General features: G+C 23.7%; 50 protein-coding genes, 1 tRNA gene and 1 riboswitch (2 of these 52 only partly in view). Of the genes, 44 read left to right on the forward strand and 7 right to left on the reverse strand.

Annotated features, from left to right (window positions below; translation table 4 throughout):
• Positions 1 to 584 carry the 3' portion of an ABC transporter permease gene (locus T397_RS0100980; protein ID WP_027123838.1) on the forward strand. It extends 385 nt beyond the left edge of the window, so 584 of the gene's 969 nt are visible here — the last part of the coding sequence; its start codon lies off the left edge, out of view; the stop codon is at positions 582 to 584.
• Between the two features lie 18 nt (positions 585 to 602).
• Positions 603 to 1,451, forward strand: coding sequence for an ABC transporter ATP-binding protein (locus T397_RS0100985; protein WP_081794285.1), 849 nt, complete (start codon positions 603 to 605; stop codon positions 1,449 to 1,451).
• Between the two features lie 214 nt (positions 1,452 to 1,665).
• Here T397_RS0100985 and T397_RS0100990 read toward each other — a convergent pair whose 3' ends face one another.
• Complete coding sequence (locus tag T397_RS0100990; RefSeq protein ID WP_027123840.1) at positions 1,666 to 1,911, reverse strand: hypothetical protein; 246 nt, start codon at positions 1,909 to 1,911, stop codon at positions 1,666 to 1,668.
• Between the two features lie 417 nt (positions 1,912 to 2,328).
• Between T397_RS0100990 and T397_RS0100995 the strand changes: the two genes are divergently transcribed.
• From T397_RS0100995 to T397_RS0101035, 9 genes are all read left to right on the forward strand, one after another.
• The gene (locus tag T397_RS0100995) at positions 2,329 to 4,476 is read left to right on the forward strand and encodes an ATP-dependent Clp protease ATP-binding subunit (RefSeq protein WP_027123841.1); all 2,148 of its coding nucleotides are present in this window, start codon (positions 2,329 to 2,331) and stop codon (positions 4,474 to 4,476) included.
• Positions 4,477 to 4,569: 93 nt separating this feature from the next.
• Positions 4,570 to 5,964, forward strand: a complete 1,395-nt coding sequence (locus T397_RS0101000) for an FAD-dependent oxidoreductase (protein WP_027123842.1) — start codon at positions 4,570 to 4,572, stop codon at positions 5,962 to 5,964.
• 161 nt (positions 5,965 to 6,125) lie between these two features.
• Positions 6,126 to 7,205 carry a pyruvate dehydrogenase (acetyl-transferring) E1 component subunit alpha gene (gene pdhA, locus T397_RS0101005; protein WP_027123843.1) on the forward strand — a complete coding sequence of 360 codons (1,080 nt, stop codon included), beginning with the start codon at positions 6,126 to 6,128 and terminating at the stop codon, positions 7,203 to 7,205.
• Positions 7,206 to 7,225: 20 nt separating this feature from the next.
• On the forward strand, positions 7,226 to 8,209 hold the full coding sequence (locus T397_RS0101010; protein WP_027123844.1) for an alpha-ketoacid dehydrogenase subunit beta: 984 nt from the start codon (positions 7,226 to 7,228) through the stop codon (positions 8,207 to 8,209).
• A 26-nt stretch (positions 8,210 to 8,235) separates the two neighbouring features.
• A complete protein-coding gene (locus tag T397_RS04410; protein ID WP_238315395.1) occupies positions 8,236 to 8,754 on the forward strand; it encodes a biotin/lipoyl-containing protein in 519 nt (172 codons plus the stop codon).
• Positions 8,755 to 8,759: 5 nt separating this feature from the next.
• Complete coding sequence (locus tag T397_RS04415) at positions 8,760 to 9,623, forward strand: dihydrolipoamide acetyltransferase family protein (RefSeq protein ID WP_052663045.1); 864 nt, start codon at positions 8,760 to 8,762, stop codon at positions 9,621 to 9,623.
• A gap of 1 nt (position 9,624) precedes the next feature.
• Positions 9,625 to 11,007, forward strand: a complete 1,383-nt coding sequence (gene lpdA / locus T397_RS0101025) for a dihydrolipoyl dehydrogenase (protein WP_027123845.1) — start codon at positions 9,625 to 9,627, stop codon at positions 11,005 to 11,007.
• A gap of 14 nt (positions 11,008 to 11,021) precedes the next feature.
• On the forward strand, positions 11,022 to 12,029 hold the full coding sequence (locus T397_RS0101030; RefSeq protein WP_027123846.1) for a lipoate--protein ligase: 1,008 nt from the start codon (positions 11,022 to 11,024) through the stop codon (positions 12,027 to 12,029).
• Entirely contained in the window at positions 12,019 to 12,390 is a 372-nt protein-coding gene (locus T397_RS0101035) for a hypothetical protein (protein ID WP_027123847.1), read from the forward strand. Before T397_RS0101030 ends, T397_RS0101035 begins: the two co-directional genes overlap by 11 nt.
• A 1-nt stretch (position 12,391) precedes the next feature.
• Here T397_RS0101035 and T397_RS0101040 read toward each other — a convergent pair whose 3' ends face one another.
• Positions 12,392 to 13,708, reverse strand: coding sequence for a hypothetical protein (locus T397_RS0101040; RefSeq protein ID WP_027123848.1), 1,317 nt, complete (start codon positions 13,706 to 13,708; stop codon positions 12,392 to 12,394).
• Between the two features lie 209 nt (positions 13,709 to 13,917).
• On the opposite strand from T397_RS0101040, the gene dcm_N reads away from it, so the two are divergent.
• The 8 genes from dcm_N (at position 13,918) to T397_RS0101080 (ending at position 22,546) form a co-directional block, all read left to right on the forward strand.
• A complete protein-coding gene (dcm_N, locus tag T397_RS04190; protein ID WP_052663046.1) occupies positions 13,918 to 14,211 on the forward strand; it encodes a DNA (cytosine-5-)-methyltransferase N-terminal subunit in 294 nt (97 codons plus the stop codon).
• Between the two features lie 31 nt (positions 14,212 to 14,242).
• On the forward strand, positions 14,243 to 15,139 hold the full coding sequence (gene dcm, locus T397_RS0101050) for a DNA (cytosine-5-)-methyltransferase (protein WP_334290787.1): 897 nt from the start codon (positions 14,243 to 14,245) through the stop codon (positions 15,137 to 15,139).
• A 13-nt stretch (positions 15,140 to 15,152) separates the two neighbouring features.
• Positions 15,153 to 16,370, forward strand: coding sequence for an MAG4270 family putative restriction endonuclease (locus tag T397_RS0101055; protein WP_027123850.1), 1,218 nt, complete (start codon positions 15,153 to 15,155; stop codon positions 16,368 to 16,370).
• Positions 16,371 to 16,450: 80 nt separating this feature from the next.
• On the forward strand, positions 16,451 to 18,217 hold the full coding sequence (locus T397_RS0101060) for a thiamine pyrophosphate-dependent enzyme (RefSeq protein ID WP_027123851.1): 1,767 nt from the start codon (positions 16,451 to 16,453) through the stop codon (positions 18,215 to 18,217).
• A gap of 9 nt (positions 18,218 to 18,226) precedes the next feature.
• The gene (locus T397_RS0101065; RefSeq protein ID WP_027123852.1) at positions 18,227 to 18,448 is read left to right on the forward strand and encodes a YneF family protein; all 222 of its coding nucleotides are present in this window, start codon (positions 18,227 to 18,229) and stop codon (positions 18,446 to 18,448) included.
• A complete protein-coding gene (gene yihA, locus T397_RS0101070) occupies positions 18,448 to 19,008 on the forward strand; it encodes a ribosome biogenesis GTP-binding protein YihA/YsxC (protein ID WP_027123853.1) in 561 nt (186 codons plus the stop codon). Before T397_RS0101065 ends, yihA begins: the two co-directional genes overlap by 1 nt.
• Before the next feature lie 2 nt (positions 19,009 to 19,010).
• The gene (gene valS, locus T397_RS0101075) at positions 19,011 to 21,647 is read left to right on the forward strand and encodes a valine--tRNA ligase (protein WP_052663047.1); all 2,637 of its coding nucleotides are present in this window, start codon (positions 19,011 to 19,013) and stop codon (positions 21,645 to 21,647) included.
• 113 nt (positions 21,648 to 21,760) lie between these two features.
• Entirely contained in the window at positions 21,761 to 22,546 is a 786-nt protein-coding gene (locus T397_RS0101080) for a Bax inhibitor-1 family protein (protein WP_027123855.1), read from the forward strand.
• On the opposite strand, the gene T397_RS0101085 is transcribed toward T397_RS0101080, so the two are convergent.
• Genes T397_RS0101085 through T397_RS0101095 form a run of 3 tightly spaced genes read right to left on the reverse strand, consistent with a single transcriptional unit; the run spans position 22,543 to position 24,743 of the window.
• The gene (locus tag T397_RS0101085; protein ID WP_027123856.1) at positions 22,543 to 23,193 is read right to left on the reverse strand and encodes a SprT-like domain-containing protein; all 651 of its coding nucleotides are present in this window, start codon (positions 23,191 to 23,193) and stop codon (positions 22,543 to 22,545) included. The two genes, T397_RS0101080 and T397_RS0101085, sit on opposite strands and share 4 nt — an antisense overlap.
• Before the next feature lie 45 nt (positions 23,194 to 23,238).
• Positions 23,239 to 23,859: a YtpR family tRNA-binding protein gene (ytpR, locus tag T397_RS0101090; protein WP_036448577.1), complete on the reverse strand. Its 621-nt coding sequence runs from the start codon at positions 23,857 to 23,859 to the stop codon at positions 23,239 to 23,241.
• Positions 23,860 to 23,876: 17 nt separating this feature from the next.
• Positions 23,877 to 24,743 carry a DegV family protein gene (locus tag T397_RS0101095; protein WP_052663048.1) on the reverse strand — a complete coding sequence of 289 codons (867 nt, stop codon included), beginning with the start codon at positions 24,741 to 24,743 and terminating at the stop codon, positions 23,877 to 23,879.
• Positions 24,744 to 24,973: 230 nt separating this feature from the next.
• Here T397_RS0101095 and rpsB point away from each other — a divergent pair, with 230 nt between their 5' ends.
• From rpsB to T397_RS0101150, 11 genes are all read left to right on the forward strand, one after another.
• Complete coding sequence (gene rpsB / locus T397_RS0101100; RefSeq protein WP_052663049.1) at positions 24,974 to 25,993, forward strand: 30S ribosomal protein S2; 1,020 nt, start codon at positions 24,974 to 24,976, stop codon at positions 25,991 to 25,993.
• A 99-nt stretch (positions 25,994 to 26,092) separates the two neighbouring features.
• Positions 26,093 to 26,341, forward strand: a complete 249-nt coding sequence (locus tag T397_RS0101105) for a hypothetical protein (protein ID WP_027123860.1) — start codon at positions 26,093 to 26,095, stop codon at positions 26,339 to 26,341.
• Between the two features lie 33 nt (positions 26,342 to 26,374).
• Positions 26,375 to 29,326, forward strand: a complete 2,952-nt coding sequence (gene dnaE, locus T397_RS03805; protein ID WP_052663050.1) for a DNA polymerase III subunit alpha — start codon at positions 26,375 to 26,377, stop codon at positions 29,324 to 29,326.
• Positions 29,316 to 30,218, forward strand: a complete 903-nt coding sequence (locus tag T397_RS0101115; RefSeq protein WP_027123861.1) for a 5'-3' exonuclease — start codon at positions 29,316 to 29,318, stop codon at positions 30,216 to 30,218. The genes dnaE and T397_RS0101115 overlap by 11 nt, the downstream gene beginning before the upstream one ends.
• Before the next feature lie 14 nt (positions 30,219 to 30,232).
• Positions 30,233 to 31,060, forward strand: a complete 828-nt coding sequence (gene mutM, locus T397_RS0101120) for a DNA-formamidopyrimidine glycosylase (protein WP_027123862.1) — start codon at positions 30,233 to 30,235, stop codon at positions 31,058 to 31,060.
• Positions 31,045 to 31,629 carry a dephospho-CoA kinase gene (gene coaE / locus T397_RS04195; RefSeq protein WP_052663051.1) on the forward strand — a complete coding sequence of 195 codons (585 nt, stop codon included), beginning with the start codon at positions 31,045 to 31,047 and terminating at the stop codon, positions 31,627 to 31,629. The genes mutM and coaE overlap by 16 nt, the downstream gene beginning before the upstream one ends.
• 263 nt (positions 31,630 to 31,892) lie before the next feature.
• Positions 31,893 to 33,170, forward strand: a complete 1,278-nt coding sequence (locus tag T397_RS0101130) for a replication initiation and membrane attachment family protein (protein ID WP_027123863.1) — start codon at positions 31,893 to 31,895, stop codon at positions 33,168 to 33,170.
• The gene (locus T397_RS0101135; protein ID WP_027123864.1) at positions 33,154 to 34,167 is read left to right on the forward strand and encodes an ATP-binding protein; all 1,014 of its coding nucleotides are present in this window, start codon (positions 33,154 to 33,156) and stop codon (positions 34,165 to 34,167) included. Before T397_RS0101130 ends, T397_RS0101135 begins: the two co-directional genes overlap by 17 nt.
• 59 nt (positions 34,168 to 34,226) lie before the next feature.
• Positions 34,227 to 34,312: transfer RNA gene (locus tag T397_RS0101140), tRNA-Leu, on the forward strand.
• A gap of 117 nt (positions 34,313 to 34,429) precedes the next feature.
• Entirely contained in the window at positions 34,430 to 34,564 is a 135-nt protein-coding gene (locus T397_RS04465; RefSeq protein WP_265736606.1) for a glycosyltransferase family protein, read from the forward strand.
• Positions 34,565 to 34,951: 387 nt separating this feature from the next.
• A complete protein-coding gene (locus T397_RS0101150; RefSeq protein WP_027123866.1) occupies positions 34,952 to 35,683 on the forward strand; it encodes a hypothetical protein in 732 nt (243 codons plus the stop codon).
• A 1-nt stretch (position 35,684) separates the two neighbouring features.
• Here the strand turns inward: T397_RS0101150 and T397_RS0101155 are convergent, their stop codons facing one another.
• Complete coding sequence (locus T397_RS0101155) at positions 35,685 to 36,386, reverse strand: MPN527 family putative ECF transporter permease subunit (protein WP_027123867.1); 702 nt, start codon at positions 36,384 to 36,386, stop codon at positions 35,685 to 35,687.
• A gap of 90 nt (positions 36,387 to 36,476) precedes the next feature.
• A riboswitch (FMN riboswitch) is annotated at positions 36,477 to 36,590 on the reverse strand.
• Between the two features lie 134 nt (positions 36,591 to 36,724).
• On the opposite strand from T397_RS0101155, the gene T397_RS0101160 reads away from it, so the two are divergent.
• From T397_RS0101160 to T397_RS0101230, 13 genes are all read left to right on the forward strand, one after another.
• Complete coding sequence (locus tag T397_RS0101160; protein WP_027123868.1) at positions 36,725 to 37,279, forward strand: inorganic diphosphatase; 555 nt, start codon at positions 36,725 to 36,727, stop codon at positions 37,277 to 37,279.
• A 263-nt stretch (positions 37,280 to 37,542) separates the two neighbouring features.
• Positions 37,543 to 38,868: a glycosyltransferase family 2 protein gene (locus tag T397_RS0101170; RefSeq protein ID WP_036448587.1), complete on the forward strand. Its 1,326-nt coding sequence runs from the start codon at positions 37,543 to 37,545 to the stop codon at positions 38,866 to 38,868.
• 88 nt (positions 38,869 to 38,956) lie between these two features.
• Positions 38,957 to 40,210 (forward strand): DUF2130 domain-containing protein, encoded by a 1,254-nt coding sequence (locus tag T397_RS0101175; RefSeq protein ID WP_027123870.1) that lies wholly within the window; start codon positions 38,957 to 38,959, stop codon positions 40,208 to 40,210.
• 131 nt (positions 40,211 to 40,341) lie between these two features.
• Complete coding sequence (locus T397_RS0101180; protein ID WP_027123871.1) at positions 40,342 to 41,919, forward strand: MIP family Ig-specific serine endopeptidase; 1,578 nt, start codon at positions 40,342 to 40,344, stop codon at positions 41,917 to 41,919.
• Between the two features lie 137 nt (positions 41,920 to 42,056).
• The gene (locus T397_RS0101190) at positions 42,057 to 44,672 is read left to right on the forward strand and encodes a M64 family metallopeptidase (RefSeq protein WP_027123873.1); all 2,616 of its coding nucleotides are present in this window, start codon (positions 42,057 to 42,059) and stop codon (positions 44,670 to 44,672) included.
• Between the two features lie 211 nt (positions 44,673 to 44,883).
• On the forward strand, positions 44,884 to 45,801 hold the full coding sequence (tsf, locus tag T397_RS0101195; protein ID WP_027123874.1) for a translation elongation factor Ts: 918 nt from the start codon (positions 44,884 to 44,886) through the stop codon (positions 45,799 to 45,801).
• A gap of 13 nt (positions 45,802 to 45,814) precedes the next feature.
• Positions 45,815 to 46,537 (forward strand): UMP kinase, encoded by a 723-nt coding sequence (pyrH, locus tag T397_RS0101200; protein WP_027123875.1) that lies wholly within the window; start codon positions 45,815 to 45,817, stop codon positions 46,535 to 46,537.
• Between the two features lie 16 nt (positions 46,538 to 46,553).
• Positions 46,554 to 47,105 carry a ribosome recycling factor gene (gene frr, locus T397_RS0101205; protein ID WP_027123876.1) on the forward strand — a complete coding sequence of 184 codons (552 nt, stop codon included), beginning with the start codon at positions 46,554 to 46,556 and terminating at the stop codon, positions 47,103 to 47,105.
• Positions 47,106 to 47,119: 14 nt separating this feature from the next.
• On the forward strand, positions 47,120 to 47,803 hold the full coding sequence (gene uppS / locus T397_RS03815) for a polyprenyl diphosphate synthase (protein ID WP_081794287.1): 684 nt from the start codon (positions 47,120 to 47,122) through the stop codon (positions 47,801 to 47,803).
• A 2-nt stretch (positions 47,804 to 47,805) separates the two neighbouring features.
• On the forward strand, positions 47,806 to 49,101 hold the full coding sequence (locus T397_RS04200; RefSeq protein WP_052663053.1) for a phosphatidate cytidylyltransferase: 1,296 nt from the start codon (positions 47,806 to 47,808) through the stop codon (positions 49,099 to 49,101).
• Position 49,102: 1 nt separating this feature from the next.
• Positions 49,103 to 50,203: a hypothetical protein gene (locus T397_RS0101220; RefSeq protein WP_027123877.1), complete on the forward strand. Its 1,101-nt coding sequence runs from the start codon at positions 49,103 to 49,105 to the stop codon at positions 50,201 to 50,203.
• A gap of 1 nt (position 50,204) precedes the next feature.
• Entirely contained in the window at positions 50,205 to 50,981 is a 777-nt protein-coding gene (locus T397_RS0101225; protein WP_027123878.1) for a site-2 protease family protein, read from the forward strand.
• A gap of 9 nt (positions 50,982 to 50,990) precedes the next feature.
• Positions 50,991 to 55,355, forward strand: a complete 4,365-nt coding sequence (locus T397_RS0101230; protein WP_036448591.1) for a PolC-type DNA polymerase III — start codon at positions 50,991 to 50,993, stop codon at positions 55,353 to 55,355.
• Positions 55,356 to 55,358: 3 nt separating this feature from the next.
• Here the strand turns inward: T397_RS0101230 and ffh are convergent, their stop codons facing one another.
• Positions 55,359 to 56,696 carry a signal recognition particle protein gene (gene ffh / locus T397_RS0101235; RefSeq protein ID WP_027123880.1) on the reverse strand — a complete coding sequence of 446 codons (1,338 nt, stop codon included), beginning with the start codon at positions 56,694 to 56,696 and terminating at the stop codon, positions 55,359 to 55,361.
• Positions 56,697 to 57,114: 418 nt separating this feature from the next.
• On the opposite strand from ffh, the gene T397_RS0101245 reads away from it, so the two are divergent.
• Positions 57,115 to 57,671, forward strand: the 5' portion of a protein-coding gene (locus T397_RS0101245) for a ComEC/Rec2 family competence protein (RefSeq protein ID WP_027123882.1). 388 nt of this gene lie beyond the right edge of the window; only the first 557 of its 945 coding nucleotides appear in the window; its start codon is at positions 57,115 to 57,117; its stop codon lies off the right edge, out of view.

Consider the following 57,671-nt stretch of genomic DNA (forward strand, 5'->3'; position numbering starts at 1 on the left):
TAATAATGATTGCTCAAATATTATTAGTATTATTTGTGATTTTTATTTTCTTTGGATTTCAAACTTTTGGTGCAGGATCAATATTAAATCCAATTCAAATTACAGGTAATCAGTTGTTTTTTACTGGCTATCATGCAAATGGATTAGACATATCAACAAATTGAGGGGGATATATTTTTGGAACAATTTATACAATTTTATTATCAATCTTTTTAGCTATATTAATTGTTTCTTTAACTAAAAAAAGTGCATCAGCTAGTATGGTTGGTGGAATGATTTATTTCTTAAGTATGTTTTTATCTGGTTTGTTATTCCCGCTAGCTGTTATTTCAAATAACAATATTTTATATGGATTAAGTTTTATAAGTCCATTCCGTTATGTTAATGTTCTAATAACATTATCTTGAAATGGTTTTAATATTTTTAATTTAGCTGAAATTTCAGAAAAAATAACTCAATTTAATGGAAACTTATTTGGAATTAAAGATATAGCTGAAGTATGAACAGGTTATTTTGTTCCAGTCATTTTTATTGGTTTAGCTATTTTCTTCTCTATTCGTAGATTTAGATGATCAACAAGATAAATTAGGTAGTAAATTATTATGAAAAACATATTCACTAAAAAAAATAAAAATGAAAATTTCGAAATTAGAGATACCAATCAATTTGATATTAATTTAGAACAACAAAAAGATAAATTAGATGCACCAATTATTATTGATCAAAAAATGGAACATAAAGGTGCACCTATTATTGAATTAAAAAACATAGTTAAAAAATATGGCAAATTAAGTAAACAAAAAGTTGCAGTTAATAACATTAATTTAACTTTTTATCAAGGCGAAAATGTTGCGTTACTGGGTGCTAATGGTGCAGGAAAAACAACTACAGTTGAAATGATTGCGGGAATCATTCAACCAACAAGTGGTGAAATCAAATATAATTTTGAATTTAAAAAAACTTTTCAAGAAGGTATTGGTATTCAATTCCAAGATAGTTCTTATCCACCAGGAATTTTAGTTGCTGATGTAATTAGATTTATGGTTAATGTTTATGAAGTCGATATTAATCCATTAGAACTAGAACAAATTGTTAATGCATTTGGACTAAAAAGTTTATATAACAAAAAAGTTCATTCACTTTCTGGGGGCGAACAACAAAGATTAAATATTTTATTAGCATTAATTCATAAACCTAAAATTGTATTTTTAGATGAATTATCAACAGGATTAGATATTAGCGTTCGAACAGAAATTATTGGTTTTGTTAAAAAATATTGTGCGAAATTTAACATTCAAATTGTTTTAGTATCTCATAACATGGACGAAGTAAATGAAATTTGTGATCGCATTGTTATTATGCAAAAAGGCATTGTCAAAATAGATATGTGAGCCAAAGATGTTGTTAATCAATATGGATCTATTATTAATTTAGCTTCAAAATATATTTAACTTAACAGAATTAATTTATTTTTATAGAAGTTGTATTAAACTCTAAAATTTATTATTGAAATTTATAAAAAATTAATAATTAAGATAAAACTTTTATGATGTCTAAAAAATATTGTTTTAATGCTAATTCCTAACATAATTGAACTTCTTTATCAACAACACAAATAAAAAATTACCCAAGATTACAAGATGATTATTTTTTAAAATTAACACTTTAAATTATTTTCTGTAAGAATGTTGTTAATGTTTTTTCTAAATTATCTAATCTATTTTCTATATTAAATATTCTTGGTTCAAAGAGATGAATATTTCATTCTTTAAATCAAGCAAGCATTTTAGGTTTTTTCTTTTTTCTAAAATTAAAATCTGTTTTTTGCGATCTTCAGCAATTTTGGTTAATTTTTCATTTGATACTTTTTAAACATCTATGCATATCTTTTAAAGCAGAATTAGTCACCATTTAAAAAAAAGTTAAACTTCTCAAATTAGGTAATTAAAACTAATCTAAAGTTAATAAATTATTTATAAACTATTATTTTTTTACATTTCCATAACAGCATAGAAAGCAAACAGATTTATAATTTTTTCTTATCTTAATTTATATTAAGAAACGATTTTTATATTTTGCAAGGAATTCTTTTTGTAGAAAATTATTTAAATAATTAATATAAATAAATTTAATAAGTAAAAAGTATGTTAGTTTAAATTAGTATGAATTTCATTATGTGTTGTAAATTACAAATAAAATAAAGAGTAAAACAAATTAATATAAACATTCTTGAATTAATTAAGATTTTGAAATTATAAATTAGCACTTTAACACATAGAGTGCTAATTTATGTTAAAATTATACTAGAACTTAATAAGGAGGATAGTTATGTTTGCAAATTTTAAACCTGCAGATAATGACAAAAATATTTTAAAACAATTTGGTCGCAATCTAAATGATGAAGTTGTTAAAAATAAAATAGATCCTGTTATTGGGCGTGATGATGAGATTAGAAGACTAATTGAAATAATTAGTCGGAAGAATAAAAATAATCCTGTTTTAATAGGTGAACCAGGTGTAGGGAAAACTGCAATTGTGGAAGGTTTTGCAAAAAGAGTTGTAAGTGGAGATGTACCTGATAATTTAAAGGATGTTGAAATCATTGAATTATCGTTATCTTCAATCATAGCAGGCACACAATTTCAAGGACAATTTGAACAACGTTTAAATTCAATATTAAAACAAGTTAAAGATTCTAATGGTCAAATAATTTTATTTATTGATGAAATTCACCAATTAGTTGGTATGGGCCGAAATGCTTCTAATAGCGCCATGGATGCAGCAAACATTTTAAAACCAATGATGGCTAGAGGCGATATTAGAATAATTGGGGCTACAACTTTAAAAGAATATAGACAATATATTGAAAAAGATGGTGCACTAGAAAGAAGAATGCAAAAAATTCTTGTAAATGAACCAACTAAACAAGAAGCTTTAACAATTATGCGTGGTCTAAAAGAACGTTGAGAAATTTTTCACAAAGTTAAAATTTTAGATAGTGCTTTAGTTTCTGTTGTTGAATTATCTGATAGATATATTTCAGATCGATATTTGCCAGATAAAGCAATTGATTTAATAGATGAAGCTGCTGCTAAAATCAAAACCCAAATGCATTCACAACCAGCAGAATTAGATGATTTGAATCGAAAAATAATTCATTTGGAAACTGAACTAGCTGCAATTAAGAAAGATAAAGAATATTTAGAAGTTAATACTAATAGGTTAAATCAAATTCAATCTGAATTAAAAGATCTAAAGCAACGTCAAAAAGTTTTATATACAGAATGAGTTAATCAAAAAGAAGCTTATGAAAAAATTATTTCATTAAAAGAAGCTATTAATTCAACAACATTAAAAATTGAAAAATTACAAACTGAAGGATTGTATACTGAAGCATCTAAATTATTGTATGTAGAATTACCTAAATTAAAAAAAGATTTAGAAGTTGCTAATGAACATGCAAAAAACATTAAACATGATTTATTTAAAACAACAATTACAGAAAATGAAATTGCCGAAGTTATTTCTGCACAAACTGGAATACCTTTAAAAAAATTATTGGAATCAGATAAAGCAAAACTTTTAAATTTAAAAACTGAAATGCAAAAAAGAGTTAAAGGCCAAGATGATGCATTAGAAAAAGTTGTAGGTGCTGTTTTAAGGGGCAGAGCTAAAATAGGTGATCCTAATAGACCAATTGGTTCATTTTTATTTTTAGGTCCAACAGGAGTTGGTAAAACTGAAGTTGCTAAAACTTTGGCTTACAATTTGTTTGATAGTGAAAAAGCAATGTTACGCTTTGATATGTCTGAATACATGGAAAAACATTCAGTATCTAAATTAATAGGTGCTCCTCCAGGTTATATTGGTTATGAACAACCAGGAGTTTTAAGTGAAGCAGTTCGCCGATATCCATATAGTGTTATCTTATTAGATGAAATCGAAAAAGCACATGTTGACGTTTTGAATTTATTTTTACAAATATTAGATGATGGAATTTTAACTGATTCCCAAGGTCATATAGTTAACTTTAAAAACACAATTATTATTATGACTTCTAATGTTGGTTCACAAGCTGTATTGAATAATAAAAAAGCTGATGCTTTAATAGAAATTCAAAAAGTTATGCGTCCAGAGTTTATTAATAGAATAGATGAAGTTGTTGTTTTTAATGAATTGACTGATATAGATTATGATCAAATTATTGATCGTTTGTTACAAGAATTATGTATTAGATTGCAATCGCAAAATATTTTCATATCAGTTTCAAGAGAACTTAGAGAAATGATTAGAATTAAAGGTGCTGATCGTCAATTTGGTGCAAGACCATTAAAAAGATATATTCAAAGAACTATTGAAAACTATTTGGCTGAACAAATTATTGCAGGTAATATCCATAAGAACACAATGTATTATTTGTCTATAAACAATAATGGCAAAATTGTTTTAAATTTACAAAACAAATTGAAATCTTAACATAAATATATATTTGATAGTTTATAGTGATATTATATATATGTTTTAAAATGAAAATTTATAGAACGATATTAAATATCATGGAGTCCTTCAATGAAAGTAATTGTAGTAGGAATTAATCATGCAGGGACATCTGCTATCAGAACTTTGTTAACACAAAATCCAAGTGTTGAAGTAGTAGCATTTGACCGCAATGACAATATTTCTTTTTTAGGCTGTGGAATTGCTTTAACAGTTAGTGGTGTAGTTCAAAATATTAATGATTTATTTTATTCTAATCCAGAACAACTAACAGGCATGGGTGCAAAGATTCATATGCGCCATGATGTATTACAAGTTAATCCTGATAAAAAAACAGTAACAGTTAAAAATTTAGATAACAATCAAACATTTGATGAAACATATGACAAATTGATTTTAGCTGCTGGTTCTTGACCAATTTGTACACCAGGTATTGACTTAGATTTTCAATCAAAATATTGTGGTGATATCAAAAATTTAGTTGCATGTAAAACTTTCCAACATGCTCAAGAAATTATTGAAAATATGAAAAATCCTGAAATTCGTAGTGTGGCAGTAATTGGTTCAGGTTATATTGGAATTGAATTAGCTGAAGCTGCAGCAATTAGAAATAAACAAGTAACAATTATAGATATGCTTCCTCAACCAGCTGGTTCATATTATGATCCTGAGTTTACTAATGATTTAACAACTGCGATGGAAAAACACAATGTAAAAGTAATGATGGATACAAAAGTTACAGAATACATTGTTGATAAAAAAGATCGTGTTATTAAAGGAATTAATACTTCAAATGGAAAAGTTGATGCAGATTTAGTTATCTTGGCAATCGGTTTTAAACCAAATACTCATTTATTACCAAATGCTGATAAAGTTAAAAATGGTGCATATATTGTTAATAAATACACAGAAACAAGTATTCCTGATATATATGCTATTGGTGGTAATTGTGCTTTATTTAATGCTGCTACAGGTCAACATCAAAATATAGATTTAGCAACTAACGCAGTAAAAACAGGAATTGTAGCTGCAAGCAATATTAATGGCAATAAAAATGTTTGCATTGAAAGTATTGTTGGAACAAATGCTATTAGTGTATTTGGTTTAAATTTAGCTAGCACAGGTGTTTCTGAAGAAACAGCAAAACGTATGGGAATGGATGTTTTAAGTTCATATTATGAAGATAATGATCGTCCAGAATTCATGAATACTTTTGAAAAAATTAAATTTAAACTTGTTTATGATAAATCAACTTTAAGATTAGTTGGTGCTCAAATTGGCTCTAGCAAAAATGCAAATCATACAGAAATTATTTATTACTTGGCATTAGCAATTCAAAAGAATATGACAATTTTAGATTTAGCATTTGCAGATGTTTATTTCTTGCCTCATTTCAACAAACCATTTAATTTTGTTTTAGCAGCTATTTTGAAAGCTTTGAACTTAAATTATTTTGATAAAAAATAGTTAAATTTTATTTAATTTTTTTAAACAGCAACTTATCAAGTCTAAGTTGTTGTTTTTTTATATACATAACTAATATATTTTATTTTTTTTGTTATATAATTTGATTGCTTACACAAATATAAAATTCGATGCATTTTATATTTAATAAAAGGAAATATTTAATGTCAATTCTTGTAAAAAGTAGAATCCCTGAAGTCCTATTTCAGGTTTTAGATACAAATGGTAATTTTATTGATCGAAATTACGTTCCAAAGTTAAGTGTGAACAAAGTTAAAGAAGCATATTATTGAATGAATCTTAGTCGTGAACGCGATAAGAAAATGTTAATGTGACAAAGAACTGGAAAAATGTTAACGTTTGCTCCATGTATGGGAGAAGAAGCTTTACAATTAGGCACATCTTTAGCAATGCAACAAGGTGATTGGTTGTTACCAGCTTTTCGTTCTGATTGTATGATTGCGCATCGTCAAGTTCCTTTGCACAAAATTTTTTTATATTGATTAGGTAGTGAAAAAGGTAGTACTTACGATAAGAATTTAAACGTTCTTCCAGTTAATATCACAATTGGAGCTCAAATTTCTCAAGCTGCTGGTGTTGGTTATGCTCTTAAACTAAAAGGCTTAAAAAATGCTGCGGTTACTTTTATTGGTGATGGTGGAACTGCTGAAGGTGAATTTTATGAAGCAATTAATATGGCTGCAATTCACAAATGAAATACATTATTTTGTATTAATAATAATCAATATGCTATTTCAACAAGAACCGACAAAGAATCAGCAATTAAAGATTTGTCATTAAAAGCAGTTGCTTTTGACATTCCAAGAATTCGTGTTGATGGAAATGATTTATTTGCTTCATATGATGCTGCATTAGATGCATTAACATATGTTCGTAATGGTTTTGGTCCTGTTTTAATTGAATTTGTTACATATCGTCAAGGTCCACATACAACTTCTGATGATCCGACAATTTATAGAACACAACAAGAAGTTGATGAAGCTTTAGTTAAAGATCCAATTGAACGTCTTCGCAAATGATTGATGAACAATGGCTATTGAAGCATTAATGATGAAAATGAAATGAAACAACGCATTGAAAATTTAATTGCTTCTGAATATGCTATTGCACAACAACAAATGATAACAACTGTCGATGAAATTTTTGATAATCAATATGCTGAAATGGATGATGATCTTATCCAACAAAAAGCAATTGCTAAACATTACTTTGAAAATCGATAGTAAACCTAAGGAAATAGATTATGAGCAAAACAATAACAGTTAATAATATTGAAGCTTTAAATAATGCTTTAGATATTGCATTAGGAACTGATTCTAATGTTGTTTTATATGGTGAAGATGCTGGATTTGAAGGTGGTGTTTTTAGAGCCACTAAAGGTTTACAAGCAAAATATGGTGATAAACGAGTTTGAGACTCACCAATTGCTGAAGCTGCAATAGTTGGTTCTGCAATTGGTGCTAGTATGGCTGGATTAAAACCAATTGTTGAAATTCAATTTTCAGGTTTTAGTTTTCCTTCAATGATGCAATTGTTTTCACACGCTGCAAGATTCAGAAATAGAACTCGTGGAATTCGAAATGTTCCGATAGTAGTAAGAATGCCTATGGGCGGCGGAATTAAAGCTTTAGAACATCATAGTGAAACTTTAGAAGCGTTGTATTCACATATTCCTGGTTTGAAAGTTGTAATGCCAGCAACGCCTTACGACACAAAAGGATTAATGCTTGCTGCAATCAATGATCCAGATCCAGTTGTTTTCTTTGAACCTAAACGTGTATATCGTGCTTATCGTCAAACTATTCCTGAAGTTCCATATCAAGTTAAAATTGGTGAAGCTAATATTATTCAACCAGGAAATGAAATTACGATGGTTACTTATGGACCAAATGTAATTGATTGTTGAAATTTAATTAATTCACCTGAGATTGCCAGCAAATATTCAATTGAGTTAATTGATTTAAGAACAATTAAACCATGAGATCAAAATACAGTTTTAAATTCAGTATGTAAAACAGGACGTTTGATTGTTGTTCATGAAGCAGTTAAATCATTTGGTGTTGGTGCTGAAATTATTGCTACAGTTAACGACAAAATTTTCAATTACTTAAAAACTGCTCCAAAACGAGTTACAGGTTTTGATATAACTGTACCTTTAGCTAAAGGTGAGCAAATTCAATTTTCATTAGAAAATCGTATTAAAGATGCTTTAAGTCAAATGAAATAATATTTTTATAAAGAGGTTTATGACATATGTTCGAATTTAAATTTACAGATATTGGTGAAGGTTTAGAAGAAGGAAAGATTTGTAATATCTTGATCCAAGTTGGTCAACAAGTTAAAGAAGGTGACCCTGCTTTTAGTGTTGAAACAGATAAAGTAACAACTGATATTCCATCACCAGTTGATGGTATAGTTAGTAAAATTTTAGTTAATAATGATGATCAAATACATGTGGGTCAAGTATTAGCATATATTGATACAAATGTTAGTGCTTCATCCGGAAATAACAATTTGCATACTCAAGTTGCTAACCAAGTACCTAATACTTCATTTGCGCCAACACCAGCTCCAAGTTTTGCAACAGCTCCAGCTCCAACATCAACTTTTACTCCTACTTTCACACCAAATCCATCTCCTGCTCCAATGCCAACATTTAATCCAACACCAACAAATGTAGAATCAGCACCAACTGAATCAGCATCAGTTGTTGGTGAAGTTAAAACTTCAAATAAAGTTTTACCATTATTTGGTAGTCAGAAATTATTTTAAAAAATATGCCACAAAAAATTAGTCCACTTGCTTTAGCGATGGCAAAATTTCATAATATCGATTTATCTAAAATTCAAGGAACTGGTATTCAAAATAGAATCATGAGTACAGATATTTTTAATTCTAATAATAATGTTAATGTTGGAAATGTTTCTTCAACAAGTATTCAAGAAAAAATAATTGATGTCACAACAATTAGAAATGCTATTGCAAAAGCAATGATTGTTTCTAAAAATGAAATTCCAACAACTGTATTAACTTTTTTTGTTGATGTTACAAAATTAGTTAATTATCGTAAACAAGTAAAAGAACAAGTTCAATCTACATATAATTTGAAATTAAGTTATTTGCCTTTTTTTGTTAAAGCAGTAATTTATGCTATTCAAAAATATCCTATTTTTAATTCAAGTTATATAAAAGAAACAAATAAAATTCATATTAAAGGTAGTATTAATTTTGGAATTGCTGTTGATACTGAGAATGGATTGATGGTACCAAATATTAAAGACGCTGATAAATTATCAATTGTTCAAATAGGACAAAAAATAATTGAACTAGCAAATAAAGCTAGAAATAAACAATTAAGTTTAGCTGAAATTAAAAACGGAACTATTAGTTTGACTAATTTTGGTTCGATTAATGCTGCTTGAGGAACACCTATCATTAATTATCCTGAAGTTGCAATTGTTGCTCCCGGAAACATTGAAGAACGTTTGAGTCGTAACGAATCAAATCAAATTATTGCTAAACAAATTATGCCATTTACAATTGCTGCTGATCATCGATGAATTGATGGTGCAGATATAGGTAGATTTATGAAAGTCATAGCACATCATTTAGAAACTTTAGAAGGCTTGGAAGTGAAATAATATGAATAATTATGATGTTATAGTTATTGGTGCAGGCCCAGGTGGTTATGTTGCAGCAGAACATGCGGCAAAAAACGGATTGAAATGTTTAGTAATCGAACGTGGAACATATGGTGGAGTTTGTTTAAATGTTGGATGTATTCCTACAAAAGCTTTATTAAAATGTTCTAAAGTAATCAATTATATTAAACATGCAAGTGCATATGGTATTGATGTTTCTGCAAATGCACAATTTTCACTTAATTGAAATACAATTCAAATGAGAAAACAAAAAATTGTTGATACTCTTGTAAATGGTGTTAAAACAATTTTAAAAGTAGCTAAAGTAGATACAATTGTTGGCGAAGCATCTATTATTAACCCAAATACAGTTGTTGCTAACGGACAAACATTTACAACTAAAAACATTATTGTAGCAACAGGTTCAAGATCACGATCTTTGCCTTTACCAGGTTTTGAAGAAGCTATGCGAGCTGGGATTATGGTTGATTCAACTCCAATGCTTTCTTTACCATCTATTCCTAAAACATTAACTGTAATTGGTGGTGGAGTTATTGGAATTGAAATGGCTGTGGTTTACAACAGTTTTGGAACAAATGTAACTATTGTTCAAGGGTTAGATCGTATTTTAGAATTATTAGATCAAGATGTAAGTAAAGCTGTAACAAAAATTCTTTTAGATCGTGGCATTAAAATAATTACAAATGCAAAAATTTTAAGTGCAAATAACCACACATTAAATTTTGAAGTTAATGGTGTCAATCAATCAATAACTAGTGATTATATTTTACAAAGTGTTGGTCGTAAAGCAAATGATGAAATTTTAAATCCTTTAAACATTCAAAGAAATGAACGTGGCAATGTTGTTTTAAACCAAAACTTACAAACTTCTGTACCTAACGTTTATGTAATTGGTGATGCAGCTAGTCAAGTTATGTTGGCACATTATGCATATCATCATGCTGTATTCGCAGTAGATCATATTTTAGGGCGTAATCCAAAACCTGTCGATCCATTAAAAACACCAGGATGTATTTATATTCAACCCGAAGTTGCAACTGTTGGTTACTCAGAAGAACAATTAAAACAAAAAAATATTGGTTATGTAAAAATTTCTTTACCAATGTCAGCTTGTGGTAAAGCAGTAGCTGATGGCGAAACTGAAGGATTTATTAAACTATTGGTTGGTAATCAATTTGGTGAAATTTTAGGTGCACATATGATTAGTAGCACTGCTAGTGATATTATTAGTGAATTAGCTTTAGTTATGAATTCAGAATTAACAATTTTTGATTTAGCAAATGCAATTCACCCACACCCAACTGTAGCTGAAATGGTATCTGAAGCTGCTAAACATTTAATTTATAAAAATTTTAATAAGTAAATCTTTATAAATACATGTCTTGATTTTTATCTACATCATCATTAAATCCTTATATTAATGCAGCAACAGAAGAATACTTATTAAAAAATTTTGATTCAAAGAACGAACCAATCATTTATTTGTGAAGAAATGATAATACGATTGTAATTGGTAGAAATCAAAATCCTTTAAAAGAGATAAATTTAGAATCTGTACAAAATGATCATGTTAACTTATTTCGTCGTTTGTCTGGCGGCGGCACAGTTTACCATGATTTAGGTAATTTAAATTATTCATTCATTAATAAAACCAACATTAGCAAACCTAATAGTTATAAGGATTTAGCGATTCCAATAATAGATTTTTTAAATTCTATTGGAGTTAAAGCTGAATTTAAAGGTAGAAATGATATTGAAATTGATGGTAAAAAAATAAGCGGAAATGCTCAATATATTTATCAAGATAAATTATTGCATCATGGAACATTATTATTTAGTTTAAATCAAAATAAATTATCTAAGTATTTAAATGTTGATCCTAGTAAAATTCAAGCTAAAGGTATTGATTCTATAAAAAAAAGAATAACAAATATATCAGAACATTTACCTAGAAATTTTGATTGAGATATTGATATTTTTATAGACAAAATATCTAATTGATTTTTAAAAAATAATGATTGTAAGCCAATAGTTTTAGATGAATTTGCAAAAAAAATAATTGAAGACAGAGCAAAAAATCATTTTTCAAGTTGAGATTGAAATTATGGTAATTTGGATGAAGCAACTTTTTTAAATAAAAAAAGATTTCAAGGTGGCAATTTAGAAGTTTATTTAATTGTTAAAAATGGACTAATAAAAAAAATTAATTTTATTGGTGATTTTTTAAGTGTTAAAGATATTAATGATCTTGAAGAAAAATTTGTAAATAAAAAATATAATATTCAACAAGTTAATCTAATACTTAGTCAATTTGATTTAAAAGATTATTTTGGACAAATTAGTAAAAATGAAATTTTAACGGTGATGTTTGACAATGGAAAATAATAATAAAAACTATTGTGATGTTCTTTTGAATTACTTAAATTCATTAGTAAATGAAAAAGAATTTCTTGTTTATTTAGAACAAAATTCATTTCCAAATATTGATGAATTAAAAGACGATGAACAATTGTTTGAAATTTGTACAGATTTAAATAAATATTTAATTGATACAAAAAAAGATTTGTTTCAGCAATTTCAAACAATTGTTAATAATTTTTATAGTGAAAATAACAATTTATCTTTTATCTTGTTTTCAAGTTTATTGACTAGATTATTTGGTCCTATAGCTGATTATTATGAAATAAAAAATAATTTGGAATTAGTTGTTTTTTTGCGTGAAGAAGCTTACAAATTAAAAAAATAAATTAATTTAATTTTTTGTTTTTAATATTGATGTGCAGTTTTTCTATTTGTTTAAAACAATAAAGTTTAAAGTGAGTTATTGAATAAACTAATCCAAAAGTAAATAATGCGCAAGGAATTAATATTCAACCTCAAATATTTTTATTTACACTTGAACCAACTATTAATTGCTGATTATTATTAAAAGCAATATCAAAATTTAAAATGACTTTAAAAAAAATTAAACCTATAAGCATTCTTGATATAACACCAACAAGCATTATTTGGTCAGAAATAAAGGATTGATGTTTTTCATTAATTACATTAATTTTATGGATAAAATTGCTAGGTTCTTTTTTTGATTTAAACGATGCACATATATTTATAAATAAGATATTAAGAATTAGAACATGTAGCGAGCATGCACCAGTTCCTATATAGAAGGTGTTAAATGATTTTTTTATTAAAAAATCAGTTGTAGTTTCTATAACAAAGAATGATAAACAAATACTTAAAAAAATAGTTAATGCTATTTTTCAAGGAATGACCTTTGTGTATTTACGAACATAAAAACCAGCAACAAATAAATAACAAATTAAATATCAACTTGTAAATATATTTATATAGTTGTATCAAGGCATTTGTTCTTTAAAACTTGGATTTGCTTTAAAGGTATCTTCTCATGTAGATAAAAAAACAGCAACAACAGTTAAAATAACAACAAATGTTGTGCATGTTGAAAATTTCATTTTATTCATGAAATTAAATATGAATGGAGCAATTAAAGCAAAAAAGAAAAATATAATTGGAAATATTGTGCCAAATGTATGAAAATTTTGTGTTGGAACTAATGTATATAATATTAGAAAACCATATCAATTATTTGGATTATTAGTTCAACCATAATTACTTTGAGATAAACTATTAAACTGATCTAATTTGGAGCAACAAACATTACTTAAAAAATTAGGATTAGTATTTTGAAAAATGGCATATGATATACATCCAATAATAATTATTCAAAATGAATAAAAGAAATATGTATAGTAAAATTTAGATTTTCCCTTAATTCAACTATGTCATGAAATATGATAATGTGTATAAAAATCATAACCCATTATAAAACCTGTTGCAGTCAAACCTATGCTTGTTGTTGGTCAAACAATTAAATTTAAAAAAATTTTAAATGCTTCACTATAATAAGGTGTAAATTGCAACAAAACAATATTTAAAATGTTTGAAAACATTAAATACAATCTTGCAAAATTTAATGCTCTTAAATTTGGTGTTAAATGACTATTAGTATATGAATCCTGAAAACCAAAGTTAATGTTTTTCATATCTCTTTTATTCTAAATACTACTTATATAATTTAATTATCAAAAATTGTGTTTTAATATTTAAATTTTGATAAATACTTAAAGTATTTTACCACCATTTAATTTTATTCTTATAGAAAGTTAAGTGCTTTGTAAATTTTAAAATACTTAATTTTTGATTATTTTAAATAAAATTAGTAATTTCTTTTACGATATAATTTTTTAATGTTATGAACAAAGAAATAAAATTATTTGAAGCATTTGCTGGCATTGGTTCACAATTCAAAGCCTTAAAAGAAATTTCTAATTTAAAAAAATGAATTATAAGACCTGTAGGCATAATTGAATGATATATAGATGCAATAATAGCTTATATGGAAATTCATTACTCAAAAGAAACCAAGAATTTTAAAATGAATTCTTTTTTTAATTTAACTTCTTTGTCCTTATCAAGTGATTCAAAACATCCAATATCTAATAAATATTTAGAAAATTTGAATAATTCACACACACACACACACTAAAAACAACTACTACAATTTAATTTGTAAATATATTCTTGCTAGTAAAAAAATAGCTAATAATTTGTTTGATATAACAAAAGTAAGTTACAAAGATATTCCAAAAAATATTGATATTTTTACATATTCATTTCCTTGTCAAGATTTATCCATTCAAGGAAAACAAAAAGGAATGGCAAAAAATTCCAACACAAGAAGTGGTTTACTTTGAGAAGTTGAAAGAATTTTTAAAGATATTAATAAAAATTTTAAACAAACAGAAAAACCTAAATATCTATTGCTTGAAAATGTAAAAAATATAGTTAGTCAAAAGCATATAGATTCATATAATTTGTGATTGATTTTTTTAGAAAAAATAGGTTATGTTTCAAAAACATATATTTTAAATTCATCAAATTTTGGTTCAGCTCAAAATAGAGAACGAGTATTTTGTTTATCGGTGCGAAAAGATTTTAAGGAAAAAATAAAATTTAATTTTCCTTTTTTTGAAAAAACAAAAATTCAAAACAAAATATTAAAAAACATTTTATTGAAAAAATTTAACAATGATCAATATACATTATTAAATTTTGATAAATTTCAATTAACTAATAAGAAAAAATCAAATTCTGGAATTTATAAATCTACCTTGAAAAATTATACTAATTTTCATTCAGAAGCATATGTTTATTATCCATCAGGTATTGGTCCAACCTTAACTGCCTCAGGTGCTAATAGTAGATTAAAAATTGTTTTTAATAACAATCAAAAAAAACCGAAAATTAGATACATGCAACCAATAGAAGCATATCAATACATGGGTTTTGATATTAATGACTATGAAAAAGTAAAAAAAACTAAATTGTTGTCAGATACAAAAATTATTTATACAGCAGGAAATTCTATTTCTGTTGAAATATTAAAAGAAATTTTTAAAAATTTAGTTTTTTAGATTGTTTGCATTTATGAATATATTGAATAGTTTTTATTTTAAAAAAGTTAAAATTGATTTAAAATCTTGCAGAAAAAATAATAATAGCACTAATTGCACTTTATTTTTAATAATAGATGAAAAAAATTACATTCATGATTTCAAAGTTAAATTTAAATCACTAAAAGTTTTTAATAATACTACAAAATCTCATGAAAAATTTCAGAATAAAACTCTAGTTAAAACTAGAATAGAATTTATAAATTTGCTTGATATAGGTGAACACAAATTTTCAAACGGATTCAATGAAAGGAACAAACCATTCTTTCAAATTGATAATTTGATTTTAGAAAAATTTAATAAAAAAATTTGAAAATGAGATTGATTTAAAAAAGTAAAAACAATTAGAAATATTGAATATTTAATAACTGGTTCTAATCCTCAAGGTGAAGATAAAATAGATAGTCATGCTTTTTTTGTTTATGAAAAAGATGATAAAAAATACAAAATTGGTTTTTTGTTAAGAGCGTTATTATTATCTAATAACAAGGAATCCAAAAAATTTTTAACTAAATTGAATTCTTATAACCCTATTTGAGAAAATGAAAACATAGAAGAAATAGAATTTTGGGATTGAATTAATCATAAAAATTCAAGTTTTAACAAAAATGAAAATTTAGCTTGATATCTAAACAAATTTAATAATGATTCTAATGAATGACAACATTATTTAAATTCTTTGAGATCTCTAATAAGGGATGATCATAAAGAATGAACTAGGTTTCGAAAACAAGTTAATAGTTTAAGACAAAAATATAAAAATAATGTAAACAATGAATATAAAAATAATAAGCATTGATCTAATGATGAATTTTGTTTAAACTTTTTTTGTCCTGGCAAAAAAGAAAATAATTGAGAATATGCTCATATTAAACCTGTGAAATTAATAATTAAAAATTATATTAATTCTAAAAAAGAACCAGAAGATCTTGAGATATTAGAAAAGGAAATAACAGATTATAAAAATTTTTTACCCTTGCCAAAACATATTCATAATTTTTTTGACACACGAAAAATTTGATGAGATGATTCGACTGGTTTATTAGATGGTTTATTAGAATATAATTTTTTGAAATTATCTGATGATTTAAAGTATTTTAAGGAAATAAAAAAGGAATATATTGAGACTTCCAAAAAATACATCAAAGATTATTATGAATATATTTTTTCTTCAGATAATTTAAAAAAATAATTTTGATTTGCAATTAAATCTAACATTTTATTTATAATAAATTTCCAAATTAATAATTTTTATATTTTTTAGCAATTTAAATGAACTTTTATCTTAAAAAAAATACAAAATCTAAACCTTTTCCAAAAAATTCTTTAAATATAATCAATAATCTTAGACTTTATTGTTTAAATAAACTTTTAAATTCTAATTCAAATCAAGCTAATAAAATTTTACAAAGTCTTCCACTTTTTTATGTTCTGTTTAGAAATTTTTTAACATTAACATTAGATGGAAATCAAAATTTTTTAAATGATAATTTATTTTTAGGAAAAGGATATGGCTCTACATTTATAAAAGAATTTTGCAATATTTTAGGTTTATCAAAATTTATAGATAATAAATTGCAAATTCATGATAACATTTATGACACAAGTCAAGTAGAAGTAAATTGTACTAGTTTATCTTTTGCTGCAGGTTTAGCATTTAATCAATCAATAATAAATAAAATTATGATTAAAAATGCTTTTTTAAATAAAACATATTGTGTTTTAGGGCAAGAAGAATTATCTTCAAGTAACTTTAATGAAATTTTAAATTTTGTTAGCAAAAAAGAAATTTCTAATTTGGTTTGCATTGTTGATTTTACCGGATTTGATCAAAATGGTTTTATTTCAAATCACACTATTGTGGATTATCAAAAGTGAATAGAATCTTATGGATGCAAATTTTTGGTTATAAACGATGGTTCGAATATTAATTTGATTAATAAAATTTTAAACAAGGCTATTAATTATAATCAAACTGTTTTTATTGCAATTCACAACATTTCAGGTCACGGTTTAACAAATGCTAGTACTATTAGTAGTTTCAATGCTCAAATTAATAGTCAAGAATTTGATTTACTAAAAAATAGATTTGATTTTGAAAAACCACTTGATTATTTTTTAAATGAATACAAAGAAGATTTAATTTTTTGCTTGAATTTAAGAATAACTAATAGAAAAAAACATTATGATTCTTTAATTAAAAATAATAAAAAATTTCAAGATTTTCTTTTGCTAGAAAAAAGTGAAAAACAATTGGATGTATTTAAGAAAAATTATAGCTTTATATCCACGCTATTAAATGAAAATAATTTAAATTTAATTTTTGTTTTAAATACAAAGATTAAAATTGATTCAAATTTAAATAAAAATAATCGTCTTTTAAGTTGTAATGGAAGTGAGAACATTATTTTCAATATCATTTCAGTAATTAAAAAATGTAATTTCTTTAATCCTATTCTAGTCACTGATTTGAATAGTTTAAACTATTTTAATCAATTTCTAAAAAACAAAAAAATGTTTGAATATGGATTTTTAATATATGTTTTTGATAATTTAAATTTGTTATCAAATTACACATATGAATTAAATGGTTTAAAAATTAATAAAATTCATAATTTTTTTGTTCATGATATTTTTACCTTAAACAATGAATGAAATAATTTAAATTTCTTAAATAATTGAAATTTATATTTTATTGATGAAAATACATTTAATGTTGATTTGTGAGAAAAACCTATTGTTAAAAATAATTTAAATTTTGATATCAATATTATTAACTATGGCGCTAGCTTAGAAATAGTAAATAAATTTATTTCAAAATTAGAAAATTGAAATATTCAATTTAATTTGATAAATATCTTAAATACAAAGAAAATAAGTGAAAAATTAAATCTTGATACAAACAAACCACTAGTTTTATTAAATGTTGATGAAAACCATTGAATAAACTCTTATCTATTAAATATAAAGAATAAAAAACATATAGTAAAATTTACTAATGAAGAATTGGATAATTTTTGCATCAATTTCAAAAAATAGGAGTTACTTATGGAATTAGGATTAGCACTAGGTTTGGGAATCCCATTGAGTTTAATTGCCGGAGCTATTCTTGGTTATTTTATAGCCATGAAAATATTTAAAAAACAATTAAAGAAAAATCCGCCCATTACAGAAAGTCAAATTCGTAATATGTATGCCAAAATGGGAAGAAAACCAACTGAAGCACAAATTCGTGAAATAATGCGTTCATTTAAACAAGATATTAAATAGTGAAAAATTATTTTATAAAAAGTGCTATTCAGTTAAGTCAATGCCCGCAAGATAATACTAGTGAGGGTTGTTTTATTGGAAGAAGTAATGTTGGTAAGTCAACATTAATAAATACAATTGCTAAATCTAAAATTGCTAAAACTTCTAAAAGACCAGGAATGACACAAACATTAAATTTTTATAATATTAATGATAAAAGATTAGTAGATTTACCAGGCTATGGTTATGCAAAATTAGATCGAAATAAGAAAATTGAATTAACTGATTTAATAAGTGACTATATTCAAAATAGAAAAAATTTAACAACAATTTTTCAAATAATTGATGCAAGTGTAATTACTGAATATGATCAATGAGTAAGTAAATTTATTAGAAATAACACAAATTTAAAATATTATGTTGTTGTCAACAAAATAGATAAACTTAATCAAAGTCAATCACACAATTTAAAAATAAAAATTGCTGATTATTTAAAAATTGATTCTGATAATTTAATTACAATTAGCGCTTTAAAGCAAAAAAACATTTCTGAACTTATTAAAATTATTAAAAATATTTAATTATGTCTAACAAAAAAATAATTGTTTCTAAACCAAAACTTATTGATTTTAATCAAAGTTATAATCCATCTTTAATTTCAAATAATTTATATTCGGATTGAATTTCTAATAATTTGTTTAAACCAAACAATAGCAAACAACTTTATAGTTGCGTTATGGCTCCGCCAAATTTAACAGGTGTTTTGCATATTGGGCACGCGTGAGAATTAAGTTTAGCTGACGCATATTTACGATTTAAAAAAATGCAAGGTTTTAATGTTAGTTGAGCACCAGGATATGATCATGCAGGTATTTCAACACAAGCTAAATTTGAAAAAACATTAAACCAAACAGAATATCATGAATATTTAAAATTAACTAGAAAAGAACGAATTAAAAAAATTGAAGATTGATCAATTCAAAATAGCTCTAAAATAGTTCAACAAATGAAATTAATTGGTGTTAGTGCTGATTGAGATAATTTTCATTTTACATTAGATGAAAATTCACAAATAGCAGTTAAAAAAGCTTTTAAAAATTTGTATGATAAAAAATATATTTATCAAGAAACAAAATTAGTTAATTGAGATGTTACTTTAAATACAGCCATTTCCAATATTGAAGTTCAAAATAAACCTATTGAACAAAATATGTATTATATTAATTATCAAATTGCTAATAGTAAAGATAAATTAGTTATTGCAACAACAAGACCAGAAACAATTTTTGTTGATGCTGCTTTATTTGTTAATCCAAAAGACAAAAGGTATTCAAAATTTATTGGTAAATTTGCAATTAATCCTCTAACAAATAAAGAAATTCCAATTTTAAGTGATTCATATGTTGATATAAATTTTGGTACAGGAGTAATGAAATGTACGCCTGCGCATGATATTAACGATTACAAATTAGGTAAAAAATATAAATTGTCTAAATTATCGTGTATTGATTTTGATGGAAAATTAAATAATTATGCAATGCATTTTAAAGGAATGGACCGTATTGCTAGTAGAAAAGAAATTTCTAATTATTTAAACGATCAAAATAAACTTGTGAAAGTTGAAAAAATCGTAAGTAATGTAGGTTATTCTGAACGTTCAGATTCAATAATAGAACCATTGCTATCAAAACAGTGATTTATTAAGTTATCTGCTTTTGGACCTAAATTAAAAAAAGCTATTAAAACTTCTAAAGAATTTGAAATGATTCCAAAAACTTTTGTAAATCTTTTAAACAAATGATTAAATTCTTGTGAAGATTGATGTATATCTAGACAGTTAATTTGAGGTCATCAAATACCAGTTTGATATCACAAAAAAACTAAAAAAATTTATGTCGATATCAAACCACCAAAAAATATTAAAGATTATGTTCAAGATCCGGATGTATTAGATACATGATTTTCATCATCTTTGTGACCTTTAATTTGTTATGGATGACCCAATAAAAATTCCAAGTTATTTAAAAATGGTTATCCAAACAATTTAATGATTATGGGTTTTGACATTTTGTTTTTTTGAGGAATCAAAATGATGTTTCAAGGTATATTTCATACTAATAAATTACCATTTAATAAATTATTGATTCATGGTTTAATTAGAGATAAAAATGGAAAAAAAATGTCTAAATCATTAGGAAATGTTATTGATCCAATTGATTTAATTGATTTGTATGGAATTGATGCTTTAAGAATTTATTTAACATCTAATACTTCATTAGGCGAAGATACAAATTATCAAGAAGAAAAAATTCAAGATGCATCAAATTTTTTAAATAAATTATGAAATGCATCTAAATATATATTTAAATTGACAAATGAGAATCAAACATCTAAAAATTATTTAAAAATTGATTTTAAAAAACTTAATGATGCAGATAAATGAATTTTAATTCAATACAACAAAACTTTAAAAAAAGTTACTGATTTGTTATCTAAATTTGAATTTTCGTTAGCAAACAAGTATCTTTACAATTTCATTTGAAATGAATTTTGTAATATTTATCTTGAATTTTCTAAAGTTACACTAGATAGTGAAGAAAAATTATCAACTTTAAATACATTTAAATATATTTTATTTAATATTTGTCATTTATTGCATCCTTTTGCTCCATTTATTACTGAAAGAATATATCAAGCATTAATGAATGATGCTAATAAGTATTTATTAAAAAACAAATGACCAAATCTTATTAAACAAAATTTATCTTCTAAATTTCATTTAATAATTGAAATAATTAGTGTGATTCGTAATTTTAGAAATGAAATCAAATTACCCAAAAACCAACCAATCAAGATAAAAATATTAGTTAATAATCAATCATTAGTTCCTTTTATAAATAAATCAATCAATTATTTAAAATTAGTTAATTGTGAAGTTTTGGGAGTGTACAACAAAAAAACAAATGAATTAAAAGGTAAAACATTAATTTTGAAAAATTTTGTTATTTTTGTTGAAAATCAAGAATTTAGCATTGCTTTACAAGAGATTTTAGAAAAAAAGATTAAAAATTTAGAATTTGAAGTAGAAAGAAGTAAAAAAATATTAAGTAACAAGCAATTTTTAAAAAATGCACCAGTTGCTAAAATTAATCAAGAAAAAGAAAAATTAATAAATTACGAATTAGAATTAAAAAAAGCTATTTCTGAACTAAAAAAATAAATAAAGTGTTATCAAACACTATTTTTTATATTGTGGTATACTTAATAAACATATTTTTATAGTATTTATTGCAATAAATTGTAATATCTACTATCTAAGTATAAGGATGTAATATGAATTACAATGATACCAACTATTCATTTGCGCAAGGAAAATGAGTTTTTAGACAAGAACAGTCAAAATTATTAACTCGTTCTTTTCTATATACAGGTTTTTCTTTTGTTGCAATATTTGTTATTTCATTTTTAATTTATTATTTGTTGCCTAGACAAAACCCTTCAATTGCTGACAATTTTTTGATAATTAGTCCTATATTAATATTCATTTCTACTATTATGGGAATGTTTTTGAGACCGAAAATGACTGGTGGCATGGGTTTTACTGTGTTTGTATATTTATTTTACATAATTGCTCAATCATTAGGATTTGGTGGTTTATTTTATGCAATAGATTTTTCAAATCAAGTAGGTATAAACACTGGTATTCAAGTAATAGATGTAGCTGCTATATTTGGTGTAGCTGGTCTTATGTTTGTTGGAATGGCAATAGTTGGTGCATCTATGTCTAAAAAATCCTCAATAAAGTTCGGAAGATTTTTATTTGGTGCAGTTATTGCATGATTATTTGCAAGTATAGTTTTTTCAATAACTATTTTCTTTGCAACACCTAATCAATATAATTGGATCATTATTGTTTCATCAGTTGTAGGTGGATTAATTAACTTAGGTTATATAGCTTTCATAGTTTCACAAATAAAAGCTTCTAGTGATTTTGTTGATTTTGTAGGAAACAAAACATTGATTAATACAATGGCAGCTTCATATGGATTTTGAATGCTTGTTAGTTTAGTTGGTTTGGTTTGATATCTTGTTAGATTATTATTTATTTTTAAAAGTTAATCTTCATCTATTGGCATTTTATCTCTAAATTCATATACTACACCATCAGTTCCACAAATAATTTCAGCACCTAATGTGGCTCTAATAGTTGCATTGCATGCGGGACATACATATTTAAAAAATTTTTTAATTGTTTTTTGTTTTGGAGCTCTAATTCTTTTAAATTCTCCAATAAATTTTTCTAGTTCTAATTCCTTTATACAATTATTAACGATTTGTTGTAATTCTGAATTGAATTTAAAGTTTGAATAACCAATTTTTTTATTTTTTTCTCCAAAAACACATCCAATTTCTTCACCTAATTTTTTGAATTCTTTATTATGGTGTTTGCCTGATTTATCTGTATCTCTTATACCTAAAAGATTTGCTTTAAAATGAATCATTTCATGTATTAAAGTGTTAAGTAATTCATTCAAATCATTATTAGTTAACATTTCAGCAGTTAAAGATATTTCTGAATATGTTTTATCGTTTATTTTTCATTTATCAGGTCAATAAACACCATAAGTATTTAAGCCAATAGCTCTTTCACCTTGAATCATAAAAACAACTTCTTTAAATTGCTCATCAAAAACATGTTTATTTAAATATTCTAAACATTTATTCATTGCAATATAAAAATCATAAAGTGCGTTAAATTGACTCATAAAATATTCACATTTCCTTTCTTTACTCTAATAAGTGACTCAAATCTATTTACTTATACTATAAACTTTAGTAAAAAAAGTTCCTGGGATAGCATCATCAGGCATTTTTATTATTGTTTTAGGTAAATCTTCATTTGGCAAATCTAATTCTTTTGAACTACAAATCATTCCATGTGATTCATGATTTAAAACTTTAGACGAATTAATTTCTTTACCTGTTGCAATTATTCCGCCCGGTAAAACAACCACAACATTCATATTTGGAACCACATTTGTAGCACCACAAACAATTTTTTGTAATTGATTAGTTCCAATATCAACTGTACAAATTTTTAAATTACTATTAGGTATTGGTTCTGCACTAATTATTTTTCCAATAACAAATGGAATTTGATTTATAAATTTTGATAAAGATAAATTAGTTAGTTCTTCTAATTTTCTAATTAATTTTTCATTAGGTTCATTTAATCCATTTACAAGTAATAGATTTCTTTCACTAGCATTGTGAATGTTGAATCCAATTAATTGATCATTTTCATCATAAAATATTGTTACATTATTTTTATTAATGATTTTATCTGGATTTTTATTAGTAACAATTTTTGCAATTAAAGTGTCTTGTAATGTGTTTTTGTTATAAAAAATATTTAAATATTTGTTGTTCATATTTTAAGTATGTTTTATTAATTGGATTGAATCAAAATTGCGTATCCATTCATTCCAGTGTGAACTGCTATTATAGAACTTATATGCTGTCATTTAATTTCAATATTTTTTGGTAATAATTTTTTATATTCTTCAACAATTTTTTCATTTTCTTTTGAATCAACTATACTTGTTGAAATTCCAATTCTTTTAATTCCTTTAGTTTTTCAATTATTTTGTGAATCTATATAGTCTAATGCAATTTGTTTTGCTTCTTGGTCATCACGACATTTATCAAAATACTCTAACAAACCATCTTTAGCAAAAAGTTTAATTAAAATTTTTATTTTTAGTGTTTTAATTAAAAATGCTTTTCAACCTTTTAAGCGGCCGCCCGCAACTAATTGAGAAACATCATTTACAACAATAACTCCAATTATTTTTGCTTTTTCTTTTTCAATTAATTCGTCTATTTTTTTAATATCATATTCATTATTTTTTAAATAATCTTCAATTTCATCAATTAAAAATTTAATACCTTGTTCCACAATCAAACCATCAATAACATGAAATTTATTAGAACCAAATTGATTTTCTAACATTTGTCATGAGTTATAGGTACCTGATAATTGGCGATCAATTGGAATCCCAATAATATGATCATATTTTTCTAATAATTCTTTAATTTTTTCTTCCACAACCCCAATAGGAGATTGACCAGTTTTAAAAGTAGCGCCTTTTGAAATTTTTTCACTTAGTGTTTTAATATCTATGTCAATTCCTGCTTTGTAAGTTATTTCAGTTTTATCTAAATTTTCAATTATTTCTAGCGGAACCATATAAATGTTTTTACTAGGATCTTCATTTATGGATGCTGATGAATCTATTAAATAAGCAATTTTCATAATTATGCATGGTTTCCTAAAAATTTATAATTTGGTTTTGTAAAGATTATTATAATTTATATAAAATAAAAATTCTTAACAAAAAAACTTATTTTATGTTAGTATTTTCTAGTAAATTGTGATGAATTTTGAATTTAATTTTATTTATCGTGTTTTAAAAACAAATAAATATATTATTAAGTAAAATTTAAAATAATCATATTTAAATGAAAGGTTTTTTGTTTTAATTAATGTTTAAAAATATTGATAATTCTGAATCAGCTAATGATTTTGATGCTGCAAAAATTGATGATTCAAATATTGAAATGTTAGAAGAGTCTTCAATAAATTCAGAAACTACAGATTCACAAATTAATGAATTGCTTGAAAAACCAATTGTAACGACAAGCAAAATTATGGAAGTAGGGGGTCACATAGGATTTTCAAAACGAAGATGAAATCCTAAGATGAAACCATATATCTATACAAAAAGAGGTGTTAATTTTAATTCACCTTATGATGTGTTAAATTTACCACTAGTTCACGAAAGATTAAAAGAAGCTTTTGATTATTTAGTTGAAGTTTCCAAAAATAATGGAACAATATTGTTTGTCGGAACAAAAACTAAACAAGTTCAAGAATTAGTTCGAGATATTGCAAAACGTGTTCCAAATATTAATTACATTTATCAAAGATGATTGGGTGGAACTTTAACTAATTTCAAAACAATTAATAATTCAATTAAACAATTGAATAAATTAACTGAAAGATCTCAAACTGGATTAGGTGAATATACTAAAAAAGAACAAATTCTAATTATGAAAAAATTGAACAAACTAGAAAAGTTTTTTGGCGGTATCAAAAACATGCGTGGTTTACCTAGTGTTATTGTTGTTGATGATCCAGTTCATGAAAAAAATGCAATTTTTGAAGCAAGAAAATTGAATATACCAATAGTTGCAATTTCAAACACAAATGCAAATCCTGATTTAATTGACTATATAGTTCCAGCTAATAATACATCAATTAGATCAATAACATTGTTCATGAATTTACTAGCTGATGCAGTTGCTATTGGTCAAAATCAAAAACCGTTATTTGCTTTTAAAACTGATGAAGAAATTGTAATTGCCCAACCACAACGTCGAGATAGATTTGAAAATCGAAATATTGTTAATCGTCAATATAATTACAAAGAAATTCAAAACAAACGACGTGAATTAAATACTAGTCAATCCAACCAAAAAGATGCAAGCACAAATAATAATTAGAAATTAATTTAAAGTTAATTTATACTTATTATATTAGGTTGATAAAGTTTATTTTATATAAAATAATAATCTATACAACAAATAGGTTGAATCTATAATATGCAAAACAAAGATAATAGAAAAACATTAAAAATTAAATCATCATCTAAAGATATCGAACAATTTGAAAGAGTTAAATTGGAAGAAACAAAAGTTATTGTTGGAAATTCTTCTAAATTAAACCCTGATCAAATTTTATTAGATGATTTAAAGATTCAATTACAAACAGCTACTGATAAAGATGTAATTAATAACATTAAAAAAGAGATTAAAGTTTTAGAAAAAAAGATTTCAAAAAAATCAAAATAAATTTTTTCATAAATTAAATAAAATGAACTATATATGTTTATTAATCTAAATGTTAGATCAAGTTATTCTTTATTATTATCAACATTATCAATAAATGATATAGTCCAGTTTGCAATTCAAAACAAACAAAAATATGTAGTTTTAACCGATTACAATGTTTTATATGGAACAGTTGAATTTTTTGATTTAGCAACAAAAAATAATTTAATACCTGTAATAGGTATTGAAATTTTTCATGAAAAAAGCGATAGTAATTTAGTTCTTTATGCTAAAACAAATGTTGGTTATAAAAATTTATTAAAAATTTCAAGTAATATAATGACAAAACTTGATTTTGATTTAAATAAATATTTAGATGATGTTGCAGTTGTTGTTAAAAGTGGAAATTTTGAACCTAAAAAATCAGTTGAATACTATATCGCTAATTCTAATGACAATAATGGAATTGCTTTTCAAGAAGTTAATTGTTTAACTAATGAAGATAAATATTTAATAAATATTTTGAATGCAATAAAACATGAACGTGTTTTTCAGTCAAAAGATGAAATTTATGATGATTCTCAAGGTCTCCCATTTTTATTAGAAAAAGAAGCAAATAAAAAATATTCTAAAAATCAATTAAATAATATTGATAAATTATTAAACAATATAAATTTGGATATTAATAAAATATACACAAATTTATTAAAATTCCCCACACCAAAGAAAGTTTCTTCTAGAGTTTATTTACAAACACTATGTAAAGAAGGGCTTAAAAAAAGATTTCATAACATAAATGTTATTCCTAAAGAATATATTGATCGTTTAAAACATGAATTAGATATTATAAATTCAATGAATTTTAATGATTATTTTTTAATAGTTCATGATTTTATAAATTGATCTAGAAAAGAAAATATTATTGTCGGTCCAGGACGTGGATCAGTTGTTGGATCTCTAGTTGCATATTCACTATATATAACAGAAGTGGATCCTTTAAAATTTAATTTAATTTTTGAGCGATTTTTAAATCCCGAACGTAAATCACTTCCTGATATAGATGTAGATATAATGGATACTAGACGTGAAGAAGTTATTGATTATTTATTTAATAAATATGGTCAATCACACACTTCACAAATTTTAACTTTCCAACGAATTAAATCTAAAATGGCTATTAGAGATGTTGGTAGAGTTTTAAATATTGATTTAAAAGAAATTGATGTTATTTCAAAATTAATTAATTCAAAATATGATGATGATTTGCAATTAGCAATAGATAAAACACCTAAATTAAAACAAAAAACTAAAGAATATTTAGAATTATTCACAATTGCAAAAAAATTAATTAATTTACCTCGCCAAATAGGTACACATGCAGCTGGAATTATTTTAAGTAATGAGGAAATTACTAATATTATTCCTATTCAATTGGGTCTAAATGATAGATTAACTTCACAATTTTCTATGGAATATTTAGAGCGCTTTGGTTTATTAAAAATGGATCTATTAGGTTTAAAAAATTTAACTATTTTAGATAACATTATTAAATTAATAAAAAAAACTAATAGAAAAGAAATAATTTTAAATAATATTCCAATTGATGATAAAAAAACATTTGATTTATTTTGTTTAAATCAAACTAATGGAATTTTTCAATTCGAATCAGCGGGAATGAAAAGAGTATTAAAAATGATGCAACCAAAATCAATTGAAGATTTATCATTAGTTTCATCATTATATCGACCCGGACCACAAGATAATATTCCTTTATTTATTAATCGAAGAAATAAAAAAGAAAAAATAACCTACATATCTAATGATTTAAAACCATTTTTAGAAAATACAGAAGGAATAATTGTTTATCAAGAGCAAGTAATTCAAATTGCACAAGCAGTAGCTAATTTTTCCTTGGCTGAGGCGGATATTTTTAGAAGAGCAATCTCAAAAAAAGAGGAAGATAAATTAGTTGCAATTCAAAGTAATTTTATAAATGCTGCAGTTAAAAATAAATATAGTGTTGATGATGCTAATAAAATTTATCAGTACATTTTACATTTTGCTAATTATGGCTTTAATCATTCTCATGCTATTGCTTATTCTTTATTAGGATATTGGTTGGCTTATTTTAAAGCACATTATCCTTTGGAATTTTATGTAACAATTTTAGAAGTTAATGTGGGTGATGAAAATAAAGTTAATCTATATGTGAATGAATCAAAAAATAAGAATATTGATTTTTTAATGCCTGATATTAATTTGTCACAACAATCATTTAGCATTTTAAACAATAAAATTATTTTTGGATTTAACTCAATAAAAGGTATTGGTAATGAATCTATTAAAAAAATTCTTTTAACTAGAAATAATTTAAAAAAGAAATTGTTTTCATCGTATATTGAAACAATTAGATTATTGCATGAAAATAAAATTTCACAAAAAATGTTAGAAAATTTAATTTATGCAGGTTGTTTGGATTCATTTAGTATTAATAGAAAAACAATGATTAACAATTTATCTACTTTATTAAAACTAAGTTTGTTTGGTAATAATGTTGATAATTCAGAATATAAAATAGAAGAATTTGAAATGGATGATCAAGAAACTCATGAATATCAAGAAATTCAACAAAATTTGCTAGGTATAAATTTTGAAAAAAATTCAATTGAATTAATTAAAGAAAAAAATAATATACAAGACATTATTCCTTTAATTGATATTCAAAATAAAGAAAATGGATATTATAGTTCATTAATAAAAATTAATTTTATTAAAGTATGGCAAACAAAAAATAATAAAACAATGGCTTTTATAAATATTGAAGATAATTCTTTAAATAATGTTGAGTTAATTTCTTGAAATTTTTCTTATGAAAAATACAAACAATATTTATTGAAAAATCAAATTTTGCTTATTGGATTTAAAAAAGATTTAAAAGGTATTTATTTAACAAAAATATTTAAAATTTATGATGAGAAAAAAGAGAAATTAGTAGATGTTGAATAAGATGACAAAAAATGAAGAAATTGCAATTGTTATAGATGGTAATTCACTTACATATCGTGCCTATTATGCCACTATAAATCAATTAGATTATTTTAAAAAATATAATATTAAACCTAACAATGCTATTAAAACAATGCTAATTATGTCATTAAAGATATTGAAGCAATATAATCCAAAATATACATTAATAGCTTTTGATGCTGGCAAATCTACATTTAGAAATGAATTGTATAAAGAATATAAATCAAATCGTTCAAAAACACCATTAGAATTGATTGAACAAATTACTCTTTTGCATGATATTATGAAATTATGTGGATATAATGTTTGTTTGCAAAATGGTATAGAAGCTGATGATATTATTGGTAGTTTTGCAAATTTAACTAATGCAAACAATATTCATTGCAAAATATTTAGTTCTGATAAAGATATGCTTCAATTAGTAAATAAAAACACTGAAATTCACAAACCAGAAAAAGGTGTTTCGGAAATGCAAATATACAACATAGATAATTTTGAAAATTTATTAGATGGTCTTTCTCCAGAACAAATTGTTGATTATAAGGGTATCGTTGGAGATAGTTCAGATAATCTTCCCGGGATTAAAGGTATAGGAAAAAAAACTGGTATCAAATTAATAAAAAAATATAAAACATTAGATAATATTTTTAATAATTTAAATGATTTATCTAATAAACAAAAACAATTATTTATTGAATCAGAAAATATATCTAAACTTTGTAAAGAACTAGCTACTATTAAAACTGATTTATTTTTAAACAAAAATATAAATGATTTTTTAAGAAAACCCATTGAAACTGAAAATTTATTTGATTTTTTAAATAAATATAAAATTAATAATATGGAAAAATATATATTTGATGTTGAATAATAAGGTTTTAAAATATGCCAGAACTACCAGAAGTTCAAATTGTTATTAATGAATTATCTAAAACTGTATTAAATAAAAAGATATTAGATATAAACATTATAAATCCAAAAATTTTAAAAAATTCTTCACCTAAAGAGTTTTGTAATTTTTTAATAAACGAAAAAATTAAAAAAATTACTCGTTTGGGGAAATATATTATATTTCACTTAACTAATAAAAAAATTTTAGTTTCTCATTTGAGAATGGAGGGAAAATATTATTTCGAATCTGCTAAAGATGAATATGATAAAAAACATGTACTAATAAAATTTATTTTTTCAAAATATGAATTAAGATATCATGATACAAGAAGATTTGGAACATTAAATATATATAATGAAACTAATTATTTAAATTCCAAAGAACTTAAAAAAATAGCACTAGATCCATTGGATAAAAATTTTGACTCAAAATATTTATTTAAAAACATACATAATTTTAATAGAGCTATAAAAACTATATTATTAGATCAAACAAAAGTTTCGGGAATTGGAAATATATATGCAGATGAAATTTTATTTGCTTCAAATATTCATCCTTTAAAACCATCTAATCAAATTACAGAGAATGAATGTAAATTATTAGTTAAAAATAGCAAAATTATTTTGAAAGATTCAATTGCTAATAATGGAACAACTATTGCTTCATACAAATTTAAAAAAAATCATACTGGTTCTTATCAAGAAAAATTAAAAGTTCATACAAAAGTAAATAATCCTTGTCCTAGATGTAAAACTAAAATTGTAAAAATAAAGGTTAATGGTAGAGGCACATATTATTGCCCTAAATGCCAAATTTTATAATGATTATTTGTGTTACTGGTCAATCAGGTGTTGGTAAAACTACAATTTTGAATTTACTATCTAAAAAATATTATGTGGAATTCTTAGATAATTTAATTCATACTGAATACAAAGTTAATAATCAAGGTTATAACCTTATTAAAGAACATTTTGGAATCAAATATGTTGATTCGAATAAGGTAAATAGAAAAAAACTAGGTCAATTAGTTTTTTCAGATAAACATTTATTAAACAAATTAAATAATATTCTTGAACCGCTTATAATAAAAATAATTTTGAATATTAAAAAAAAATATAAAAATTCTTTAGTTTTAGTTGAAGGTGGAGCAATATTAAACAATTTTGAAAAATATGCAAATTTGTTTGATAAGTTTATTTTAATTAAAGCTCCAAAAAAATTTATTAAAGAAAATAATAATATTAAATTTGCTCATATAGATAACGACATTTATAAATACTTAAAAGTTAACATATCTAATAGTTTTTTTGATTTAATTATTTTAAATAATAAATCTCCAGAATTGTGTGCTAAAAAGATAGAAATTTTCTTAAATAAATTAAAGAAATAAATATTTTTTTAAGTATTTTTTTAGGTAAGAATATTTTTTTCCACTAATTGTGGAAAATTCATTATTTTTTTTAAAAAACCCATAAAAACAACCATTTTTTTAAATTTTAATGTGGAAAATTAAAAGTAAAATTTATATTTTTTTAAACATAATGCATTTTTTAAAATATCTATTTTTTTAAAAACACTTTTTGTGTATATACTTATAGCGCTTAACATACATATTTTTAGATTAAAAATATTAAAAATAGAGGTAAATAATATATGCAAGTTACTGCTATTGAGATTAAGAAAATTAGCTATGTTATTTACTGCTCATTTGATTTTTCTTATTCTAAAAAGCAATTAACAAATATGTATGGACCTATTGTGGGAAATGATGCTATATACCTATACCAATGACTAATTGATGAGTTTGATATTCAAAATAATTTAAAAGGTATTTCAAGTTCTATAGATCGTGTTTTAAAGTGTTTAAACATAAATCAAGAAGAATTTTCAACAATTAGAGAAAAATTGGAAGCTATAAATTTAATAAATACTTATTTAGAAGAAGATTACAATAAAAAAATTTTTCATATTCAAATAAATAAACCGTTAACATGAATTGAATTTAATGCAAATGAAAAATTAAGACATCTATTAATAAATAAAATAGGTATTTCTGAATATGAAAGAATTTCTTTAGCATTCATATCAAATAGAATGCCTGAAAATGTTTTAAATATTTCTGCAACATTTAATACAATTTTTAATGATGAAAAAATTAATTCATTAAAAACTTTTAATTTTGAAAATTTATACAATTCTTTAAATCTTGATTTGAAAGAACCTGTAATTATAAACGAAAATGCTAAATTAGTTATTGAGACATATTTTAAATCTCATAATTTGTCATTAAATGAAATTAGATTTTGTGTGAATAACTCAATAATAAAAATGCCTGATGAAAAATTTTTTAAAGTTGATATTAATAAGTTAAGTGACCAATTTAAATTATTAGTTAATAGTTCTCCTAATATTGAAAAATTTGAATATATGAAAATAAATCGTAATTTGAATTTGTTCAAAAAAAATATTTCATCTTGAAATAAAGAATTAATTTTTGCAGATTATAAAAATATTAATTCTGAACATTATTTGTCTTCAATTCAAAAATCATCACTTTCTAAAAATCAAAAAGATATGATAAATAATTTAAGAAATTTTTCACATTTGCAAGATGAAGTTATAAATATATTGACTGATTTTATGTTTTTTAAAACAAAAGGGAAATACATTATTAGTTATTTGCAAAAACTATCAGATACCATTAATTGTTTAAATTTAAATTCATTAGAAGAAATTTTAATTCATTTGCAAAATGCATACATGAATTCAAAAAATAAATTTAATTTTAAAACTAATGAAAACAATTTTGAAAAAAATAAGAATATAAAAGAAAAAGAATTAACTATTGTTGAAAACAAATTAAATATTGCAAGTGATTTAAATTTAGACGAAGCATTCAATATAGAAAATATTTATGTCCAAAATAAATAATAATAAAAAAAATAAACATAATTCAAAAACATTTAAAAATGAAATTGATAATATTCAATCTTTTTTAAATAATATTTTTGATTATTCAAAAGAAGCAGATAAGTTTATTAAAATAATGAAAGATTCAAACTTATTTTCTAGCTTAAATATTACTGATTTGCAATATGAAAAAAATGTTTTTAATTTGTGAAAAATTTATGAAGATAATCTTAAATGTGATTCTTCTAATTTAAATACGTGCACAAATGTTGATGGCTATCATTTATGACCTAAATTTGTGAAAAACGATCAAATAATAATTTATAAAATTATTTGTCAAAAGCATCAAAATCAATTAGAAAAAAACAAATATATAAAAAGATATGTTTGAAAAACATTTGATAGCAACTTAATTAATTTGTTTATTAATGAACAAAATATTAATAAAAATTGAGATCAATCTAGAATATCTATTTTAGATTATATGACTAAGTTTCATGATGAATTGCTAAATTCAAATGAAATAAAAACAAAGGGTTTTTATTTGTATGGTTCAAGTGGAGTAGGAAAAACTTATTTATGCGTTTTGTTATGCAACACAATTGCTAAAAATATGACATTAATTAATAAAAAAATTTCTATTTGTTTTTTAAATTTACCAGATTTGATTAACAAATTAACTGAAAAATTTTCAGAAGGCATTAGTGTTGATATAGAAATTAAAAAAATAATTAATGCTGATTTATTAGTTTTTGATGATATTGGAGCTGAAATTCCAAAAGAATGATTTTTTAATAATCATTTAACAAGAATTTTAACGTTGAGGAGCGAGCAACAAAAATCTACAATTTTTATTAGTAACTATAGTTTGTCTGAATTAAAACAATATTATTTAAAATCTAGATCAGCAAAATTTGATAATAAAACAATTGAAAGAGTTTTAAGTAGAATTCACAATTTGATAGGCAACAATATTTTTGAATTAAAAGGAAAAGATTATAGAAAATCAAATCAATAAATTATTTTCACAATTGATAAATTTTTTAATTTGTTTAAGTATAATTAACTAAGATAAAACCTAGGATGGCGGAATGGCAGACGCAGTAGACTCAAAATCTACCGATGGCAACATCTTGTGAGTTCAAGTCTCATTCCTAGGACCATTTTTAAATTAACTAAAAATAAAAGATACAAAATTTACATTTTTTGTGTCTTTTATTTTTTTTCATTTACACAATTGTTTATATATAAATTTTCTTAAACAAAAGTACAAAAAAATAATGGTTAATTATGATGCTTATTGTTATTTTGATGCTGATAATGTTTTGAATAAAAATTGACTTAAAGAAATTGTTGCTAAATTAGAAAATGGTTATGATGTTGCAACATCTTATTTAAATTCTTTAAATTTTTAAAAAATTGAATTATTGCAAGCTATAAAATTTTGTTTTATTTAAATTACAATACTACACTTTGATTTTAATATTAATAATAGGAAGATTGTATTCAACTTTTTTATTTTTTTCATTAGTCATTTTTCAAAAGAAAAAACAATAAATTCTAAAAAAATAAAATTATTTTTTATGCTTTTTTTATCTAATTTTTACGTTCACATTAATACTTATTTCATTTATTGAATTATTTAAAAAAATGTGTCTTCCAATCTTATACCAATAGAAATAAAAAATAAATCTCTAAGTAATTTAAATTTTAAATTTCCAAAATTTAATAATGCTATAATTTAGTAAATTTTACTTACAAACAGCATATATTTATTTACATTTGAAATTAATAAATTAAATATGAAAAATAATTTTTTAAATTTTAAGTTATTTTACCGACCATACACTTCACCAATAAATCAAATTAAAATTACAAATTTATTATTCGATATTTTAAATGTAAACAATGTTTTAGATTGTAGAGAAAAGAATTTAAAACCATATTATTCTATTGAACATGAAAAAGATTTTTTGGCTTACAAATTTGAAATATTATCCAATTGAATTAAAAAAAATGAATTTTACAATAATTGATACACTTTAAATTTAAATAAAATTATTAAACTTTTGAATATAAAAAATTTTTTTAATAGTTTGGAAATAGATTATATTAATAAAATTAATTCTTTAGATTTTGAAAACAAAAGAATTTATAAAAAAATAATAGTAGATTTCTCATTAAATAAAAATGAATATGCATTATTTTCAATAGATGAAATTAGTTTATTTCAAGTTGATATCAAAGATCAAAAATCAAAAAATCTTTTAGGTAATAATTTTAAATTGTATGTGACAAATAAAGCAATAGTAGTTACAAATAATATTTACAAAATTAGAATTTCTTATAGTGATTCTTTATCTTTTAAATTAATAGATGAAGGAATATATTGATATGCAAAGAATATTGATTTTATTTTTCAAACTCACGATAAATATTTATTGTATGAGTATATAAAAAAAATGTTTTTTGATAATTTGAAAAAATCTAAGAAAAAATTATTTTGTTGACCTAAAGGATATTTAAACAGATAAATTAATTAAACAAATTAGATGTCATACTATATTTTTGAAAAAAAATTAATATTGGAATTGAAAACAAAGATATTAGTACAAATTTAATTAAATTAAAAAATGAATATAGGCCAAAAATTCCGGCTCAATAATTAGGTATTCCTAATAAATAAATATGTAAATTAGGATTTTCGTTATAAATTTTACTTGTTTCTATAAAATTTATATTTGTAAACAATCCAGGTGAAATTCATCATCAATATAATGGAGTAAATAATATTCCATTCAATATTGTTAAAAATAAAGTTAAAAAAATTATAGATAAAAACCATATATAAATTCATTTTGTTTTTTTAGGTTTTATATTTTCATTTTTTTCTACAATATATTTAAAAAATGAAAAAATTAGAATAGTAAGTAAATTACTGATTAATAAAATTAATATACCTATTCAATTTGAAGCATTTCATGCAAAATGTAAAATTGCATTAATGAAACCACTTAATAAAGCTCATTTTAAAGAACAAATAAATATTATTGGTATTATAAATATTATAGATATATCAATATCTAGCGACATTTGTGCAAAAAAAGGAATTTTTATAAATGTTCCAATGAATGCAAACAATGTAGAAATTCCTAACATGCAAGCACAAAAAACTAGTTTAAAATTATTTGTAAATTGATTTTGTTTTTCTTTTTTTTTATTTTTTTTAAATCACATATTTATCAATTTTTGTATTTTTAAATAAATAAACAGGGAATTAAAAAAATGTTTTTATGAAAAATTAAAAACAATTCTTAAAAATAAAAAAATAATCTTCTTCCATCCGGACTTTTACCGTCGGCTTTGGAATTTAACCAAATCTGCTTTCGCTCGCGGGCTATAACCGCCGATTAGGAATTACACCTTACCCTGAAGATTTATTTATTAGAATAAATATTAACATTATTTTTAATTTTATGTTTGAATTAACAATTAAATTACTTTTGTGAAGTTTAATTGAATAATAATATAATTTAATAAATAAAAATTATTTATTTTTAAATACATGGTGATTTATGAGTAGTTTTAAATTAAATGTAAAAATAGAAATTCCAAAAAAATCAAGTGTAAAGTATGAATTTGATAGAAAAAGTGGAGAAATTATTGTAGATAGAATTTTATATGGTTCAGATTATTATCCACAAAATTATGGATTTATTAAAGAGGCTCTAGATTGAGATGGAGATGAATTAGATTGTTTAGTTATTAGTGATCAAAGTTTCATGCCTGGCGTTATTGTTCCAACTCGCATTATTGGTGCTATGGAAATGATTGATGGTGGAGAAACAGATACGAAATTAATTGGAGTTATTGATTGCGATCCTAGATATAGTCATATTAATTCTTTAAAAGATATTAATAATCATTTATTAGATGAAATTAAAGTGTTTTTTGAAACTTATAAAATATTACAAAAAAAATCAGTAAATATTATTGGTTTTCAAGATGTAGATTGAGCAATTAAAGAATATAAAGAATGCGTCGAATTAATGAATAATTATGGTTCAATGTCTAAAGAAGATTTTTTAACTAAAATGCAAAAAGAACATCCTGAAAAATATAAAAAATAATTATTAATAATTTATTAAATAAATATATTTATTAAATGCTTAAATCAATTATTATTGAAAAATATAAAACAAAAATTTATGAATATTTAACTCATATTTTTACATTTTGTTTTTTAAAATTGCAAAAACAATTAAATTAATAAGTAAATAATGTTTTTTTTCCATATAAAAATATAGAATAGATTAATAAACAATTCTTTATTGCCAGACTAACAATTTCTTTGAAGATAGTTTAATTTATTAAATTCAAGGAAATTCTAAATATGGAAAATGCAATTATGATTGTTTATTATTTTTCCATAGGTTTTGCAATATTATTCTTACTAATAAATTTTTTTGATTATATATTTGTAATTTTAGGTATTTTTCATTTTAGAAAAAAGAAGGATAATACAAAAAAATATTTGCTAAATAAAAGGATAGCGATAATAACTGCCGCCAAAAATGAAGAGCTAGTTATTAAACATATTATTAAATCTATAATTAACCAAAATTATGATTTAAATCTATTTAAGTTATATGTGGTTGCTGATAATTGTACAGATAAAACTGCAATTATAGCTAAAACTTTTCAAAGAAAATATCCAAATAATGTTTTGGTATTAGAACGTTTTAATGATAAACAAAAGGGTGCAAATTTTGCAATACAATATGCACTTAAATATATTAAAGATTCTAATACAAATTATGATGCTTATTGTTATTTTGATGCAGACAACGTTTTGGATAAAAATTGACTTAAAGAAGTTGTTGCTAAATTAGAAGATGGTTATGATGTTGTAACATCTTATCGAAATTCTTTAAATTTTGAAAAAAATTGAATTACTGCAAGCTATGGAATTCAATTTATAAAAGAGTCTAATTACATAAATAAATTTCGTGAAAAATTTAAAATGACAAGTTGAATTAATGGAACTGGTTTTTGTTTTACTAATAAAATTTTAAAACTTACAAATTATTGAGATTTTAATAGTTTGTCACATGATATAGAATTTACACAATTTTTAGCTTTAAATAATATTAAATGTGGTTATGCGGAAAATGCCTTATTTTATGATGAACAACCTGTAAAATTTAAAGATTCTTACAAACAAAGATTGCGTTGATCTAAAGGGTTTTTACAAGTTTTTAAATTGTATGGTGGCAAAGAATTTAAAAACTTTTTCACATTTAATTTTTTTAGAAAAAAAATTAATAAAAAATTAATTAACAAAAAAAGCATATATGCTAATTTTGCAGCTATTTTTCCGCAAATTTTATTTCTAGTTGTTAATATGTTTTTTTATATTGCAATTTCTATTATGCTTTCACTTGATAAAAGTTGAGATGAAAACATTGAATTTGCAAAAATTCAATATTATATATTAACTCCTATATTAATTTTTGCAGGATTATATGCGACATTTTTATTATTTTCTTTAACTGTAATTATTAAAGAAAGAAAATTAATAAATTGTTCAACAAGAAAAACAATTTTGTACGCTTTTTTGTATCCAATTTTTATGTTTACATATATCCCTATTTCTATAGTAGCAATTTTCAAAAAAAATATTTCAACTAATCCAATAATTAGGCAAAAACGTAATTAAAATTATTTTTTTACTTTATTGTTTATTTATTTTTGTTATATTTTTAAAGTTATTAATTTCAAACAAAATCAAAGAGAGATATAAAATAATGAATAATAATTCAATAATTACTATATTGTTGATAGTAGTAATTTCATTAATGGTTTTAGTTTCGATAATTTGATTTATTACTTTTTTAATTAAAAGAAATAAATTGAATAAAAATAATTCAACGTCTCCAGATAAGATAAATAATACACAAATAACAAATTATGAAAATCAAATTCAAGATTATCAATTTCAATTAAAAATGACTAAATTAGAAATTGAAAATAAAAATAAGGAAATTGAAAATTTAAAAGAAGTTAACAAAAAAGAAAAAGAATTTTTATTACGTGAAAAAAATTATGCAATTGAACTTTTAAAAAATGATAAAGAACTTGAAATAAAAAAAATAAATGAAGAATATGAAAAAACAATAAAGCAATTAAAAAATCAAAAGGGTTATACACCTCAAGAAGTCGGCGCTAACCTAGAGGAATGAATAAACAATGAATATCAAAAAAGTTTTGGAATGCATTCTGATTGTGAATGAGAATATCAACCAACCCCTATTCCAAATGAAATAGATGGAAAAAGAACCAAACCCGATTTTGTGTGAAGAATTTTTTCTTCAGGTATCGATAATAAACAAGAAATTAATTCAATAGTTATTGAAGCTAAAAATAAATCAAATCTTGATATTAAGAGTATAAAGAACAATACAAAAATTTTAAAAACACTACAAATCAATCAAGACAATCATAATGCAGATATATCTTTATTAGTAACTAATTTAGATGAAGATAATGATTTCTTTATTAAAAAAATTGAGAATCAAGAATATAAAAATATGTATGCATGTCGCCCCGAAGCTTTAATTCCTTTTTTAAGTATGGTTTATTCTTTATATAAGAGACGAGAAAAATTAATTGAAAAAATTAAAAATCAAGGAATTAAGTTTCAAGAAGAAACAAAAATTTTAGAAAATTTTGAATTATTAAAAAAAGAAATTTTAGACAATCAAATTAAACATATAAACACAAAAGGTCAAGAAATTCAAAAGAAAGCAGAAACTATCGAAAGAAATGCTCGTGATATTATTGAGTCATTAAGAATTATGCTTAAACATTTAGGGATAGCAGAGACAAAAATAACTAATTTTGGAATAGAAGATATTGTTCATCAAATTTATGAATTAAAATCTTTTGATACATTAAATGAAAACCAAAATGAAATTTATCAATCAAAATCTTTTGATAGCTTAAATGAAAATCAATTAAATAGATTTAGCAATCAAAATTTTCAAAAAAATATTTATTAACTGACTAATTTAAATTTAACAAATAGAAATTATTATCATATAATTTAAAGCTGTTTAAAAAATACTTAAATTTAATTTAAACAATTCATATAAATTATTTTTTGTATTTTGCTAAATTTAATCTATTTATCATGAAAAGAAAAATAAATTTTAAAAAATTTTTAAGTTTAATAACATTTATAGTTATTCTTGGAGTATCTACTTTTTCCATTTTGAGTTGTTCAAATGAAAATTCAACTCAAAATCCAAATAAACCAGAAGAACCAAGTACTCCACCAGTTACCCCACCAGATCCAGAAAAACCAATAGAACCTGTTACTCCAGGCAATCCATATTATCAACATTATTCTGGTTTGGCCACTCCAAATCCAAATTATCCTGATAAGGATCCTTATAATTCTTTTTTAGTATCTCCTGGACCTCCACATACTTCTCATTATCAACCATCACAGGGAATTGAAAGAGGTAGCCAACCATCAAAGGGTATTTTATATACAGAACAAGATAAAAAAAACATTCTTAGATCTTTTTCTTCTGTATTTGAGCGTAGTGATTCATCACCAAATGGAACTAGCTGAATTTTAGATTATAAAATTCCAGATGGAATAGAATCTGAAACAAATATTACTTATACAGATGATAATTATCCATTAACTTGATATTTTGGAACTAATTCTCACGTTCTAGATGATTTAAGATTACCAAATGATACTTTATATCCTCACATTGATCCTACAGTAGATACTGATGCTAAAAAACAAACTAATACAATTCTTCTTCGCAACCCAATTTCTTATAATCTTTTTGAAAAAAATGAAGATCCAAGATTAAATTTTGACTATAGTAATGTTGTAACAACAAGTACAGTATATTTAAAAATATTTGATGATGAAGATAAAAATCATGAAAATCCAAGAGCTAAAAGAATTTTTTTAGGTAATGATTTTTTATCTACAAGTCCAAAAGATTTCAATACATGTGATAATTTTAAAAAATATGAAGAATACGCTGACTTTGCTGTTTGAGAATACACTTTTAGAACTTCAAAAGAAGCAAAAGAAGTAACTTATAATTACGCAAACAATAAACCAGAAGATAAATTTAAATATAAAAAAACTGATTTATTACATGATCCTAGTGCATTGCCAGATGGAACAGTATATCAAGTTGGATATCCACAAGTTGGTAATAATTTTGAAATGAATGTAAATCGTCCAAAAGATGATGAATCTGGAAAAGGATCTACATTATCAACATCTATAAACTACAACAACATTGATGGTCATCCGGGTTTATTAGACAATTCACTTGGTCTTGCATCATGATTGTTGGGTTATCAATATGAAGATAAATTACCATATTTACCATGAGGTTTAAATTATGCAACTAATTATGGAAATATGGCCGGTGGATCATCTGGTAGTTTAATAACTGATAGCGAAGGTTATGCATGAAGTATTCATTATGCTTCAGATAATGAGGCAGTTACAGGTTTATCACAAGCTTTTTATAGTAAAGGTTATGATTATAAAGGTAAATGAGGTAAATATAATTTGCCTGGTTATGACTTAATATCTGGGTATGAAAAAGACCCGAATGAATTTCCACTTCAAAAGACTTCTTATCGCGACAATTTAATTAAATTGTATGGCAAAAACAAAACAAACTATAGAACTAATTTGTTTCCTAATGGTGTGAATCGAAGCTAATTTTTTTAACAAACAAAATTAAAAAAAATGAATATTAAATTTTTAAGTTTATCTGTTTTTTAAAACTAAAACTTTGCTTTTTTTTTTTTTTTTTAAAATACTTCATTAATATTTCATTAGTTGTAGTAGGTGAAAATATGAAATTTAATTCAAAACAATTTAAAAAAGTTTTTCTTATTTTTTGAATTTTATTAATATCTATTTTTTCTATTGGAACTACCATAAATCAATTAAATAAAGATCATTTAAACAATGTTAGTTTATCTAATAATGTCAATGAATTGAATCATATTCATAATGAAAATTGCAATCATGATGATTTAACTAAAAATATTAATGTTGGCAATGGTTTTTTAGATGTTAGTTTAACTCCTATTCATTTTACAGGTAAAGATAATTACGTTTGATTGTTATATAGCGAAGGAATAAAAGAAGAAGATTGAACGAATTATATAAACTTTTTATATCGGGCTTTTGAAAAAATATTTTCAATTGAACCAATGAATAAGTTTGCTAATTTTATTAATGTGTATGCAACTAATACCATTTCAAATGAAAATTATTCTGGTTTGGGTAATTTAGACACTTTTTTTAAATTGGAATATAGAATTACGAATAGCATGAAACCATTTGATGGAACAAAAACTCAATATATTATTGATTCAATACGTAAACAATTATTCTTAAATTATTTTTCACAAGATACAAAATTATTTCATGAAAGTATTCTTGTAGGTAGTAAAGGTTGAAATAAATTTAGATCTTTTGCTTTATCAGGAAAAACTTATTCTTATATAAGCTTACATAGTGAAGACAATTTTAAACATGCATCAAATGTAATTTTGCATGAAGCATCTCATGCTTTTGGTTATTTAAACGATGAATACGAAAGTTCTGCTGGCGGTTCAAGAAATGCAGTACCAACTTTAGAAAAAGCTAAAGAAAATTGATCCGAATTTGTTAATTATGTTTGATATCAACCAGAATATTTTACAGATAATTTAAAAATGTGAAATGTAATTGATTACCATAAATCTTCTAATAAGTATATCCCTAGTGATCCTTATGGTTATCCAGAATGCATAATGTACAATAGTGGTGCTAGTCGTGTAGGTTTTTGTCCTGTTTGTAGATATTATATGTTTGATAGATTGAATGAATCTTTTGATAATAAATATGATTGATTTTGATTAAAACCTAATGTAGTTTTTGATTCGAACGGTGATCCATATTTTAGAACAGTTTATAAAAACTATACAAACCAAACAAAAAATATAAAAATTAAAATTTGAGATAACGCTAAAAATAAAACATATGAAGAAACTTTTAGTATAACACCAAATAAAAACCCTCAAAAAATTCTTATAGGTAATCAATCTTTAGATGACGCACTTCAAAATTCTATTATCAATTCAAACACTCAATGACAAATTATTGATACTGATGAAAACAAAGTAATTTATAGTTCTGAAGAACAATATTTAAATATTTCATTAAAATTTGTTGATGAAAACAATGAAAATTTATCAAATGATAATTTAACAATTAATAAAGAACAAAAACTTAAAATTTTAAAAAATAGTAACTTTAAAATTGATCCTCCATATATACGAGGATATAAATTTATTAACGAATTAAATGAATTAAATTTAGATAACATTAATGAAGAAAAAACAGTAACTTTAAAATATAAAAAATTAAATTCTAAAGAAATTACATTAAATTTAATGGATATGAATAATCAAGCAGTTATTCAAAATAAAAAATTTAAAGTTTATGAAAATGAATCTTTTATTCCTAGTGATTATGAATGGAGAATTAATTATGGATCAGGTTATTATGGAAAACCATTAAATAATAATTCATTAAGTTATGATGCAATATCTGATTCTAATAACATTGTTACATATGTAAAATCGTATTACGCTAGAATAGAATATGTGGGTAAACAAACATATAAACTTGGAGAAGAGCATCCTACATATTGGCAAGATTTGATTAAAACCTATAAAACATATAAAAATATGGGTAGTTCAGATATAGTTTATGCATATAATGTTGAATTCAAACAATGAGATTATAAAAGCACAGTAGATTGAAATACACCTACTCTATATAAATTATGTATTAGCTGAGATGATTCATTTTTTGATTACGAGTTAAATGAACAAATAAAACTTCCGATTTCTGGTGAATTTTATATGGCAGTAGTTGATGAAAATGGTAATATTCCAGGTTTAAATGATTTTCCCCCATCTGAACCTAGTAATCCAAATCCAGAACCTAAACCTGAAGTTCCACCAACACCATCAATTCCTGAAGAAAAACCAGAAAAACCCAATCCACCTATTGTTCCAGAAGAACCAATAATTCCAGAAGTGCCATCTGAACCTACACCACCAAAACCAAGCGAAAATCAAACAATAACTTCTGCAATTAATAATATAAAACAAATTAATGCTAATAAGAATAAAACAGAAAGTGATTTTAAGATTATATTAGATATTAATGAACAAAAATCTAAGTGATCGAAAGAAGAACAAGAATATTTCATTCAGCAATGTAAAGAAACTAATATTGATTTTGATAACTTAGTATTAGAAGCACAAAACTTTGTTAATAATAATTCTAATAACAATTCATCAAACAATCTTTTATGGTTAATTAGTATTCCGGTTGTGATAATTTTACTTGCTGGAGTATTTATTGCAATTCATTTAATTAAGAAAAAAAATAAAACGTTAATAAATTAATTTTTTAACTTAGATCAAATTTCAATATTTATAAAATTTTTAACAAATTAAAAAGTTAAAAAAATACAAATTTAAAATAAATTAATTAATGATTTATTCAAATATTTTAGTTTAATTTTTATTAAATTTTATATTATATATACATGTTATAATTATATGGATTATTAATAACATAACAATTTATATTTATATTATTTTCAAGGTATTAAAAATGGCAAATCAAAGTGAATTGATTAAGCAATTAAGAGCTATGACTCAAGCTGGTTTCATGGATTGCAAAAAAGCTTTAGATAACACAAACAATGATTTAGATGCAGCAGTAAAATGATTGCGCGAAAATGGAATAGCTAAAGCAGCTAAAAAAGTAGATAGTGTTGCCGCTGAAGGAATTATAGCTCTTAAAAATAATGAGAAAAAAGCAATCATGTTAGAAATAAATTCTCAAACTGATTTTGTTTCTAAAAATGATTTATTTTTGAATTTTGTTTCAAATTTATCAAACACAGTATTTGAAACTAATTTAGAAGATGTTCAAAAAATTAGAGAATTAAAACTAGAAACAAGTAAATCAATTGAAGAAACTGAAATTGAACTAACTGCAACTATTGGGGAAAAAATTTCATTAAGAAGAGTGGCTAATGTTAATATTAATTCTGATGAATCTGTAAGTACTTATTTACATGCAAATAAACGTATTGGAGTTATTGTTGTAACTTCGGCTACTAATAATTTAGAATTTTTGAAACATTTAGCAATGCATATTGCCGCAAATAATCCAAAGTTTGTTAATAAAGATAATGTTGAATCAACATGACTTGAAAATGAAAAACAATTGATTGATTCTCAAGTTAGAATGGATGATGCTGTAAAAGAAAAAATTGCAAAAGCTCCAGCAGATAAAAAAGATAATTTATTAAATACTATTATTGATGGAAGAGTTAACAAATTATTAATTGAATCTTGCCTAGAATCACAACCATATTTGATTGATAATTCCAAAAAAGTAAGTGATGTATTAAAAGAAAATAATGTTGTTATTAAAAAATTCATTAGATTTGAAGTTGGAGAAGGAATTGAAAAAAAAGTTGATAATTTTGCTGAAGAAGTGAAATCTCAAATGAACAAATAAGTAGATTGTATCTATGAAGAAAACAAGAAAAACTAGAATTTTAATAAAAATTAGTGGTAGTTCTTTGCAAAATCCTAACACAACTGATACATTTGATTTAAAACGTTTGGATAATTTATGTAAACAAATTGCCATTTTACACAAAAAATATGAAATTGGAATTGTTGTTGGTGGCGGAAATATTTGAAGAGGAAAGTTATCTAAAGATCTAAGAATGGATCAGCGAAGAGCTGATTATATTGGAATGGTTGCAACAATTATTAATGCATCTTTGATTGATACTCAATTAGATGTTTATAATGTAAAAAGTTGTGTTTTGTCATCTATTCCTTGTCCACATTTAACTAATATTATTACTCCAGACAATATTGATAATGCATTTAGTGAAAATAAAGTAGTTATTTTTGCTGGCGGAATTGGTGCTCCATTTTTTACAACTGACACAGGTGCAGCATTAAGAGCAATTGAAATAAATGCAAAATTAATTTTAGTTGGTAAAGATGGAGTTGATGGAGTTTATAGTTCAGATCCTAAAAAAAATCCAAATGCTAAATTTTATTCAAAATTAACTTTTAAACAAGCATTAAAAGAAAAATTATCTATAATGGATTTAACTTCATTTACAATGTGTCAAGAAAATGATATTGAACTTATTATTTTTAATATTGAAAAACCAAATTCAATTATTAATGCAATCAGCGGAAAAATAAAAAGAACATTAGTTTCAACAAATTAAGGAATATGATTTATTTATGGAATTAAAAGATTATGAATCGATGTTTAACGATTTAGCTAATAAAAAAATTGAATGATTGAAAACTGAATTACATAAAATTCGTTCAGGTAGAGCTATGCCTAACATGGTTGATAATATTCGTGTTGAATACTACGGTGAAATGACTCCAATGAATCAAATAGCTCAAATTCAAATTCCTGAACCTAGAGAAATATTAATAAAACCATATGATAAATCAAGTATAGGTGCAATTCAAACAGCTTTGAGCAAACCTGAATTACATTTTAATTCACAAGTTGATGGTGATAAAATTAGAATCAAGTTACCACAATTAACTGAAGAAAATCGTAAAGAGTATGTAAAACATTCAAAACAAATTGGCGAAAAATGTAAACAAGAAATTCGTTTAATTCGAAGAGATGTTTTGCAAAAAATTAAACAAGATAAACATGAAGATGAAGATTTTGTAAGATTTTTAGAAGATGAAGTTGAAAAAATAACTAAAAAATTTAATAGTGAGTTAGATTCTATTATTCAAGCAAAAGAAAAAGAGTTAACAACTTTATAAACTTAAATATTTTTATGAATATTCCAACACATATAGCTTTTATTATGGATGGCAATGGTCGATGAGCAAAAAACCAAAATAAAAAAAGAGTTTTTGGTCATTACGAAGGTGCAAAAAGATTAAAAGATATTGTTAATTTTTCTGTTGAAAAAAAAATTAAATTTGTTTCATTTTTTGCTTTTGGAATTGATAATTGAAAGCGGCCTAATAGCGAAGTTTTGTATATTTGAAATCTTGTCAAAAAATTTCTAACAAAAAAATCAATTAAATGGTTAATGGACAATAATGTTAGATTTAGATGAATTGGTTTTCCTGATAAAATTATTAAAAAAGAAATATTAAAACTCTTAAATGATGTTGTTAATTTAACTAAAAATAATAATGGAACTTCAATTAATTTATTCATGAATTATAGTGGGCGAGCTGATATATTAAATGCTGTAAATTTGTTAAAAAATAATTCAGAAAAAATAACAGAAAAAAAATTTAATAGTAAATTATTAACAAGTGATTTGCCTGATGTTGACTTATTAATTAGAACAAGTGGCGAAGAAAGAATTAGTAATTTTATGTTATGACAAATAAGTTATTCTGAAATTATTTTTTCAAAATTAATGTGACCTGAATTTGGTGTTAAAAATTTTATTGATTGTATTAATATTTATAATAAAAGAGTTAGAAGATTTGGAGGTTTGTAAAAATGAAAATTAATAAAAAACCCCAATCAAGACTTTTAGTTTCTTTATATTTAATTATTTATCTAATTTTATTACTAACATTTTCTGCATTGAGTGATAGTTTTAATAGTTGATCTCCTTGGTCGCCAACATTAGTTGAACCGAAAGCTTATGATTTAATTACATCAGATCATTTTACTACTACCATATTAACATTTAAAGATACATATGAAAATGCAGCAACTAGATTTGCAATGGCATTTATATCTGTTACTTTAATTGCAATGTTAGGTTATTTCTTTTCAAAAGAATTAAATAAACTAATTTTTAAAAATAATAAAGGTTCTTTTTATTCTATATTAGGTTCTTTTGTTTTTAGTTTTTATTTAATATCTATGATTTATATTGTTCCTTTGTATTTTTTTAATAGTCAAATAGATCCTAATCAACCAGAATTATCAATGGACGTAGGTAGAAATATAAATCTTGATTTTTGATTTGGAAATATTAGAGTTTATGATGGACAAAGTTTTGCTTTATTTGGTTTAATTATCACTTCAATATGTGTATTTTTTATGTTGTTAATTATTGATTTTGTTTTGCTTTTTGTTTATAAAATAATTAATAGAAAAAACATTTTTGCATTATTGTTTATTCACCTAATTACAATTTTTGGAATGATTACTGTTTCTTATATTTTGATTGTACGTGGTTGAACAACTTTATTGTTAATTGGTGCTATAGCTAGTTTAACAGATGTATTTGCATATTTGTTTGGTAAAAAATTTGGTCACAAGCAATTGGTAGCAACAATTAGTCCAAATAAAACATGAACCGGAGCCATTTGTGGAATTTTATTTGCTTCATTATCAATAATTTTAATTATTTTGTTGTATGCTATTCCAAGTTTTAAAGCTATTCTTGTTGATAATCCTAGTGCTTATGAGATGGCCCCCCAAAAATATGATCCTCATAACTTAATAACTAATTTATTTGTTGTTACTTTTAGTTTAACTGGAGCCACATTTAAAGTTTATTGATGAGCAACAACGATTATGTTTATTATTTTTTTATCAATTATTTCAATTATAGGTGATTTATCATTTAGTTTTATTAAACGTAAATATCAAATAAAAGATTATGGTGATTTTTTAGGTAAACATGGTGGTTTTTTAGATAGATTTGATTCTATGGCACTGATTTTCTTTACATACATGCTTTATTTATTATTTGTTTTTATTATTTCAGGAAGATCAATGCTTGCTCCTAATACTTATGCCACAAATTTCGGAGCAAATAGTATAGTAGTTGGTTTGTAATATGAAAATTGTTATTTGCGGCGCCACAGGAAACATTGGACAACAAACAATTGATGTAGCAAAAAAATTTAATCACGAAATTGTCGGAATTACTTTTAATTCCCAACATGAAAAAGCCAAAGAAATTATTAAACAATTAAAAATTCCTTATTATTTGTGTCACAGTGATTCAAATAAAGGAAATGTCGAATCATTTGATGAATTATTAAAATTAACAAATCCTAAAATGGTCATAAATGCAATCAGTGGATATTTTGGATTAAATATAAGTTCAATTACATTAAAACATAAAATTGATTTAGGTTTAGCAAACAAAGAATCAATGGTGATGGCTGGACATTGATTAAATCAAATAGCTAAAAAAAATAAAGTATTAATTTATCCAATTGATAGCGAACATTCATCTTTTTATAAAGTATTAAAACATTTGAATAAAAATTCTATAAAAAATCTTATTATAACCGCAAGTGGTGGACCTTTTTGAGGTTATAGTAAGTCGCAATTAAAATCAATTGAGTTGAAGCAAGCATTAAACCATCCCACTTGAAAGATGGGACCTAAAATTAGTATAGATTCAGCGACATTAGCTAACAAAGCTTTTGAAATAATTGAGCTTTTTCATCTTTTTAAAAATAAAAATATTATTCCTATTAGGCATAAACAATCAATTGTTCATGCTATTGTTCAATTATCTGATAATTCATATATTTTTAACTCTTCCATACCAGATATGAAATTATCTATTCAATGATGCTTAGAGCAATATAAATTTTCCACTAATTCGATTATTAAACCTTTAAATTTAAATAATTTAAATCTTTCATTTGAAACAATTAATGAAAATGAATATCAACTAATAAAAATAGCAAAAGATGTTATAAATTATCCAAACACAACTAGAGGTGTTGTGTTTAATGTAGTTAATGATTTTGCTGTTGATTTGTTTTTAAATAAACAAATTGCTTTTTATCAAATTGTTCCTCTTATTATTAATTTCTATAATATGTATCCACATAAAAAAATTACAGGTTTGGTTTCAATTAATTTTTTAATTCCTAACTTAATTGAAAAGTTAAAATCTAATTGAAAAGATTTTTTGTAATATGAATTCTTTAAATATATTTTTGACAATATTAATTATTTTGTTTTCTGTAATAATTTGTTTAACAATACACGAATTAGGTCATTTTGTATTTGCAAAAATATTTAAAATGAATGTTAAAGAATTTTCAATTGGTTTTGGTCCCAAAATATGGCATACTTTTAGCAAAAAAAATTATATGCGTTTTTCAATTAGATTGTTGCCGCTTGGAGCATATGTTTTAATAGATTCAGAAGAATTAAGAGAAGCTTATTTAGAATCTCCAAATTCAAAAAAATATAATTTTTATTTAAGACCTAAACTTTATAATTTAATTTTGTTTAACGAAGCTTTTTATTGACAAAAAATAATTGTAATGCTTGGTGGAATTTTTTTTAATTTATTAGGTTTTGTGTTTTTTTGGGGAATTTGAAGCTTAATTAATTTGGGCTCATCTTTAATGTTGCTAGATTTTTTGAAAAATTTTTTTATAAATATTGGGAAATCATTTGTTTTTTATAATTTATGGAATTCAAACATAATCCCACCTATTCCTGGTACTCAAACTATAATAAATGGTGATTTTTTATTAAGATATTTAATTTCAATCAATTTAGGAACATCAATTTTAAATGTTATTACAATTTCGCCATTAGATGGTTGAAAAATTTTTCAAACTTCTTTTGAAAAAATATTTAATAAAAAATTATCAAGAAAAATTCAAGAAAGTTTGTCATTAATTGGTGTTATTATCATTTTATGAATTACAATTGGTAATATTGCCAACGCTATAGCATAGAATAGTATTATGATTTCTAAAATTGAACAAATTATTTTTAAATTTGACCTTTTAACTAAAAATGAATGAGATTATATAAAAGATCAAGTTAATAAATCAAAAGTTATTTTTAAAAAAGATTTTGATCTTTTGTGTATTGATCTTGAACTTAATAATTTTATTGATCCTAAAACATCATATAAATTAATTAATAACAGCAAAAATGTTAAAGAAATATCAATTGCTTTTAGATTATTTGTAAAAAAAGAATCAGATTTAAATTCTTTGGTAGATCACATAAATTATTTTTTTAATGTTGTTGTTAAAATTCCTAATTTAGTGCCAACAATTAATAATTTAAATAATTACCAAATTGATATCGATACAATAACCATTAATATTACTAATGAATTAGAATTAAAAATTTTAAATCAATTCAAAAATGATTTATTAGATTTTTTAATTGAATCAGGATTTTCTAAAAAAACGAAAATTAATATTGTTTGCTTGCAACCTACCATTGTGGAAAATTTAATTAATGAAAATCATTTTTCTAAACAAATATCTCCAGAAAAAAAAGAAAATGTAAAATCTATTAAAATTTCATCAAATAAACTAAAAACAAAAATTGAAAATTTTAACATTGATAAATGTCTATCATTAAATTCAATAAGTAAAGTTCCTGTAAAAGATCTTAATGAAATTAAATTAGGTGACAAAAATATTGTTGTCCTAGGTAAAATTTTTGAAATTGTAGAAAAAAACATTAAAGATAATAATTTGATATTTAATATCAAAATAACAGATTATAAAAATTCTTTATATTTAACAATATTAAATACAAAATTTTCCAATTTATCAATAGAATATTTAAGAACATTTAAAATTGGCTCATGAGTAAAAGTTCAATGTAACATTGTAGAAAATAAATATAGAGCAAATGAATTGTCAGGAGTAGTATCTAAAATTGTACCTACTGAAATTCCTAAAGAATTTTTACGTATCGATAGAAATGAACTAAAGAAAATAGAATTTACTTTTCATTCTAAAATGTCTGCATTTGATGGAGTCAATTCTGCATCAGAATATTTGGATTTTGCTAAAAATCAAAATTGAGATTATGTGGCTATAACTGATATAAATAATGTTCAAGCTTATCCTGAAATTCAAAAAAATTCAAAAGGAATTAATATCATTTACGGTTTAGATTGTGAAATTTCTGATGATGAAGTGCCTATTGTTTTAAATTCTAAAAATGTTTTATTGGATGAAGCTACATATGTAATTTTTGACTTAGAAACTTCTGGTTTGCATTCTTATTATGATGAAATTATTGAATTTGGTGGAATAAAAGTTAAACATGGGAATATCATTGATAAAATTAATTTTTTTATAAATCCTGGTTTTGATATTTCAGAAAAAACATCAGCACTTACTAAAATTACAAATCAAATGATAAAAGAAAAAGGTTTGTCAATAATAGAAGGTTTAAAAAAAATTTATGAATGAATAGAAGATTCAGTTATAGTTGCTCATAATGGAATTGAATTTGATTTTCAATTTTTACAAACAAAATTTTTTCAACACAACATTGGAACATTAACTAATCCAATGATTGATACATTAAGATTATCATGAGCAATAAATGAACAATATGCATATCACTCTTTAGGAACAATAGCTAGAAAATTAAAAATTAATTATGATGAATTAACAGCTCATAGAGCGAATGTTGATGCTGAAGTTTTATATGAAGTTTTTAAGCATTTTAAGTTATATTTGTTTAATAACAAAATTAATAATTTAAATCAAATAAATGAAAAATTACAAAATATTTCTTTACACAAACGTTATCGTGGAAATAGATCATTAATTTATGCTAAAAATCAAAAAGGTTTAAAGGCTATTTATGAACTTGTTTCTAAATCATTAACAACTAATTTAGTCACTAGACCTAAAATTTATTGAAAAGATATAAAACCATATAGAAATGATTTAGTTATATCATGTAGTCCAAATGAAGGTGAAATTTTTAAAACTGCTTTAAACAATGATGATAAACTTTTGGAAAATAGAATTGATAAATATGATTTCATTTTAATAAGTCCACCTAATTGAAATAATCATTTAATTCAAATTGGCGATTTAAATATCAATTTTGTTGAAAATGCCATTTCTAGAATTATTAAAGCTTCAAATAATGTTAAAAAATTAGTTGTTGCAACAAGTGATGCTTATTACATAAATCAATGAGAAAGTGAATATTATAAAATTGTTATTTGTACAAAAATTTTAAATGGATTATATCATCGTTTCTTTAAAAAAAGTAATGGTAATATTCAACATACTCCAATAGCTCATTTACGAACTACTGATGAAATGATTGATGAATTTAAATTCTTAAATGATGAAAAATTAATTAGAGAGATAGCTTATGAAAATGGTCATAAAATTGTAAATCAATTTAAATTTGCAAATATTGAACCATTAAAAAAAGGTTTATTTGTTCCTAAATTAGAAGGCGCAAATGAACAATTAAAAGAATTAACATATAAAAATGCAAAATTAAAATATGGTGATCAATTACCAGATATTATCCAAAATCGTATAAATTTGGAATTAGATTCAATTATTAACAATGGTTATGGAATCATTTATTGAATTGCGCATTTATTAGTACAAAAATCTAATGATGATGGTTATTTAGTTGGTAGTAGAGGATCTGTGGGTTCTTCATTAGTTGCTACATTGACAAACATTTCTGAAATAAATCCATTACCACCTCATTATATTTGCAAATCATGTAAATATTTAAATTTTGAAACTAATGTTGATGATGGTTTTGATTTGCCAACTATTAAATGTCCTAAATGTAATAATGAAATGGTAGGTGATGGTCATGATATTCCTTTTGAAACCTTCATGGGTTTGAAAGGAAACAAAGTGCCAGATATTGATTTAAATTTTTCTGGTGAATATCAAACTAATGCACACAATTATGTAAAAAAATTATTTGGAGAATCTCATACATTACGCGCAGGAACAATATCAACCGCAGCAGAAAAAACTACTTTTGGTAATGTGCGTAATTATTTTAATGATTTTGCCCAAATTGATTTTATAAGGCAAACAGAAGTTGAAAGATATGTTAAAGGATTATTAGGTATCAAAAAAACTACGGGACAACATCCTGGGGGAATAATGGTTTTTCCGAAAGAAAATGATATTACTGATTTTACTCCTTATAATTATCCAGCTGATGATATTTCTAGTGAGTGAAAAACAACTCATTTTGCATTTGAATTTTTACACGATTCTTTATTAAAACTTGATATTCTAGGTCACGATGATCCAACAATGTTAAAGATGTTAAAAGACATCACAGGTATTGATCCAATTTCAATTCCAAATTATGATAAAAATGTTTTAAAGTTATTTTCTGGATTAGAAAGTTTAAAAATTAATTCTCAAGATTTGTGTGGAGAAAAAACAGGAGCTTTAGGTATTCCAGAATTTGGTACTGATTTTGTTAGAAGAATGTTAATTGATGCTAAACCAATTTCATTTGCTGATTTAATTCGTGTATCTGGTTTATCGCATGGAACAGATGTATGAAATAATAATGCACAAGTTTTAATTCAAAAACATAATTTAAAATTACATGAAGTTATTGCTTGTCGTGATGACATTATGGTTTTCTTAAAAAAATGTGGATTAAATGATCATGATGCGTTTGATATTATGGAATTAGTAAGAAAAGGCAAATCTTTACCTAAAGATAAAATTGATTTAATGTTGGAACATAATATTCCTGAATGATATATTAATTCATGTCAAAAAATTAAATATATGTTCCCCAAAGCTCATGCTGCTGCCTATGTTTTAACTGCTTGAAGAATCGCTTGATTCAAAATTAATTATCCTTTGCAATATTATGCAACATTATGTTCAATTAAAATTAAAGAACACGATATATCAAAATTTATTTTAGGTAAAAATGCAATAATAGAAGAATTACAAAGTATTCGAAAAAAATTAAATAATCCTAAAACTAAAAAAGAAGTAACTAGCAAACAAAGTGAATTAGTTTCAACATATGAAATTTATTTAGAAATGATTGCGCGTGGATGTGAAATCACTCCTATATCAATAGAAAAATCCATGGCAAAAGAATTTATTGTATTGGACAATAAAGTTGTTCCACCATTTTCAACTATTCAAGGTTTAGGTGAAGTTGCTGCTGAATCTATTATTATCGCAAGAAAAGAATCACCTTTTGTTTCTATTGAAGATTTAGCAAAAAGAACTAAATTAAATAAAACTCACATTAATCAAATGCGCGAAATTAATATTTTAGATCATTTGCCAGAGGATAATTCAATAAAACTGTTTTAGTTTTTACTTCATAAAGTCTAAAAATGGGTTTCGACCCTTTTTTAAAATTTTACCCATTTCTTCCATTTGGCGTTTAGAATCTTCTCATTTTTTTAACAACTTATTTAGTTCATCAGGTTTTCTTCCTGAACCATTAATAATGCGTGCTTTCCGAGATGATTCTTTTTGTAAAATTTTAGGATTTCTTCTTTCCTTCAAAGTCATTGAAGACATTAAAATTTTTCATATTTTTATTTGTTCTTCAATTTCGTCAATTTTATCACTACTTATTTTTAATGAACCTGGCATCATTTTCATAATGGAGCTTAAGCTACCCATTCGATTCATTGCATTCATTTGTTTCATTAAATCTTCTAAATCCATTTTGCCTGATAACATTTTTTGAAATGTTTTGGTTGTATCTTTTTCATCAATTGTTTCAGCTGCTTTTTCAGCCAAAGTCATTACATCACCAAGACCAAGAATACGATCTGCCATTCTTTCAGGATAAAAGATATCTAGTGATCCTATTCTTTCACCAATTCCAGTAAATTTAATAGGTACATTAAGTAAACTAGTTAAAGAAAGTGCAGCTCCCGCTCTTGCATCTGAATCTAATTTTGTAATAATGATACCTGTTAGTTTTAAATAATTATTAAATTCATTAGCAACATTAATTATTTCTTGGCCCGACATTCCATCAACAACTAAAATAATTTCATCCGGACTTATATTTTTTTTAATTTCAACTAATTCATTCATTAATTCTTGATTTGTTTGTAATCTACCAGCTGTATCAAATAAAATTACATCATTGTTGTTTTGTTTAGCAATATCAAGTGCTTCATTAGCTGTTATAGATGGATTTTGAGTTCCTTTTTCATAAAAGTTACAGTCAACTTCTTCAGATAGTGTTTTTAATTGTTCAATAGCAGCGGGACGATATACATCAAGTGCAACCATCATTGGTTTTTTATTATGTTTTGTTTTAAGATAATGAGCTAATTTTCCTACGCTTGTTGTTTTACCTGAACCTTGTAATCCAACTAAAACAATTTTCAAGGGGTTTTTGTTTACATTTAATGAACTAGTTTGTTTACCTAGAATGTTAACCAATTCATTTTTGATTATTGTTAAAAATATTTGCTGAGGATCTTGACCGACATTCACAATTGTTCCAATTGTTTTTTCTCGAATGGCTTTTATAAAATTTTTAACAACTTGTAAATTTACATCAGCATCTAATAAAGCAATTCGAATTTCCTTTAAAACTTCAGCTATATCATCTTCTTCAATTGTTTGCGTTTCTAATTTTTTTCTCATTTTTCTAGAAACGATTGAAGTTATCATTGTTTTAAGCATAGTCTAAAATCCTAATTTTTGTTTTGAAATACTTGTAAATTATATTTTTAATTTTTTATTAAATTGATATTTTATATTTAATTTATATAAATTTAATCATTTAAAACTTTATTAAAAAATTTCAAATTTTTTCATTTCTTATTCACTTAAATAATATTAGGTGAATAGATGAAATCTCTTTTTTATAAATTTAAATCAAAAAATTACATAATTAACAAAATAAATTTTTTTGAGTAATTGTAATAAATTAAATAATTTTTGATTTTTTCTATTTACTTTTTGTGTAGGCCTAATATATTTAGTATTTACTAAAAATATTTTTCTTGCTATTGTTTTTATCTTTTGTTTTATTACATGTTTGTGTTTCAAAATTCAAATTAAAAAAATTATTTTAATTATTTTAATTGCAATTTTCTTTTTGATATTAGCATTCATTTATAAAAAATTTGAAATAGATAAATTAACTTTTAAAAAGTTATTAGATTTAATACCTGAAGAATTTAATTTGCGAAAACTATTAATCAAACAAGTTCAACAATACAACAATTTAAAAATTAGTAATTTACTTTTGTTAATTGTTTTTAATGAAAAAACTTCCTTTTTAAATGAATTTTATAAAAAAATAGTGAATATAGGTATAGTACATTTAGTAGTTATTAGTGGACTACATTTAAATCTTATTAATACATTAATATTAAAAATATTTAAAAAATATTTAAGAATTTCTCAAATTTTGAGTTTATTTATTATTTTAATTTATAGTTATTTTTTAAATTTTTCTTTCGGGGTTATTAGAGTTGTTATTTCAATTTTTATTGGAGCATTTTTTTGCAAAAAACAAAGTAATAAAGATTTATTAACAACTACATCTCTATCAGGATTAATAACATTGTGTTTAAATCCTCATTCAATTTTTAATTTAAATTTTCAATTAAGCTATTTATCAATTTTTGCAATTTGTTTTGCCAATAAAAT

Source organism: Mycoplasmoides pirum ATCC 25960, from assembly GCF_000685905.1.
Taxonomy (GTDB): Bacteria; Bacillota_I; Bacilli_A; order Mycoplasmatales; family Mycoplasmoidaceae; genus Mycoplasmoides; species Mycoplasmoides pirum.